Source organism: Mycoplasma todarodis (assembly GCF_965212735.1).
GTDB classification, from domain to species: domain Bacteria; phylum Bacillota_I; class Bacilli_A; order Mycoplasmatales; family Metamycoplasmataceae; genus Mycoplasma_K; species Mycoplasma_K todarodis_A.
In genome coordinates, this window is the sequence record NZ_CBDBYJ010000003.1 from 115,344 (window position 1) to 173,014 (window position 57,671).

A 57,671-nucleotide genomic window follows, 5' to 3' on the forward strand; every position below is an offset into this window, starting at 1 on the left:
TGAATTCCTGCTTTTTCTTCAAGACCAACAGAATTCAATAGTTCATTAGCATACTTATCATCGTAGTTTCGATTGTGTAACTTTGTTTCTTTGTTTACTACCACTCTCTTTTTAGGTTGTGGTTTTGTTTTAACTGGTTCTGCACGTTTTGTTACAAAGTCATCAGTCTTATCTAGTCCTCACGCTTTTAATAATTCTTGAGAATATTTTTCATCTAATTTTTCAGAATAAACTTCTTTATCTGGTTGTTTAGTACGTTTAACTTTTTTATAAGTTTTTTCTGTTTTCTTCTGTTCTGGCATTCTATCTTTGATAAGTCCAAATTCTTTTTCAAAATCATTAAAGAATTCTTCAGAAGATTTACCCTTGAATAATGAATCCTTTAATATTTGTTCAACTTGTTCTAGTTTTGATTCTTCTTTATATTCTTTTTTCATGAATTCTACAAATCTTGAAGTTGAATTTATGAATGCAGTTAATAATAAATAGTTTTTGTCATCACTTGTATTTGTAAAAGCTAAAGTCATATCAACTTCTCCAAATGCAATATTAGCAATAAAGATTTTTTCATTTTTATAAGTTACAAATGTTTTTGTTGTTCCATAAATAACTGATCTTATAAATTGAGCGTATTCAACTTTTTCTTTATTAAGTTCTAATCTTTCATTAAGTCTTGAATGAGCGTGATCTGTTAAAAATACACTTTTATCTCCGAATTTTTCTTTTGATTCAATTCTTAATGAACTCGATGGCATTACTTGTTCTGTAAATTTATTTACGATGTGGCTTGTTAGTTTTAATTGGTTAAGAGTCATATGTACTATTATACATTTTTACTAGCGCCCACTTGAAATGAGTAATAAAAAACGAATCACGTATGACTCGCATTATTATTTAATATTAGTACAAGAAGAGTGCCACGTCCTCTGAATACTATTTATACGTTAAAGAAATGAATTGCACTTCTGCCAGAAAGTGCGTGTATTTGTTAATTTTATCTTTGTGAGGTTAAAATTCCTCACGTTTGCTTATATTGAGATAATATACTCAGCTTTTGATTCAACTTTATTTTTGTGGAAGACAAAAAGTTGAATTTCTTCAAATGGTGAGAAATGAAAAATCATCATAAGAACGATCATAATGCATTTTATGGATGTTTTCAGTAACAAAGTATCATGCCATATATTTGCATTATCTTTTTATAAACCAGTGCCTTCCGATTGAATTATACCCTTAAAATTATTTTTATTTTTCGAGGCCATTTTTTTCAAAAAGCCCACAGAATTAACCTATTACGGGTTTTAACGCTTTCAAAAAAGCACATTTTTTTAAGGCCACCCTATATAAAATAACATTTTTGTATAACTGTTCACTTATATAAGAATTTATGCAGAGAAAAAACTTATTTTTACTGAATTTAAACATAATGCCTCATTTGTCCTAAAATTCGCCATTTCATTTTTTAAAGGTATTAGTGCTTTTTCCTACTCTTTTTATAAAAAACAAGGCCCAATTTTGAAAACAACCTGTGTACTCAGGTGCTATTTTTTTATAACTTAGGAAAAAAATAGGAAAAAACATACTTATTAGGTCAAAAAATGCATTTTTATTTTTGGGGGTACCTCCCACCCCATAATTTCATGGTTTTTCTTGTAAAAAGCACCATATAATTTAGTTGTCCTAGATTTACATGTAGGATGTTCGGATGATTATTAAAAGATATGTGTTAGCTCTACTTAGGAATTGAGCTGATGGAAGTTCATAAAATATCTTTTAAAAATAAATATGGAAAAAACTCTTTTCGATCCATATTTGAAGTTGTCAAGTTTAATGATAAATGCAAGTCTATTGTTGAGCGTGGGGAACGTACCCCTCGATTATTTAAAGAAACGTTTAAATAATTCGCCTAATAATTAATACAACTAATTAGTATTAATTAAATAAAACGATTATGAGCAACGCACTGAGAATATTATTAACACAGTAATTTATTAATCTAAATGTTTACACCTAACTAAGAACATACACCTGGATTATCAATATATTAAAATGCACGATTTATTTTGCTAATTAGTTTCGCCATTGATTAGCATTCGCCAACTTAAAAAATGCAGTTGTTTTAGAATCAAATTACTTGTGACGAGTAACGCTAAATACTTTTATTTTAAAAAAACTTTTATATAACACGGTGAATTAATCACCACTTAAAAAGAACATAATGATTATTGTTCTTTTTTTTATAACCTTTTTTAGCATAGAACCTTATTTATTAATGCTTATTATTCTTTTTAAGGGGTAAAGTTATATTCAATGGGAAAATATATGTTTTGTTTGCACTCCCCTGTTAAAAGGCTTATTTTAAACAAAGATAGGCCATATTAAAAAGAACTCAAGTGAGTTCCTTTTATTTTTCTTATTTAAAGTCTCTTCCTAAGTATTTATAAACTACTAGACCAGCAAGAGATATAGCAATGATTGATCATACAACGTATACAATCACAGGTTTAACTCATGGTGTTTCTGTGTAGTAAGTTAATCTTAAGTCTGATTCATATAGACCCATTTTAACTAGAGCTTCTGGTTTTTGTCATAAAGCACTATTAAATGCTGAAGAATCGTCTTTGAATTTTTTAACAAGTAAATAGTTGAAAGCAGGGATTTTTTCTAAGTTAGTATTATCATCTGTGTTTTCTGTTCATGAGAATCCTATTTTACTCATATTAATTACTAATCCACTAATTGCTTTGTCATATGTATCTCAAGTATTGCTTCCTGTTCATATTGCTGGGTTACTGTAAATCTTATTAGCATCCTGAATATTGTTAGCAATTGTTTTACCACTTGAGTTTTTACTTCTGAACCCTTCTGGTTTAAAGTAAAGTAAACTATAGTCTTTACCATTTATGTTAACTTGCATCGCATTATTTGTAAAGTTATCATCTGAGTTTGATTTTCAATCAGTTACATTAATTAATGAAACATTTTTTGTTTGGAATGCTGAATAGAATTTGATAAGTTGTTGATAAACATCTATGTAAGCAACATATTTATATCAACCTTTATCTTGTTCTTCGATTGCAGCTTTAAGAGTTACACCATCTTGGTCATAAACTCTTCCACTATTGTATGTTGTTGTTCCATCCGCTTTAATAGCTATTACATTTTCTTGTCTTGCACCTGAAGAAATTTGTCCATTACCTAAAGGTGAAAGAATAAATGATGTAATAGAGAATACAAATGGAATAAGTATTGCTGTAACTAATGTCGCAATCTTACCGAATGAAGATGCTACAAATGTTATAACTGAAGACATGATCATTGTGATGATTAAGTTCCCTATAAATAAAGAACCTGCAAATTTTATCTTTTGAGTACCATTTGCGTTTGTATCTGCTAATGATATTATGATTCCAAGTAGAAAGATGAATACTGAAAAGAATAATATGTGTGCATATAGAGCAAGGAATTTACCAACGATGATTTTAATTCTTTTTATTGGTTTGGCAACGATTATTAATTCTGTACCATCTTCTTCTCCATCTTTAAAAATTGTGATTGCTTTTGTGGCTACATACAATGGACCAAATACAAATGGGAATAAGTAGTAGTAAGCTAATAGTCCATCAATAACTGCAGCATCTGATTCATTATTTGCAATTTGAATACCTAGTGTTCCACCAAACACTATAGCAAGTGCCAACGGTATAAATATTGTTGAAAGTTTTCTAAAACTCGAACGTAAAAGATATCTTGTGTATTTAAGCATCCTTACCTCCTTTTGAAGGTTCATCTGGCACTGCTCCATCATCTACAGAACCAAGGAAAACATATTTTCTATAAACCTCTTCAAGTGAATTTTGGTTGTTTTTGAATGTATTAATTTCTAACTTAGAAGTTGATAATAAATTCATTAATTTTTTAGCTTCTTTTTTATCTTTAAACTTAACCATACATCCATCACTTAGTTTTGTATGTTTATATTTATGTCTTTTTAAGAAGTTGATTAATGCTTCTTCATCCGAAGCTTGTATTGAATATTCTAAATCAGAATCTCCAATAGCATCTTCAATCTTTCCAGTGAAAACAACCTTTCCACCGTCAATGATTGTAACAGCGTCAATATACTTATCTAACTCAGTTAGAATGTGTGAAGATATTAGTATAGCAACACCTTTTTCTTGTAATTTTTTCAATGTTTCAAAGAAATCAATCCTTGCTTTTGGATCAAGGTTGGCAGCAGGTTCATCCATAATAATTATTTCTGGATTATGAACCAATGCTTGTGCAAGTAGAACCTTTTTCTTTTGTCCTGATGAAAAAGTATTTGGGTTCCTATTTTTTAATTTTTCTAAACCTATTTCTTTAAGAACGTTATCAGCGAAAGCTTTTGCTTCTTTCATTGATAATCCCGATAGATATGACATATAAACTATGTATTTGTAAGTTGAATATCCTTTTGGGAATTTAGCTGTTTCAGGAATATATCCTACTTTTGATTTAGCCTCTTCTGTTAGATGTTCTAAACCAAAGATATTAATCTCTCCTTCAAATTTTGCATATGCCCCAATTAGAGATTTGATTGTTGTTGTTTTACCTGCTCCGTTAGCCCCAATGAATCCGTGAAATTCTCCAGGATAAACATTGAAGTTTACATCGGCAACAGCAGGCTTCTTCGCACCCTTATATTTCTTGGTAAAGTTTTTAACTTCCAGTGCTGGTGATTTTTTATTCATATATTCTCCTTAATAAATAACTACAAAATCTTGTCCTGAGTGTGCAAGCATACTATTTGTCATGAATTGTTTTTTAAATACGATATCTGGATATTCTTTTGCAAGCTTTGAAATAACTTTGTTTGCTTTAGAATTGGAAATATCAGAACAAATAAGATTTACTTGTTTCTTATTGACAATTAACTTTTTAATAAGTACAGTTCCATTCAATGAAACCTTGTCTTTTATTCATTCCCCTTGTTTTCACTCCATCCTTATTTTTACTTTTGCAGTTTTAATTAACATTGCAAATAATGTATGGATACGCCCTTTTAAATTAAGGGTTCTTGCATTTAATACAACACCACTCATCTTGACTTGCATGTTAAGTTTTTTTATTTCTTTTTCAATTTCTTTCAATGGGATCTGTCGTTCTAAAATCCTTTTAACATCTTCTTTATTTGTGAATAATGAGGTACCTTCCAAAATCAAAACATTCTTTCGTTTATTTTGATTGTTGTAAGTATTTCATTGACCACTCATAGATTTTGGAATGGTGAATATTACCGCTTCTTCATCTTCATCCAATAAATATTTTTGCTTTAGTTTTCCAAATGAAAGATAAGCTGTTGTGTTGTTTTTCTTTGAAAGAATTTCTACTATATGTTCTTTATTATTTGTGTCTTCTACATTATTTATGAAGACTGGAAATGATTCAAATCATTCTTCTTCTCTTATTAGTGAACTATCTATTAGTATTTTCATCAATTCACCCCCTCTTCATTCCTTTTATTCCGATTAGCGGAACAACTCTAGGTGTTTTATTAACATACTCAATATATTTAGGGTTTTCTTTAAATGTTTTTCACATTCCTTTTTCTAACATTGGAAGACCTGAAATTTTATAAATCATTAATGCGATAAATAATGGTCCAATAATTGAGATTCAAACTAAGTGATTACTTGTTGAAAGTACAACAAATATGAAGTTGAATGCTCAAAATGTGTATTCCCCAAAATAATTTGGATGTCTAGAGATTTTTCATAATCCATGTTGAATAAATTTACCTTTATTCTTTTGTAAAAATGTAAATTTTTGAATATCTGCAACAGTTTCAAAAGTTAAAGCAAGTATAGCTCCAACAACCCCAATTAATGAAAGTAAGTTGAATTGGTTATCTCCTAATAAAACTACAAAGTATGAAGGAAGTGAAACAACAAATACAGTCACAGCTTGGATTATTCAAAATACAAAGAATTTGTAAAAATTGTTTCTCATCTTATCAAATCGATGATCAACCTTCTCTTTTAATATCCTGATAAATAAGAATGTTCCCAATCTGATTGATCAAGCGCCAACCAAAACTAAAGCAACAATGGAATTAATACCAAAACCGTTACCTAATAACATTGATGCAATTAAGGTAATAGAAAATGTGCTTGCGTACGTAATGTCCGTAAATAAGTCTTTCTGGATCAAATACGCAAAGATAAAAAATAGCATATTTATCGATATAGAAATCGAAAATATTATCAATAATTCTAAGACAAAACTCATGATGCCTCCTTAATATTTATTGATATACCTACATATTAATTATATCACTTGTATATACATATAATTATTGTTTATTACATTTGACACTTAAAAAGATAAATAAAAAAATAGATTCGCATTTGCAAATCCATTATTTTTATATTAATTCTTTAACCATTTTTCTAATATTTTTAGTATTGAAGCCATGTTTTTCATAAATGACATCACCTGGTGCGGAGTGTCCGAATTCTTTTGCTAATTGAGCATTTATCTTATTGTATTTAGATAATCTGAATCAGTATGAATCTGATGAAGCTTCAATTGCAAGCATAGGAGCTTTATCTAGAAGTAATTCTTTTGCAAGTTCTTCATCTTCAACTAATCCATGAAGATTTGGAACTGAAATAACTCTTGCTTTTATACCATCTTTTAATAGTTCTTCTTGAGCTTCAACAGCTAAGCCAACCTCTGAACCAGTAGCTAACAATGTTACTTGGAAGTCCTCAATATCTTTAATAATATATGCTGATTTTAAATCATTAGAATTTAAAGCATTGAATGATTTGATTGGTTGACGACAAGCAATGATTGCAACTTGTTCGTTATGTGCATTTAGAGCATATTGGAAAGCTGCTTTTATTTCTGATTCATCACAAGGTCTAATTACTGTCATATTTGGTATTGCACGCAACATTGGTATTTGATCTATTGGTTGGTGTGTTGGTCCATCTCCACCAACTTGATATGAATCGTGTGTGAACACATGAACAGAAGGGATGTTCATTAATGCTCCCATTCTAATTGCTGGTTTCATGTAATCAGCAAACGCCAAGAATGTAGCATCAACAGTTCTCATTCCACCAGCAAGATAAATACCATTATTAATTGCTGCCATAGCGAATTCCCTAATTCCATATTTGATGTTTTTACCGCCATCTTTAACATCTTTTGAGAATCCAACTTTTGTAGCTGCTTTTAAATCTGCTGAACCGCCCATGAAATTAGATGTTTTGTATTCTAAATATTCCATAATAGGTGCAATGTAATTTCTTGTGGCTACATCACTCTCATTAATTTCAACTTCAGATAAATCAATTTTAAATTCATCTTTATGAATAGCATTTAATTCTTCATATTCTTTTGGGAATTTTTCTTTATATACTCCCATGATTTCTTTTCAATTTGCATACTCTTTGTTTTTTGGTTCTCATAATTTTGATGCAAATTCATAAACGTCATCATCATATTTGAATGGGACTTTATTTTCAAGTCCTCACTTTTCTTTGAATCCAATTGTTTTATCTTCATCAAGTGTTCCATTATGACCGCTACTTGTGTTCTCAAAGGGTGTTCCTGGAGCAATAACTGTATGTACTTGAATGAATGATGGTTTCTTAGATTTCTTAGCTAATTCAATAGCTTTTGTAATGTTCTCTGGTGTTGGTTCAGTAACTTCAAATGTATCGAATTTTTGAGACTTGAAGAAATCTATAATATTAATATCATTAACTTCTTCTGTTCTTGAATCTATTTGCACTGAATTGAAGTCTTGAATAATAATCAGTTTGTCTAATTGCATTGTACCTGCTAATTGAATAGCTTCTAGAGCGACACCTTCTTGTAAACAACCATCACCATGTAATGTGAATATATTGTGGTCTATGATTGGTAAGTTGGATTTGTTATATTTTGTAGCTAAATATCTTTCAGATATAGCCATACCAACTGCCATAGCAACACCTTGACCAAGAGGTCCGGTTGTTGCATCTACATAATCCAACATGTCTACTTCTGGATGCGATGGTGTTTTTGAACCGTAAACTTTATGATTCTTCATATCCTCAACACTTAGCAATCCAAGGAAGTGTAATATTGAATATTGAGACATTGAAGCATGTCCTGCTGATAAGATAAACTTATCTCTGTTTATTCATTTTGGATCTTCTTTTACAAAGTTTAAAGATTCTCCTATTATTGAATATGTAATTGGCGCTGAACCTATAGCCATACCAATATGTCCCTGACCTGCTCTATTTATAGAATCCAATGCTATTGAACGCATTGAGTTTATTAATTTATTTTTCATTATTTCTCCATGTTTATTTTTATATTTTTACCTATTGCAAATGACTTGTTTTCATTAATAGATTTTTGTGTTTCGTTAGCAAATTCATATGCCAACATTTTGTCTCCAACGGTTGTACGACCACCACGTTGTACATGACCTAAAACATTAGGTCTTGCTTGCATGCCTAATTTAGAAATTTCTTCAGCATACTCATGTATTGAGTATTTCATTTTTTCCATTATTAGAACTGTTGCTGTTCCTTTTTCATCGTGAATTTTCTTCACCTCTTGAGCTAACTCTTGTGGTGTCATTAATTGATTATTTGTAACAGCTATATCTGCATGCGATAACTTGAATGAAAGTTCAGTTAAATCAGGACATTGTCTACCCATGATTTCAACTAGTGATACATATCCATGAGCATTAACTGAATAATAAATACGGTTAATTGATTCCACAACTGTATTCAATGCTGTTCTGAACCCTAGTGTTTGTGATGTGTAATCAACATCATTATCAACAGTCAATGGAACAAATGATATTTTCACACCATTTTCAGCAAGTTTTTGGGCTAGCATATATGAACCATTCCCTCCTAATAAAACTACATGATCAAACTCTTTTGCATTTTTAATTGTTTGTTCCATTATTTCTTCGTTTCCAACAAATTCTGGAAATCTACCACACCCAATAATTGAAGATGGTGCATCCAATAAATAATTAGGATTTTTAATATCTAGTTTTTCAAGTTCATTTTTTCATAAATTCCTTGCTCCATAAGGAGAGTAATAAAGCTCGATATCTTTTGCGGGGAATGCTTGTCATAAATGATAAATAAAATCATTTATTCCAGGAGCATCTCCACCAGATGCAATTAATAATATCTTTTTCATATTTCCTACTTTCTTTTTATGTATTTACATTACATTTAATTAAATATATTGACTAAGCTTGAGATAAATTTATACTCATAATTCTTTTGGTAAATTCTTCTTTTTCATCTTCGCTTATTTTTGTGTTTCTTGATTTAACATCTAGATATTCTTTGATCTCTGGAAGGTAACAAACGCTTCTACCTTCATTGTTTATTATTTTTAATGAGTCACCCAAAATCGGACAAACTACTTCAATGTTGTATTTGTTGCCAAACTCTGATTTTAAATACTTCTTAATTTCTTCATATCATGAGTAATTGATATTTTGAGCATTCCTAATTTTCTTGCCTTTAACTAAATATGGAACATCTCCGGTGAATATAATTTGTTCCGCTTTTCTTGTAGGGATAACATTAGTAATAATGAAAATGTTTCTCCCTTTCACAACCATTGCTGGTATTACTGAAAAATCATTTTTTGAGTATCTATTTCTAAATGAGACATTATCAAAAAGTAATTCATCATCGGTTTTAAATTCCTTAACAAATTCATTGATTTCTTCAGAAACAAAGTTTTTGTTTTCTTCTTCATTTTCTTCGCTATCCCCTTGTAAAAGTTTGAATGCAATTAAGCAAATCATTAGTGCGACAAGCACACATCCTATAGCTAAGAAAGTAGTTGAAATAGTGTTCATTTTTATTTCTCCTTTTGTGGTTTTTTACTTCAAAAATCACTTTATTTAGAGTTATATTATTTATTGTTTTAAACTCTTAAAATGTTCTAAAAGGTTTGTTTTTATTGGTTTTTTAGCCTTTTTTTGAGAAAAATGCTACCAAAAAAGAATCATTAATGATTCTAAGAAGCTCTGCTTTTAATCTTGTGGTGAATACACATTCATAAAAGAGGGATTTGAACCAAGAATAAAGGAATTGATGAGATTAAACTTATAATAACGATACCAAGTCCTGGCTCTTGTCATTGATCAGCAATTTTTCCTGATCAGAATATAGTTCATAAAACTCCACACATAATTACAAGAGTTGAAGAAATTCATGAAAGTGAACTTGTGTTTTTACTTTTAATTACTTTAAATAGTTGTGGGAAGAATGGTAAACCTGTACAACAACTTGCAACTATTACAATTACATATTGAACTCACTCTGTCATTTGTAAGTTTAGAATTCAAATAACAATTGAAGTTGATAGAATTCCGGCTAAAATAACTGAGAAACCAATAAATGTTTTTGTTTTATAAATGTAACGCATGATTGGGAACATCATTAGTGTAATAACAAAGTTCGCTGCTCAACCTGGGTACGCTTTATTAGCTATAGCTATTGTTGAAATAGTTCAAAGTGCTGAACCAAATGCAACTGATGCAAATGTAAATTTTGATAATTGACTTACGTCTTTAGTTCTAACGGTCTTGACCATTTGTGGGAAATACATTAGGATTCCCATTGTGGTTGCTAATCAACCAAATACTTCATATCACATCATAATATTACCTACTTTCTTTTTCCACTTGTTCAAGTGTAGGAATAGATTTTTGAGCACCTAGACGAGATATTGTAACCTCAGCTGCTTTCATTCCGAACTTGATAGCTTTTTGGATATTATTTGTGCTGTAAAATTCTTCAACAAAGGCTCCAACGAATGTGTCACCAGCAGCTGTTGTATCTACTGTTGTGATCTTTCTAGATTTAAAGTGTTCTTGGATGCTATCCATTGAAAGAGATACACCGTTTGCACCTAATGTTGTAATAATGTTTTTGCAACCTTTTGCTCTTAAAGATTCAGTTGCATTTTCAATATCTTCTAAGTTATTAACTTTTTGATTTGAAATGTATTCTAGTTCTGTTTCATTTAAAACTAATCATTCAATTTTGTCGATTCAATCTTGTTTAAAGCTGACCGCTGGAGATGGGTTTAGAATAATTTTTTTGTCTAATTTATGTGCGATTTCAATAGTTTTATCCATTAATCAAGCATTTGTTTCCAATTGCATTAGAACCACATCATTTTCTTCGATTGCAGCTGTTAAGTCGTCTAAATCTTTTTCAGAGAAGTCATGGTTTGCCCCTCCATTAATAATGATCATATTGTCTTTTTGTGTTTGAGATACAGTTATAGAAGCCATACCTGTTGTTTTTGTTTCTGAGTATGAAATGTATTTTGTTTCTACTCCTTCTTCATTAAGATAATCAATGATTTCTCCACCATATTTCTTACCTACTTTTGCAAATAAAGATACTTTGTTGTTTCCTCTTGCAAGTCTTTTAGCTGCAAGGGCTTGGTTGGCACCTTTACCTCCGTTATTGATTAAAAAATCTGATGTTAGTATTGTTTCTCCCTTTTTAGGGAATTCGTACACGTAATTTACGTAATCTATATTGATACTTCCTACTACTAATAAATTCATAATTTTTCCTCCTTGTACAACCTAATTATATGCTTTAAAAAAACGGAAATCAATCCCGTCTATATGGCTTTTAAATTTTGAAGTTTTTTGTCTTTTTATAGAACAAAATATCTAAGTTAGTCAATACTCACCCAATAACTTTTCCGTCTTGTCCCATATATTTTTGGGTAATAGTCACAACATCTTCACTCTTTCATTCAACATAGTGTGGTTCACTTTGGAATTCAAGTTTTTCCTCTACCTCAAAAATACATACACCATTGTATGCTAATAATTTTGGTAATTGATTTTCTGCATCAATATCACCTTGAATATCTTTATCTATAATTGTGTATGATTTTGCAATTATTCTATTTCTATGTTTGTAAGTTTCTTGAAAAAGCGTTTTTTCTCCATCAATATAATTTAAGAAAGAAATAGGCATTTGTTTCTTGTCTATTCTTTTAAACTCTATATCATCTGATGAAATAAGGTGTTTCATTCCAAACATCTTATCCATATTATTAACGACGAAATTACCAACCCCATTATTATTGGAAATCAATTGAGCTTTCTTTAATATTTCTAGCGCGGATCTTGCTGTATGTCTATTGCAATCAAATTTAATTGCTAAAAACTGTTCACTTGGTAGTTTATCTCCAACCTTGAATTCAAGGTTTTGAATTTTAAGCAATAAATATCTTAAAATATAATTTTTCATAGTTGTATACATAACCAAATTATATAGCAATAGGTCAATGAAATTTGTTGATATTAAAAAATTAAAGAGGCTTGCTCTTTAATAATTATTTTGCTTTTGGTTTTTCTTTAACTTTTATAAATCCAAGCTTTGCTAATGTTGTATTTAATGTTGCGGATTTAGGAATTTTGTATTCTTCATGATTTTCCATATTCATTAATATACGTTCTTCTTCATATTCGTGAAAGATAACTGTATATCCATTTGTAATTTTTACTGTTTCCTCATAATTAACTGTAGAATCTAAAATAATTCCTGAATCAACTAAAGTTACAACAAACTCTCTATAGATATCAGTACCTTCAATAAATAAAATATCGTATAACTCTCTTCAAGTCATTCCTTTTTCTTCAAAATCTTTTGCTAATGTTCTGATTAACAAAATGTAAAATGGTATCGTTTTGTGTTCGTTCATTATACGTTCCCCTTTACATCGAATTTACTTAATATATCCTCAAAGGTATATTCAAGTTTCTTGTCCTCGTTAAATATTGGTGCAAACCTATATGCATTAACATTCATAATCATAATAAGTTTTTGTCTTGTTCTTGAAAGAGCGACATTCAACCTTTTGATTTCTTGTAATTGTGTCTTAAATTTAGCGTTTGTAGGCAGTCTTCTGTTCTTTCTTGCATAAGTTGTATTCAAGAATACGATATCAGCTTCAAGACCCTGTAATTGGTCAACAGTACCATGCGTGAATGATGCGAATTTCTTTTCTCAATATTTTATTTTTGAATTTTGTTTTCTGAAGAAATGTTTATACTGATCTTTATAAACAAACATAACCATAACATCAAGTGTAGATGCATCTTTAACATTTCTTGAAATGAAACTTAATTGATCCATCAATACTTCAATTTCTTTGTCATTAACTTTAGACATTTTTGAAAGTGTTGTATCAATTCTATGAGTTCCATCATTATCTAATAAAATTAAATTAGCTTTGTTATACATTTCAACTAGTTTCATTTCTTTCTTTGAATTCCTAAATACAATAGGTTTCATTTCAACAACTTTAGATTCAATTTGATTATCATAAGCAATTGGGTTGTAAAGATCAAGAATGTATTGTGGTGAACGATAAGTTGTTTTAAACATTAATTTATTATTATCTTTTGAATATAATCTTTTGAATACAGATTCAAAGAATAATTGATCAAATATATTCTTTTCTTTCTCGTTTAACTCTTCGTAAAAACCTCCATAACTAGCTTTGTTAATTGGTATTGGTGCAAGTTGCATATCGTCACCAACTAGTATTATTTGTTTGGCATAAAGAGCATATCTTAGAACATCGACAATAGTTGATTTAGAAACCTCATCCATGATTAGGATTGATTCATCAAACTTATAACCTTTTTCTAATTTCTTTTCTAGCTTAGCGCTTGTAATTGTTCCTGCATATAGCGAAGGGTGTGAAAACCCTTTCGGAGTAGAAAGGAATCTTTTAGGTCCAGCCTTTGCTCCAAATTCTCTTTTAAGTAAATATTGTAAGTCACCTTTTTCGGGCGCATATTTTTTTAGTCTTTCTCTAATGTTTCTAACAAGCAAAGCATCACGATCTGCATATTCTCTATTGTTATCTCCGTAAGAAGACTTTTCTAAAATCATTCCTGAGTAGTTTTTAGAAGCAGGAGTGTGAGAAAGGTTGTTGATTACATTATTTAGTGCAGCGTGCGTTCTAGAGGCTAAAATAACCTTCTCTTTTCTTTCATAGACAAAGTGTTTTATTAATTGTGTGATTGTTCTTGTTTTACCAGTTCCAGGAGGACCTTTAACTAATAAAATATCATTATGAGAAGCAGCAGCTTTAAAGATTATTTGTTTAGATTCATCTAGATTAGAAATGTATTTTGATTTAACTTCTTTTTCAATATAAATTGGAGGCGCTGATTTTCTACCTAATAGAATTTCTAGAACTGATTGATTAACGATTTTACCACTTCTGATACCACTAGCAATACTGTTTAGTGTTTCAACTTCAAAATATCTATTGATATCACACTTATAAAATATGTAATCTTGGAAATGTGTTTCTATATTTTTTCAGTCTTTTGGGAACTTACCAGTAATTTTTAATAATTGTTCTTCTACAGATACAACTTCAATTTTTGGCTTTACAAATGCATATTTTAAAAGACCACATTTTCTTGGGTGAGAAAGAGCTAATTTTTTAACTTCAATATCCTCTAATAGTTGCTCAGGATTATTGATATAGTCGATTTGACTAACTTGAACAGTTAGTTCAATTTCTCTTAAGAATATTTCGTCTAATGGGATATCAACTTCTGGATCTTCCATAGTAACATCTTCAATCTTGTGAATAATTCCTACACCAGTATGGAATCAATAAGTGATGTTTTGGATATGAGTCGCGTATTTAGAAATAATACTTGCTGTTGTCGCTCTTTCAAGTTCGTGGTTTATCATTAAATAATTATATCTCTTTATACAGTGAAAACAGTTTTATTAAGTGATTACTTTTAATATTTAATGTAAATACTTAAACATATCTAAAATAGCTAAATAAAAAAAGACCTATGTCTTTTAATTATTTAAATTTAGGTGTTATGTAAAAGTTACTATAGAAAAGTTTAAGAGCATTCTTGAATGTTTCTATTTTCTTCTTATCATTTCTAAAAGATAAACCTTCAAATGAAATTTCTCTTTCTTCAAATGATGTGAATTCTTTATAAGCTTCTTCGTAATATTTACTTGCATTTAATGTTTCCGGAATTGGTGGGTATTTTTCAATAGCGTACGCTTGATCTTTATCTAAGTTCTCATTAAATCCTTTAATTCAATTCACTAATAAATCTTTGATTGGTGGATTGTATTTAATTGGACATTGATATTTTAAATTGGCAATTGAATAATACGTAAACGGAAACGTTGCAGCATCCGAATCTTTCACACCTTGGAAAGCATCAGTTTCTTCAATTTCCTCTATGGAATCAGCGACGGCTTTTTCTCACCTTTTCATATGTTTGTTGTTTTTATGAACTGGAACATTTTCAGGTTTAGCAAAAAACTCCTTAACTTGTTCATGAGTTAAAGTTATATCTCCAAATAAATGAATATCATTGCTTTCATCTTTTAAAAAGTTTCTTAATAATAAGGCGGAATTCATTTGGATTTTTTCTTGTTTTCTGATTACAACGTGTTCACTGGCAGATGAACATGCTGATGCAACTATAATTGGCGTCGTTGCTACCGCTGAGATACTTAGTACTCCCATTGCGATTTTTTTATTCATTTCTTCTCCTCTTGTTATTAAGTACATTATAACATTTTATGTATATTAGTTTTAGCTTGATATTAAAAATAAAAATAATCCTTTCGGATTATCTTGAAAATAGTATTCTTGCTAAATATCAAACAAGTTGAATGAAGTCTATTAATAATGAAAGTCCGAATAGGATTCCGTATCTTCTAACTGTTTCTTTATCATGGTTTCCATTAAGGTCTAGAATATCATCTAAACGTGAAATCCTTCAAAAATCATACCCAACATATAATGTGAATATTCCGTAAGCGATCATAGAATATAGTGTTCATAATCTATTTATTCCTGGGATAAACATCATAATTAATCCAGAGATAAATAATCCAATGAAACTAAACATTAAGAATCTAGAGATTTTAGAGAAATCAAATAATTGAAGATAACCAATCATACCCATAACAAGCATTGTTATTGATGGTATTAATAATAACATCAAGACTTTTCATGTTTGTCCAGCAAAAGCAAATTGAATTAAAATCATTGATAATGAGAAACCTTCTACAATTGCAAATGCTATGTACATGAATATTAATGTCTCTATCCTTGCCGTTCTAGCCATGAATGATATTGCTATCATCAATCCAATCGCAGTTATAGACATTAATGTTATAAAGGCTCTAGATGCAAACAATGTTGCAGCAACCTCTTGCATTTGAGGAATGAATCCAAATATTGTGGCGACTCCCAACATTGAAACTAAACCTATACCAAATCACATTAATGATGCATTAAGCACAGTGGTGCTACTTGTAGCGAAATACTTTGCTCTTTTTTTCATATTACCTCCTATATATATTCAATTATATAACATTCATATGAAAATGTTCTTTCCCTAGAGGTTGATTAAAAAATAGACATGTTGTCTATTCTTAAATTAGTCGTTTTGAAGAGTGCTATTATATTCTTTAGTGAAAGACTCAAACAATTGTATAACGTGCTTATAAACGGCATTTTCGTCATCTTTATCATAATCTAAAACTATTGTTTCTTTATCAGGTGTAGCTGAAGCAAGTTTAATGAGGAAATTGTTAGTTCCTTGATTGTTTCAATCTTGTGAAGTTTCAGATACCTCTAATACTTCTTTACCAAATGAAACTAAGATTTCATTTTTTTCTTCAGTTGACTTGTTATTAATTTTGATTGTCATTTTTTTCTCCTTCTATTACTTCATATCTTTTTTTCAGATAAACTACTCCACCTTCTAAATAGTGTGCAGCATCAGATTCTCCAGATTGTGTTTTAACTATTGTTCCTTCTGAATATTGTTCGTGTTCATTATTTAAATCAGCAACTATTGTAGTTTCTGGATTACTTAGAATACCAATATTGGCATTATGTGTAACAATGAATACTTGTTCTTCTTTTTTATTAATAAGTTTTAAGATATCACTTGCGATAGTATGGTTATCTAAGTTATCTTCTGGTTGATCTAAGAATAAGTCTTGACCTTTTGATTTGTTGAATTTGTATTCAATCCCATAAATAGATCTTTGTCCTAATGACATATGTTCATATATACGACCATTAGCTAATACAATAACCTCTTCTTGGATGATCTTAGAAAGTTTATTTAATAGTTTGTTTCTATCTAATGGTTTAATACCTTTTTTAATTATTGCTTCTAATCATTTTGTGATGTCAGAAACTGAACTACCAGGAGTATGTAAAACTATTTTTAGTAATGAATATACATCGCTATCTTTTAGGATTATTTCTTCTGGCATTTTGTAAGATAATAACTCATTATCTTTTGTTGAATTCTCGAACTCAATCACCACTTCTTCTTGTACTAGAGATTCAAATGTTTTCTTTTGTTTTTGAATTTCTCTTGCCATTGTTCTGAAGTGTTCGTTTGAGTTGATTACAAATGATTTAATACCTTCTATTTCAAAGTCTTGGTTTTTAATTGCATCAACTTCTTTTTTGTATGCTTTTTCAAACATCATTGACATATTTTTAATCTTATTAAGTTTATTAATCTGCTTTAAAATACTTTCAATGATCTTGTTATTAACTTCAATCAATTTATTAATTGAATCATTAAATTCATTAATGAATTCTTGATCAATCAACGCTTTGTTTCATTCTTTTTGTAAGAATTTTTTATTTACCATGTTTTGATTTTGGTAATTTCTTAAAGCGTCTTCTAAAGAGTTTTTTTCTTTAGATAAATCAGTACTTAAATACATTGTTGAGTAATTAAGTTTTAGCATTAAATCATTCTCAGTATTAGATACTTCTTTAACAATAAAAGAGTTGGTTCAGTTGATATCACTATTACTATTTCTTTTAGCTAAATCTCTCATTCCATAATAGAATGAATCAATCTTTTTTAAGAACTCTTCAACAGCTTCTGAATTCTCCGCTTCTTCTTTAGCGAAAGCAACTTTAGCCTTTTCTATTTCTTTTCTATTATTAAGGTTTTTCTTGATTGGGTCATCTTGATAAATAACATCATTTCTTTCCTCAAATAATTTTTCTTTTTCTTTGGTAGTAATTTTTCTTAAACTATTACTATGTATTTCTTCTCCGTTATATTTAATAACTTTAACAAACTCAAGGTTGAAGGCAGCAAGTGCTTCGATAACATTTTTTGATATGTATGATTCTTTTAAACCAGCAACTAAATCAAATAATGTTGACTTACCTCCACCTTTGGGTCCGATGATTATATTTGTTCTTGAACCGAAGTTGATATTAACCAATTCTTCAGCTAAAGAATCTGTTTTTCTAAATATTAATTCTTTAATCATTATGCCCTTTCTTTAGAGTAAACTCTATGTAGTTCTAGGAACTCTTTTAATTCATCAAAACAAGGTTTTTCTAAATTCATTTCCGTAATTAAGAAACCTTGTTGTGGATAGTTAGTTCAAACATGAGTATCTGAAAAAGATACTGTTGAACTTATCAATCCTTTTTTAAGTATTGAAACGTAATTTGGGTGTTTCATGTTTGTAACTTCAAATGCATCATATTTTAAATCAAGTAAGTCATCATACTTGAAATGATCTGATTTACCTATATGAGGTATTCTCAGTGTTTCAAATTCACTGAATAATGCATTAGCACTTTCAATTGATATTCCCCGCTTCGGAAGTTCTTTTCTAGCGATAGAACTTATTTTCTTTAATTGCGCATCTGTTAAATCTTCTCTAAAAACATAGATTAGATTGGCAATTACACCATTCTTCCTAACAACATTAGCCTCAATGGCTGGCAAGAATACCATACCACCTGTTTTACCTAGTTTTCTGACCTCTTTATAGAATTCATAGTCAAATGTATTGTGGTCTGAAAAAGCAGCTAACTTGATACCGTTAGAGTGAAGTGTTTTAATTGTTGTGAATGTGTTTTCTCATTTAATGGCGTCGCCATTATTTTCCGATGCTGGAGAATGTAAATGAAGATCAATCTTCATAATACCTCCTTTAATTGTTTACCTACTTGGTAAGTGAGCAACCATCATCAAGATGTAATATTGAAATTAGCTTGCACTTTAATTCAAAATTAATCTACTGTTTAATATTGCTTATAAATTATACTATGTCCTATATCTATGTTTGCATTCTTTTGTTTGGGTTCATCTTTTAAAATAAATGAGTTGTATAATTAAATTATGAAACAAGAACAATTAGAAAAATTAATAGAACAATTAAGAAAAGATATTAAAGAAGAAATCAAGGAAGAAATTAAACAAGAATTGCGCAAAGAATTGGGAGAGGCTAAAGGTAAAAACTTTGATTTTGATGAGTATAAAACTCAAGTTGTTGCAGATGACATCGAAAAAGCTAAAGCTTTCATCAAAGTCAATCATTGATATTGATACATCCCTATAGTTGGTTACTTCATTTATATGTACCACATGAATCAAGCAATCACAAGTATTGATCGTGGTGTATTAAGAAAGAAAATTAATAGAGCAAGTCTTCCATGATTGTGAGTTGATATACCTTTTGCATATTTTATTCCTATAATGATAATCTTTAATTATTGACCTTGAAGAACTAGAAGAGTTTTAAAAACAGCAATTGAAATGACACAAGGACATGTTGAATAAAAAAAAGCACCTATTAATTAGGTGTTTTATTTAAGTCATGTAAGGTTCTTAGGGTCAACATTTCCAAGTAATTTCGGATTGCTTTTAGCTTTTTCCTGTAAATCTTTAATGATACTTTTTGGAGAATATGTAAATTCTTCATTTGCATATAATTTTGTTATATCGTGGTTATTTTTCTCTATATATTTCATAACTGTATTATGGAAATATTCTTCTATTTCCCCAAACATTGTGACATACTTACGGAATTCACTTTCATTAAGTTTTGCGAGTGATTTTAATGCATCTTCAAATTTTTGTTTTATTGTTTTACCATTTGGGTCTTTAAAATCAATCACACGATTAGAAAGTTTTACTCCAATAAATCTTTTCAAAATAGCATGTTCATTTATGAATGTTTCACCATTTATATTTACACCATCATTAGAGTGGTTTTTATCATGAATCTTACTTCAAATCTTTTTAAGATCTTCTGTTGCCCCGTCAACTGAAACGCTTTTTGTATTCGAGTTTATAGTTTGTTTCCCTGTTATAGGGCTTCTAACAATATACCCATCAATTTTTGCTTCAGGCGGAGCAGTGCTTAATGTTGTTTGGATTGCTATTCCTTGAATGGTATCTTGTATCTTTGTGATTTTATATTTTCTCTTTCAACCATCTAAAACAACTTTGCCGTTGCTTGTTCAAAATAAATCTTGCATTTGTCATTTATTTTCATTTTTAAGTTCCTCAACTTTTTGCTTACATCATTCTTGAATTTTCTTATTCAACAAATCAAATTCATCTTCTTCAGTTTTGGTTCTTTTTTCATTGCTAAGTAATTCATCATATCTAGCGACTTTCTTCATATCTAAATTACTTAAAATTTGATTAAAAATACTTGTAGAGTTTGATCACAATGTAAACCCATGACCTTCCAATCACATTTGTAGTTTCATAGTTTTTTCAGCGATTTCTTGTGTAAGGCTGAAACCAAATGATGAACGTCTGGCTAAATCAGGTTTTTGTTCGTTCATACTATATTCTTGACCAACCCTTATGCTTGTACTTCACTTAGAAACGCCATTAAGAGCTTCATCTTTTCCACAAGAAACCGCAACAGCTATTGGAGCAGCTGTTGATAATGTTATTAGTGATGTACCTAAAAACGCTTTCTTGATTCTCATAATTCCACCTTATTTTTCTTTCTAAATTATAATGCTAAATTATAACATTTTGTAGTTTTATTACAAAACTAACATAGTGTTATTATTCAAAATATAGTGCAATAGCATAAAAAATAACAACAAGCGTTGTTGTTAAATTTTAGAGAAGAATCAAGCTAATTCTCCTACTGCTAGACCAATTATATTCTCCGCATCTCTAATTGGGTGATCAATCGGAATTTCCTTGATATCTATACTATCTCCAGGTTTAATACCTGCATTTTTAGGGGCTACACCTTTCTTACCCTCTGTAGTTTCGTATACAGAATAATCTTCATGGTCTTTTAAATGTTTCTTAATTTTTTGCGACATATAAACCTCCTATACTTAAATTATAAAACTTTAATGAATAAAATAAAAAAATGAGGAACTTTTAGAAGTCCTCATTTTCTGTACAAATCATAATGTGATCGTTTGCGATTTTCATTTGTTTTGTATTTGTAGTTCAGTTTGCACCTTTACCTCTTGCGTTTAAAATTCTTTTTCCACAAGACATAGTAATTTGGTTGTTGAATTTATTAATTGATTCAACTTTACACTTAACTGGTTTATGTTTTTTAGCCATTGTTACCAACTTTCTTATTTCAATTATATAGTTTTATTTGTTTTCTATTGTAGGAAGTTCTTTTATCTTTCCTTCTTTAACTAACTTTTTAACTAGACTATTTTGTTTTTTCTGGATTGTTGGATAATGAGTTGTCATAGCAATATTGAATTCTTTGTGCGTTGCAGCTAATTTATTAGAGAATTTATTTACACTTTCTAAAATACTTACCATTTGATCATAAATCATCTCATCCTTATGAACTCTTTCATAAATCTTAATGATATTTGCTATTGATCAAGTTATTTGAACAAATGATGATGGTGAAGTAATATAGATTTTATGTTCTTCTATAACTTCTTTGAAAAATGAAGGGAATTCATTATAAAGTTCCATATAGATTTCATCATTTTGTAGAACCAATAAACCATAATCTGCAGTATTGCTTTTACCTAAATATTTAGTTATCAACTTAACTTGTGACAATACTTTGTTTTTATATTTTTGATCTACGATTATTTTATTTGTATCTGGGTCGATTTCAGTTTCTAATACTTTTGAATCTATTGGGATTCATTTCTCATCTTCATTACCTGACTGAATTGCAAACTCAACAACGTTTTTACCCACTGTAAGGTTTTCAACTCAAATATTATTATCAAGACCAGACTTTTGTAGAAGAGTCTTTAATTGAAGTTCTCCTAACTCACCTTTTCCTTTGTTACCTGATGAAGCAAAGAATGTTTTTTCTATTTTATTCAACGGAACTAATTTTTCGTTGATTTGTTTTTTATAATAATCAAGACTTGTTTTTTCGTCTCTTATTCTATCTTTAAGAACTTCTATTTCTTGTAATTTTTCATGGATAGAAATGTTTGTTTCTTGTTCCTTCTTTTTCGCCATTTCAAAGTCATGTGTTTGTAACTCTAATTTTCTTGAGATTTCGTTTTTCTCGTTTTTAGCTTCCATCAAGAAATTGCTAAGTTCTTCTTTTTGTTTAATCACTTCTTCTAGCCTTTGTTCAGTCATTTGAAGTTGAGATTTTGTTACAGCCATTTCTTTATCATTAGAACTGTTTGATAATATATGTTCCTCTAATTTATTTCAACTCATGAATAATCTTGCAAATCAATTAATTTTTATCATTTTTTTTCTCCTATATCTTGTTTAGTGTGAACCTAATTATATAAAAGTAAATAGTAAAATACACACAATTAAAAAGAAAGGGTAAAATAAATATATGAAAATAAAAAGTTGAGATTTTAAAACACATAGAGATTGTTTCGGCAACAAGGGACCAACAACAGTAGATCACATTTACCCAAAGAGTAAAGGTGGAATTCGTTCAAGAAGAAATTCCCAATTATTATCTAAAAAATCTAATCTTCGTAAAGCAGATAAACTTGAGGGAAAGATTAATAAAATACCTTTTAGAATAGTAAAACAACTCGATAAAAATCAAAAGGTCCAAGGATTAATGAGAATTCAAATTGATGAAGAATGATATGATGTTGAAAGAGTTCTTTTAGATTAATACTTAGACATTTTTTATATAAAAAAATAATCGTGTAAAACGATTATTTGTTTTTTTGTACTTCATTATTTAACAATACTTTTGCTAGCCCTGCAGGTTTGTATGAAGGTGCTAATCAATCAGCCATTTCAATTAATTTTGGGTTTGAATTAGCCATTGCAACAAGCATAGTTTTATCTTTACATGTTGAGTCATTCATTGAATCACCGATGTGTGCTGTTTCCATAGGTTTTAAGCCTAGTAACTTAGCAACCGTTGCATTTGCTTGACCTTTTGTTGCTTCACCTGATGTTACCTCTATTGTATAACCATTACCAGATGTAACTATTGATAAAGAAGGGAATTGTTCACTAAGTTCTGCATTAAGTTTAGCAATCTTGTTTTTACCAGCTCCCGAAAATACTAATTTAGTAAATTCTTTTGTGTGTTCAAAATCATATTTTCTATGTGTTTTGAATCCAACGTGTCTTGCGATCATTCCATAAGGGAATTTAGCACCATAGAAGATACCATCATCATTTGGTTTGATCATCATTTTGTTCTTCATCATAATTTTTAAAATACGTTCAGCAATTGGTCCAGGGAAGTTATGCTTTTCAATGATATTTCCTTCAATATCAACTATTTGCGCACCATTTTGACAAACTGCGTATTTTAAACCAAGTTCTTGAATAAGAGGAAGTGCATTTTTAACATGTCTTCCTGTTGAGATAATAACTGGTATTTTTTTATTTGTTTCAATAATTGCTTTCTTATTTTCTTCAGAGATTGCATGGTGACCATCAACTCTAGTATCGAAAGCTGTTCCGTCTAAATCTATAAAATATGCTTTGGGATTAAATTTCATATAAAAATTATAAAGAAAAAGAGGCTTAACCTCTAACTTTTTCTTCGAATTCTTCTCTAGGCATGTATCCTGATGCTTCACCAGTTTTTGTACCCTCTTTGTAAATGAACATTGTTGGTAGTCCTGAAACGTTGTTTGCAACAGCTCATTCTCTATGTTCGTCAGCATCAATTTTGAAAATTGAAATATCTGTTTTTTCTTCATTGATTAAGTCTCATACTGTTGATGTCATCATTTGACATGGTCCACATCAAGATGCAGCTACGGCGATAACAGTAAATTTGTTTTCTTTTACTTTTAATTCAATGTCTTCTGGTTTAATAAATTGTGTCATTTTTCTCTCCTTGTTAATCGTTTTTAGTATGCTTTAGCAAACACAACGAAACGATTTGTTAATTGCCCTGTAATTATACACTTTCTACGTCCTGGTTTTTCAAATTTAAATGGTAGACATCTTGTTGATGCTAGTGTATCTCTTTTAATCATTTCTTCATCTTTATCATTTCCTGCGAAAGGAACAATTACGAATTTTAGATTCTTATCATCTGCGAAGATTTCTTTGAATTCTTCATATGATTCTGTGTAAACTGTTTTTTCTTCAAGTCTTGCTTGCGCTGAAGAAAGTAGGTTGTTGTGGATATCATCTAGGATTGGTTTAATTTTTGTTTTAACATCATCAATTGCAACTTGAATTTTTTCAAGTGTATCTCTTCTTACTAAAGTAACCATTCCTTCTTCAAGATCTCTTGGTCCAACTTCAATTCTTAATGGTGTTCCTTGAATTTCAGATTGTCCAGCTTTGAAACCTGGTCCTTTTGTTGAAGCGTCAAGATTAACCCTTCATTTACGAGCTAATGTTTTTTGTAATTCAACAGCAGCAGTATGAACATTTTCATGTTTGTGTCCAAACACTTCAATAATGTCAATTTGTGTAGGTGCTACTCTAGGTGGAATAATAATCCCTCTATCGTCACCGTGTGTCATGATAATCGCACCAATTAATCTAGTAGATACTCCTCATGATGTTTGGTAAGCAAGTTCTTGCTTGTTGTCTTGGTTTTGGAATGAAATATTGAATGCTTTAGCAAAGTTTTGTCCTAGGTAATGTGAAGTACCTGATTGTAAAGCTTTACCATCTTTCATCATTGCTTCGATTGTATAAGTAGTAACTGCTCCAGCAAATTTTTCTTTAGGAGTTTTTTTACCAACGATTGTTGGGATAGCAAGATATTTTTCTAAGAATTTTGCATACTCTTTAATCATTGTTCTTGAAAGTTTTCTAGCTTCAATAGCAGTTGAGTGAGTAGTGTGTCCTTCTTGTCATAGGAACTCTGAAGTTCTTAAGAATGGGTTAGTTGTTTTTTCTCATCTTAAAACATTAGCTCATTGGTTGTACATGATTGGTAAATCATTATATGAGTTAACTTCTTTTGCAAATAATTCTCCGAATAGAACCTCTGAAGTTGGTCTAATTACTGAATATTCATTTAATTCTTTATCTCCAACTTTTGTTATTGTTGCAAGTTCTGGTGCAAATCCCTTAACGTGATCTTTTTCTTTTTCGATATATGATAATGGGATTAAAACAGGTAAGTAAACATTTTTTACTCCTTTTGATCTAAGTACCTTGTTGAATTCCATTTGTATGTTTTCTCAAATTCCATATGAATTTGGTTTAAATACAATAGTTCCTTTTACAGGACCATATTCCATCAGTTGTCCTTGTTTAACAACATCTGTATATCATCTTGAAAAGTCTTCGTTTTGTGGTGTTATTTTATCTAATTTTTTCATAAGTAATATGATTATACTACTATCCTTTCCAAATTATGAGAAAAGTGTTAAAAAAAGTTAAATTTCTTTAAAATCTGTTGTTTTTCACCAAAAGCACCATTTATACAATAATAGTTTTTAGGGTAAAACTATTATTTAAAAGCGAAAAAAAAGGACCTTTATAGGCCTTTTTATTTATAGTCGTAATAGAACTCAAGTCCAATAACTTTTCTTTGTTTAGCATCTAGCTTTAATGAAGGTAATTCGTAAATCATTTTTGTACCTTTTTTAGCAGCAACTTCTCTAATTGTTGAAAGCTTAACATATGTTTCTGAACTATGAGCTATTTTTGAAAGTTCTCTATCAATAACAATGAACTTAGGTGCAACTCTTGTTAAAGCAGTCATATCTTTAACATCAGCTTTACGTATTCTGATACCACACAGAATACCTCTTTCTTGTAATTGCATAATAATAGCAAAAAGGAGCTTTTGAGGGGTTTTATCATCATACTCAACCATATAGATTATTTTATTGTTAACAATCTTTCTAGCATTGTCAATTAATCATAAAGCATCGACGTCCATAATACCAGGTGAAGATGCTACTTCAGAAGTAATTTTTTCAGCATGAGCATTCATCATCTTTACACGCATAATATCATTAGTTAGAACCATAGCAATGAATCTAGAAGGTGTATCTTTAATATCTGGGAATATATATTTGATGATGGCTCTTTTACCACCGAACTTTTTAACTCTTGTTTCTATTGTTTGCATTGACTTAGCTTTTATAGTTTGTTCTATAGTAATGTAAGCATGTTTATATTTTTGGAAAACTTGAATATCATCAGCAGCATATGTTGATTCAGTATTTAATTTTAATGATTTTCAAATAACGTAGTCTAGTTTAATTAATAATTCAGAATTCTTCTTAGGTGAATCTATTCTTTTTGTAAATAATGTACCTGATTGATCAAAGTACTTTTTAGCACCCTTTTTATTTAATACCTTTTGAATGTTTTGTTTTCTTTTAGCGATTTTCTTTTTAATGAAAATTAAACTGGTTGTTGGCATAACTAACACAAGTTTATTTTCATATAAGAAATACTTCATATCACTAAGTCCAATTGCTTTCTTCATTTGTTGGAAGAAAATATTTTTTGTTTCTAGTGTTGTTTCTCTCATATTAAATACTCAGAAACCAATAAATTTAGAATCGAACGTACCTAGTGAAGAGCTTTCAATTCTTTCTGTGAATGTTGTTTTGAATTCAGGGTTTGGTAGAAAGAATTTAATTTCTCCACCAATAAACGAGTTGTCGCATTTAAACATTGTTGTTGTCATAGTGAAATTCTTTTTACCTTTTCACTCAAACATTTTTGCAATCTTACCTTTTCTAGTTGTTTTTTTAGGTTGGTGATTTTTTAGTGCATTTATTTCAAATGAAACCTTAACATCCTTTTCATTTTCAATATCGTGCATTGCATTTCTATATTTTTTATTAGTAGCTTTATCAAAGAAAGTCATGAACTTGTCTAAGTCCATTCATTTACCATTGTAAAATGCTGAAATCTTTTGAGAGTTGGGGATTTTTGTCCCACTTAATGATGGGTGGTTAATGTTTCTGATTTTTCTTTTCTTGTAATCAATCTCAAACATTACCTTCCCACTGTCGTTTGCAATCAGTTCCTTGTTGAATAAGAAATATAGGATTGTTGAAAACAATCCAATAGCTATTATCGTTACTATTACAATGACGGCAGTTATCATTATTCCTCTTCTTCCTCAATTATTTCTTGAACACTTGAAAGTGATTTATGGTTTTTCATAAGTGTTTTTGTTCCATGTGGATCTTCAAAGGCTATTTCAGCCATTTCTCCATCAATCTCGGTAATTACACCTATACCGAATACTTTATGCTTCACTTGTGAACCAACTTCGTATTCTACATCCTCAATTTTAGCATAGTGAGTATCTAGTTGTTTTGGTATAAAGATTTCTTTAGTGAAGTCTCTAATTCTTAATCCCATTTCTGTTATAAATCTTGAAGGAACTTTCATAAATCTATGATCTATTGAGTAACCTTTTGAATCTGAAAGGAAAAGTCTTTTTCTTGCACGAGTAATCGCAACATAAGCAAGTCTTCTCTCTTCTTCAATTGCAGCACCACCAGCAGCTATTGCTTTTGATGATGGGAATACTTGTTCTGAAAGTCCAATTAAGAACACGTTATCAAACTCAAGTCCTTTTGAAGTATGGATTGTCATAAGTGTAATGTATGAAGATCCTGATTTTAATTCATCTTGTGCTGAAACTAGTGCAACTTCTTGTAGATATTCTTCAAGAGTTTTACCAGGGTTTCTTTCTTCTCATTTACCAATCATGTTGATTAGTTCTTTAATGTTAGCAATACGGTTTAATTCATTGATTTGAGTTAATGAATCCATATACCCTACTTCAATTAGGAATTTTTCTAAAACTAATTTAATTGGGTTTGATTTTAATGCAGCTCTATATTTACCAAATAAGTTAAATAAGTTACCTAATGAGTTTCTTTGTGAGGCTGTAACTGGAAGTTCACCATAGTGAGAAATAATTACATCGTGTGTTGTTTTTCCTTTTGCTTCTGCAAATTTAGCAATTTTTTCAACTGTTGTTTTACCAATCTTACGTGAAGGGACATTAATAACTCTTTGAAGTCATACTTCATCTCCATTAGCAATAACTTTTAAATAAGCAATAGCATCTTTAACTTCTTGTCTTTCGAAGAATTTAACATCACCGAAAATTTTATAAGGAACATTACCATTGATTAACGCTTGTTCCATAGTTCTTGAAAGGTAGTTAGATCTATAGAAGATAACCATATCTTTAAGTTGAACTTTTTGTCTTCTAAGTTCATCAACTCTTTGTACAACTCATTTAGCTTCCGCTTCAGGAGAGTAAGCATGGTTGAATATAATCTTTTCACCCTCATCATTGTTTGAAATAAGTTTTTTAGGAAGTCTATTTTCATTGTGTTCAATTAGTTCATTAGCAGCATTAAGAATTGCTTGTGTTGAACGGTAGTTTTCTTCTAATTTAATTGTTTTAGATTTTTTGAAGTCTTTATCAAAGTTAATAATTAATTCAACTTTAGCACCACGTCATGTATAGATTGTTTGATCTGGGTCACCAACGATTGTAATATTGTCATGGTGTGCAAGTACTTTAACGATTTCATATTGAATTCATGAAGTATCTTGGAACTCATCAACAAGAACATAATCAAATTTTGCTTTTCATTTTTCTGCAACTTTTTTATCTGTCACAAATAATTTGTGAACAAAGATTAACAAGTCATCGAAATCAAGTGATTTAGAAGCGAATGTAGATTCTTTATAACCTTTATAGATTAATGCTTGGTATTTGTCACCTTCTGTTTCAGCTGACTCAAGTAATTCATCAGGTTCAATTAAGTTAGACTTAGCTTTTGAAATGTAATCAATCATATGTGAGTATGACATTGTTTTTGAAGAAACATTGTATTTTGCATATATTGGTTTTAATATTTGTCTTTGGTCAATACCATCAATAATATTAAAGTTTCTTGGGTATCCAAGTGAAGTAATGTCTTGACGTAAAATTCTCACACACATTGAGTGGTATGTAGAAAGTAATGATTTATTTGCAGCAGCTTCACCTACGATTGCAGCAACACGTTCTTTCATTTCTCCTGCAGCTTTATTTGTAAAAGTAACAGCAAGAATTTTTGATGGATCAATTTTCTTTTCTTCTATAAGATATGCAATTTTATGTGTAAGAACTCTAGTTTTACCAGAACCCGCACCAGCTAATAGCCTAAGTGGTCCTTCCGTGTGCATTACTGCTTTCTTTTGATTTTTATTTAAACCTTCTAATATATTAATCATTATTTCTCCTTTGTGCTGATTCATTCAACAATGTTATTTTCTACAACAATTGGTTCTACAATTCTTGTTTCTTCTTCTACTTCTTTATCAATCTTCTTGCTTGAACTTACAACAGAAGCTTGTGCTCATCTGTCGTGTCATCCTCTTTTATCTTTATTTGGAACAATAGTAATTCCCAGTCACATTTGAATAAATCAAATAAGACCAGAAATTGACCCTACAAAGGTCATTCTTGTTTTTTCAAAGTTAGTTAGATGGTCTACTGGATTCGTATAACCCTTTACCCTCGCAGCTGAATCTATTAATGTATGATTGACAACCGCCATACCTAATAAAGCAATTACAATTCAAGCAATACCGAATGCTATTTCACGTTTTAAAATAGCTTTATATATACTTCCTTGTTCAGCAACAACTTTAATTTTCATTATCTTCATACCAATCGATCAACCTTTTGTGGCTAATGGTATTGCAATCATGAATATACCTATACAAAGTATTGTAATTAAAGCTCAAACATAAAACATTCACGGGCTATTAAATGTAGCCGGTCCACTTCTGTGTGGTTTAGCAAGAATGAAAAGTAAACCTATTGAGATTACCGCTATTAAGAAAAAATCTATTGCTCTAGAAATTAATCTTTTGAATAATCCAATTGGTTTATTAATTTTCATACCGCTCCTATCTAAATTCTTTTATTGACTTTTTAAGCTCTGTCTTTGTTCTTTTTGCAGATAGTCAAATCGCTTCTCTGTTGTTTTTTAATAAGTATTTATTTGTAATCAATAATGTCTTAAGATCTTTGTCATACATTTTTGTTATTTGGTCAAATAATTTATTGAACATAATGTTGTTCTTGTAAGCGATTGTAAATATAGGAAGGAATATTGCAACACTATATAAAGTTGCATATGTTACTTCTTGTAGATATTCTGAATTAGACACATCCGCTTGTACGATGTTTTTAACTAATTGTTTTGAAAGTCTCAATGGATTAAATGATACTGATTCTTTCGAAACATAAGTTTTAATTATTCTTTTGTTAACTGTAGCAAATGTTTTTGCGTGTTTGTTTAAGAATAAGTAAAGTAGTTCAATTGAGAATCTTGTATTTAATTCCACACCATTGTATTGACTTGCAGTTTCTAAAAGAAGTGATGTTTTATACACTTTGTTTAATGCGAAAGGCATTGTCATAGCAATTACAGCTGGTTTCTTTTCTATTTCAACCATTGTAGGTGCTTTAATTCTTAAATCAGAGTTTCATCTTGTTACTCCTCTAAATGTAGCTGGGAACTCTAGAACATCTGGTGAACCAGTTTTCTTTAATGATGCAATGATTTCTCCAACACCTTCAAATCTTTTGATTTCATCTGATGTAGAAATGAATAGTGTGTATTCTCCAGATGCCATTCTAATTCCATCTAAGTTAGATTTTGTTCTACCTTGACGTTTTGTGTTGTAAGCAATCTTCATTTTGTTTTTGAATTTTTTAGATCATTTTTGTAATTTTTCCATTTGTCCAAATACATTTGTGTCTACGACCACAATAAGTTCAAAATTCTTATTTTTTTGTGTGTACATTCTTTCGAAGAATGGGTCGATTTCTTCTGGTCTTCTATAAATAGTTGTGATAATTGATAGTTTCATTCATGCTCCCTTTTGATTATTTATTTAAATTATAACATTTAATTAAAAAACAACCCTATAGGGTTGGGTGTTTTTTTACTTATTACATCATTAATTTTCCTGGTGTTCTTGGGAAAGCGATAGAGTCTCTGATGTTTTCTACACCAGTTACATACATAACTAATCTTTCAAATCCAAGTCCAAATCCAGCTGACATACCTTGGCCAAATCTTCTTAAATCTAAGTATCATTGTAGGTCTTCTTGGTCGATTCCCATTTCATTAATACGAGTAACTAATTTATCGTAATCACATTCTCTTTGTGATCCACCGATTAGTTCACCGATACCTGGTACTAATAAGTCGAATGCAGCAACTGTTTTTCCATCTTCATTTTGGAACATGTAGAATGCTTTAATATCTTTTGGATAGTTTGTAACAGCAACTGGTCCTTTAACTAATTCTTCTGCAATGTATTTTTCGTGTTCTGTAGCTAAATCAATTCCAAATTTGATATCTTTTTCATCAAATCTGTCAGCTACTTTTTTAAGTTCTTCAATAGCATCTGAATAGTCCATAACTGTTAATTTTTGTCCTAAGTATGATTGAAGTTTTTCATGTAATCCTGGAGCAACAAATTTTTCTAAGAAATTGAATTCTTCAGGGTGTTTTTCCATTGTTTTTGTAATAACTGTTTTTAACATTTCATCAGCAATTTTGATTATTTCTTGTAAGTCAGCAAATGCAACTTCTGGTTCTACCATTCAAAATTCAGCAGCATGTCTTTGTGTATGTGAATTTTCAGCACGGAATGTTGGTGCGAATGTGTAAACTCCACCAAATCCATTTGCATAAGCTTCAGCGTGAAGTTGTCCTGTAACTCCAAGTGTAGCTTTTTTACCGAAGAATGCATCTTTTGATTCATCATCTACAACAAATGCTTCTCCTGCTCCTTCTCCATCGTTACCAGTAATAATTGGTGATGCAGCAAGTAAGTAATCTTTGCTTGCAAAGTGTGCGTGAATTTCTTGTGCTAATGTTGATCTAACTCTCATTGTTGCACGGAATAAGTTTGTTCTATGTCTTAAGTGTGGAACTTCTCTTAGAACTTCTCTTGAGATTCCATTTTTTTGTAATGGGAAATCTTCATCTGTGTTTTTAAGAATTTCAAAACCTTCAGCAACTAGTTCTGCAACTTGTTTACCTTCTGGTGTGTGTAGTAATGTTCCTTTAACGATTACAGAAGCACCCATTCTAGCTTTATCAACTAATTCTAGGTCAACTCCCATTTCAGCTTTAGCAACGATTTGTAAGTTAGCAAATGTTGAACCATCATTTACAGCAACAAATCTAATTTTTTTGTTCCCTCTGTTAGCTGTAATTCATCCTTTAATTTCTTGTTTTGTTTCATGCAGTGATGCAATGTCTTTTAATAATTGTTTTATAGTCATGACTAAATTATATAGCAACATGATTTTGTTGCTATCCTTTCTTTTTTTAATTTTATGAATTTAAAAACACATCCTTTTTTAAGAATGTGTTCTTTAATTATTTAAAGCTCCACATTCAATAATAAATAGACGTAGAACTTTGTGATCTACGTTTTAGCAATTATTATTATTTAATGTGAAAGTGTTTTTCTTCATATCTAAATAATTATACTATTAAAATAAAAAAATATCCATAAGTGGATATTATTTTTTAGCATCTAAATTAATTGTTGAGTAGTATTCTTCTTTAAATTTATTTTTCGGTTTTCTAAAGATGTAACCTCTATTAATTTTAAGTCTTGTCATATTAGAAATTTGTTCTAGGATAAGAACTACACCAAGTGTAACAATTATAAACGCTGAAGCTTTACCATATGTTGATAATTTAGCTGTAGCGTTAAGCATTTCGTAACCGAATGCACTAATACCAAGTGCTCCAAGCATAACTGTTTGTTTAAAGTTGATTTCAACTCTATAGATAGCAGTTGAGAAGATTTGTGGTCTTACTGAGTTTCAAATAATGTATTTGATTTTTGCGAATGTTCCCATTCCAAATGCATTACCTGCTGATATTGTTTCTTTATCAATGTTATCAGCTGATTCAGCAATCAGTTTACCCATCATCCCTATAGCGTGTATTCCAAGCGCTAAGGCTCCAACAAAGTTTGGATTTGTTCCACCCATTCATAGAACAATAGCATATACATATGCAGGAACTGATCTGATTAAAATAAGTATAAATCTAAATACAAATGCAACATATATCGGCGCTACATTTCTTGATGCAATTAGCCCAATTGGAATTGCAAGAATCAATCCTATAATAATAGAACACACAACCATACCAAGTGATTCTAATGCTAATTTAACAGCATTATTATCTAGTGATCAATCCGTAATGAATTTTCATTCTGGTTTTGAAAGTGCTTTTAACAATACAGGGAATTCATCCGTGTTTCTCAACACATCAAATCTTAAGTTAAGAGCAAAGTATATAACTATACCGATAGAAGCTAAAGCAAAAATTACTTTAGGTATTCATAATTTTCTTGGGTTTTTAAGAACTCATTGAACTGATTCTTCATTGTTTCCCAACCCTTTTTCTTTAAATTCTGTTGAATAATCTTTAGCTTTATTATTAAGTATGAATTTTCTAATACCCCATGCTAAAGCTTCGATTAACATAACAAACATAACGATAACTGAAATAACAACTGTCAATTGCCCTCATGTTCCAGGGATTGATTGGTATCTACTTATTAGAACTCCAATCCCAGTTAAACCTATAACCCCAAGTATTGAAGCAAATCTAACAGTCATTTCAAAAGCATATAGTGTTAATGAAACAAATTTTGCTGTAACTTGTGGGAATAAACCTCTTTTAAATGCCATTCATTTGTTTGCACCAAATGCTTCTAGCATCATTTGTGATTCCGTATCAACAGAATCAAATTCTTCATACATTCATTTAGCCATAATTGAGGCTACAAATATTGAAATAGTAATTACTCCATTAGTATCCGATACAAATTCATATTTCAAAATGTATGCAAGTAGTATTGGTGGGAATGCACGCATAATCGAAAGTACGATCCGCATTGGTATATAAATGAATTTTGATTTGATAGTATTCTTGGATGCCAAGAATGCTAGTGGTAGTGCTGCGAAAGCACCAATAACGGTACCAACAAGAGCGATACCTATGGTCTTAAATATAAATTCAATTGACTTTTGGAATGTGTCTGATGTCGTATACACATCACCAGTAATTGAATGGTAATCTTTAAAATTAAAGAATTTTGGTAAGTTGTCAAACAATGATTTTATCGCTTGATTATCATTACCTAATTTGTAGAATGCAGTTATCGCAATTAATAAGATTGCTGCAGATACTGCTAATGATGTTCACGGAAACTTTTTGTGAACTTGTTGTTTTCTTGAAACATACCTAAAATTTAATGAACTAAATAATTTTTTACAGGTGTTGCGCATTTTTTCTTAATGATCTTTTGATATCTACCTTTTTTGGATTTGATACCCTTGGTTTCATTCCTTGTTGTTTTCTTAATTGTTGTTTAAGTTCTTGTTTTTTATTTGTTAGATTGTTTCCAGAATCTTTTGAAACTTCTTCTTTTTTATTATCAGTTATTTTCTTTTTAACTGTTTTTTTCTTTTTGTCTTCAATGATTCCTAAAGCAGCTTCAACCGCTTCTTCTTCAAGGTTATCTCCATAAATTTGTTTTAGCACATCATAAGATACATCTTCTGATTTACCATCATAAACAATTACACCTTCTTTAACACCAACAATTCTTGTTGCGTATTTAAGAGCTAAGTCAACGTGGTGTAAGTTGGCAATAACTGTGATTTGTTGTTCAATGTTAATCTTTCTAAAGTCATCCATTATGAACTTGGCCATAATAGGGTCTAAAGCCCCAACTGGTTCGTCCGCAAGGATAATATGCGGGTTTTGAACTAGTGTTCTTGCTAAAGCAACCCTTTGCATTTGACCACCTGATAGATCTTCTGCTCTAACATATGCTTTTTTAAGCATGTTTGTTGTTGCAAGTGCTCTAAGCGCTGCTTCTTTTTCTTTCTTTGTAAATATCCCTAATATTTGTCTATAGAATGGCAATTGCGAAACAATTGAATTTAAAACATTTTGAATTACTGTTGCTTTATCAACTAAGTTATATCTTTGGAAAACAATCCCAACAGATTTTCTAACTTTCTTTAATTTTTTCTTTGAGGGGTTTTTAGATATGTTGTGTCCATCTACAAATAATTTACCTGAAGATATCTTTGTTAAACTATTGATTGATTTAACAAGTGTTGTTTTACCCGCACCTGAAAGACCAATGACAGCAACAAATTCACCGGGGTTGGTTTCTAAATTAATATTAGAAAGTGCAACTGTACCATTAGGTCAAACTTTACTAACGTTTTCAAATTTTATCGTATGGCTGTATTTTTTATTCATTTCTTCTCCTATTTTTAGATACAAATAAGGCTCAGCGCCTTATTTGAAGTATTTTGTTTTGTTTTTACCTATAGTTTTTTATAGACCAAACATGTCTTTAAATGTTTTAAATCCGAATTTTCCAAAATGTTTTTCCATAATTTTTTGTGGCATTAAGTATGAAGCTCCAGAAGTTGTTGAACCATGTGCGATTCTTAAGTCTCCTTTTACTTTGTCTCATTTTTCTTTTGTTGGGTTCTCAAATAAATCTTTAAGTAGAACTCCGTTAACTTTTTGACCTTTTTTAGCAATGAACATTGATCTATATCAAGTTGCATCGTTTGAACCTTTTTCCGCAATTTCCACATTGTTACCATTGTAGATGTTTGCTGGATCATTAGCCATTTTCACTAATTGTTCATTTGTAAATTCTGAACCTTGTGCTTTTACTGGATCTCATTTTAAGTGATCTCTACTTGCTTGTGCAAACATATGAACATGTTTACCATTTTTAATGATTGAATCAAATGTGTCATATGGTAAGAATCCCATTGAAGATTTACCACTTGCAACTCTTTCTGCTGCAATTGAATAATCATTTGCAATATTGTATTTAATACCTGTTACACCTTTAAATTCTTTTTTCAGTAAAGGTAAAAGTTCTTTTGTAATAATTTTTGCCGCTTTTTTAATTTGTTCAGGATCTCTTGAAGCTACAAATTCTAATGTAAATGTACCTGTAGGTTCTGAACTACCGAATGTTGTTTCGTGGTTCTTGTGTTCTTTATTACCTGGTTCTGTATCTGTTGAATCCGTTACCATCGCATTGTAAGATTTAACTGAATAAGTTGCATCGAAAACTTGTTTCTTTTTACCACCTTGTTCAACTGTTAATGCTTTATTACCAATAAGTGTTTGGAACATTTTAGCTAATTTGGCGTTAGCTGCTTGTGAATATTCAGGTCTAGAAACAAGACCATTGTTATAGATTTTATCTGATACAGCTAGAACTTCTGTATTAGCTAATTTCCCATCTTTACCTTTAGCTAGTGCTCAGTCCATAACGTCTTTATCAAAGTCTTTACGTGCATCTGAATAAATAGGTACTAAATCAGCTTTATCAGCTTTTAAAAGCCTTCCAGCGTCTTGATATGAACCTTGTTTAATGAAGTTATCTTGTACATCACCTTTTCCACATGATACTACTGCTACAACAGGAACTGCAACAGCTGTTATTGCTGTGAAACCTGTTAAAAGTTTTGTTTTAATTCTCATAATTTAAATAATTCTCCTTTTAGATTTAAAGCATATTTAAGACCAATATGCATAATTATTTTATTTTTAAATGCATCTTTTTATGCTGAGTGTTAGGGTTTAATAGGTTAAGATTTCCTAACACCTTATTTTTTTCTTGACATAGAAAAGGAATTATTGTATTTATCAATGTGAGAGTAGTTTTGATTTTTGCACAAAAAAAAGAAAGCTATTGCTTTCTCGTTATTAATAATTATAGTTTGTTTTGAATTTGTTCGTAGATTGTTGAAACTGATGTTCCATCAACTGTAGCTTTTATAATTTTTGCTAAGAATGTATCTAAAGAAACAACTTTTAGTTTGTCTGATTTTATTCCGTAAACTCCTGCAATTGAATCTGTGATTAATACATGTTCAATAGCATCTGATTCTTCAAAGTGTTTGAAACCTTTTGAGAATATACCGTGTGTTGCAGCAATAAGGATTTTTTTAGCTCCTTGACGCTTAAGTTCTTCAGCAGCTTTGATGATTGTTCCACCTGTATCGATCATGTCGTCGATGATAACACAGTTTTTACCTTTAACATCTCCAAGGATACCTGAAATTACTGATTGGTTAGGTCCTGTTCTACGTTTGTCAACGATAGCAACTTGCACTGTATCAGCAACTAATTCAGCGAGAACTCTAGCTCTAACTGCTCCACCATGGTCTGGTGAAACAACTGAGAATTTTCCAAGCTTTTTAATTTCTGGGGCGAATACGAATTGTCCTTTTAAATCATCAACTGGAATGTTGAAGAATCCTTGAATTGAAGGGTTGTGTAAGTCAACACCAATAACTTTTGTTGCTCCAGCTGTTTCTAATAAATCAGCGAATAATTTAGCACCGATTGGTTGTCTACCTTTTGCTTTTCTATCTTGTCTTGCATATCCATAATATGTGTTAACTACAGTGATGTGTCTAGCTGATGCTCTTTTAAGAGAATCAATAAATAGAAGTAATTCCATGATGCTGTCATTTACTGGTGTTGAAGTTGATGCAATGATGAATACATCTTTATTTCTTACAGTGTTTGTTGACTGAACAAATATTTCTCCATCAGAGAAAACTGTTTTTTCAATTGTTGATAATTCAATATCTAATATGTTTGCAATTTTTTTACCAAGAACTTCTGAGTTCTCCATGGCAAATATTCTTGTTTCGTTGTTATTTTTCATTTTGTTCCTTTGTTACTTGTCTAGCTCTACCGAAAGCTAATTGTTTTGTTCCTACGTTTTCTGTGATTGTTGAGCCCGCAGCAATAATAGCTTCATCACCAATTTCAATTGGAGCAACAAATACTACATTCACACCAATTTTTGCATTTTTACCAATGATTGTTTCGTATTTGTTACCGTCATGTCAAGAGTTTGCAGTTATAACACTAGCACCAATCTGTGTTCCCTCACCAATTGTTGCATCAGACACAAAAGCTTTGTGATAAACCGATGAACCAATGTGGAAAGTAGAATTTGAAATCTCTGACTGAGGACCTATTGAGTTTTTACCAAGAAGAATAACATTCTTTCTAATAAGTGTGTATTGCCCAATCGATGATTCTTCACCAATAAACGACTCTTTTATAACAACACCTTGATACAGTTTTACACCTTTTTCTATTGTAGATTTTGCATCAATGCTTACAAGAGGATCTATAAAACAACCCTCAGCTATTTTTGCACCTTCTTCAATAAAGGTATTTTCAATATCTGCAAATGTTACCCCAGGATAAACTGAAGCGTCTCTTACTCACTTTTTATTCATAAAATTATTATACATAATTTGGTGTATATTGGTATTTAAAAACACCATAAAGGTGCTTATTTATTAAACTTTAAGAAAGCTTCTTCAAATTGTTTATTTGTTAATTCTTGAGGTCTAACCGACTCTTTTAATCCCATTTCTAAAATCATTTTTTTAGCGGTATCAGGACCCATTATTAATTTTCAATTGTTAAATAATGTTTTACGTCTTTGTGTAAATGATTTTTTAACAAATTCCAAGAAAGCTTTATTATCTAAATCTTGTGTTTTATTAAATGTAAGAGAGACGATGGCTGAATTAACTCTCGGAGCAGGAGAAAATGAAGAAGGTTTAACAACAAATTCTTTTTTAACTGTTGCGTAATAGTTTGTAGATATTGTTAATTTACCATATTGTTTTGAACCAACTGGAGCACTAAGTCTATCTGCGACTTCATCTTGAATCATGATTACAGCTTTATCAAATTTTTCAACATTTTCGAATAGTCTAAAAAGAATATCTGAAGTGATGTAGTAAGGTAAGTTTGCTACTAAAGTTCTTTTCCCTTCTCACTCTAATGATTGTTTTAAAAAGTCTCCATCGATTAATTCGAATTTGTCTTCCTTGATTTCTCCACTAAGAACCTTAATCATATCTTCATCAATTTCGTATGCTGTAAGTTTCTTTGCTTCTGGAAGAAGGAATACGGTTAGTGAACCCATACCCGGACCAACTTCAACAACTTCTTTATCTTTGATGTCAGCAACTTTGATGATGTGTTCTAAAACATTTTGATCAATCAAAAAGTTTTGACCGAATCTTTTTTTAGCATGGACTTGCAATTCATATTTATTTTGTAATTCTTTTATTTTATTCAGTGTTAACATATTGAATTAATTATAAAGAAAAAACCACTAATGTGGTTTAAACATTGAATACATCTTTAACATTTTTTTCAATAGCTTCTAGAACATCCTCTAGTTTTTCTTCTCTAAGTTCAGCAATATGTTTGATTGTGTCAATTACATAAGCTGGTTGATTCTTTTTACCTCTATGTGGAATAGGAGCTAAATAAGGTGAATCAGTTTCAGAAAGAAGTCTATCAAGCGGAATCATCTTTGCTGCTTCTTTAAAGTCTTTTGCATTCTTAAATGTAACAATTCCAGAGAATGAAAGATAACAACCAAGATCAAGATAATCTTGTAAACTTTCAGATCCGTAAGCATAAGAGTGCATAACGATTTGAAGGTCTTTGTACTTTTCTTGACCAATAACTTTTAATGTTTCTTCATTAGCATCACGTGAGTGAATAACTGCAGGAACACCTTTTTCCATAGCTAGTTCTAATTGCGCTTCTAATGAAGCAATTTGTGTTTCTCTTGAAGGGTTATCTTCTCAGTGAAAATCTAAACCAATTTCACCAATTGCAATAACATCTTCTGTAAAGTGTTTTCTTACAAACTCCGCATCTTCTGCACCTGTTGAATCATTTGGATGGATACCAATTATTGGGTGGATGTTTTCATATTCTTTTGCTAATTCTAATGTTTCGGGTATTGTTTTTTCTTCACAACCAACAACAAACATTTTATGAACACCTTTATCAAAGGCATTTTGTAAAATTTCTTTATAGTCATCGAACTCTGAAGGCACTACGTGCATATGTGTATCTATATATTTCATATATAAATTATAAAGAAAATAATAAAAAACACCCGAGGTGTTTATTTACCAAGACAAAAGTTCTTGAACATTGAATCTAATAAGTCTTCCTGATCTGCTTTACCAAGTATATTAGCTAAGTCATCTCATGCTTTTTGTATATCAATAATAACTGTGTCTGGACCAAGTTGCATTTCAAGTCCGTTAATTGCGTCTTGAATAGATATTAAGGCAGCTTTTATTAATGAAAGTTGCCTTGTGTTGTAAACAATTCTTTCGTCGTTTAAATCGATATCTTTAAACTTATCTTCTATTGCATCAAACAATTCAGTTATTTTGTTTTCTTTAGCAGAAATAGAAATACCTTCACGCTTCATTAGGTCATTCTTGTTTCAAACTTTTAAATATGGTCTACCTTTAGATGCTGCTTCGATTTCGATATCATCTTGAGTTTCGCCAATTTTTGAATCAATTAAGTGAATTACTAAATCAGAATTTGATATTTCAGCTATTGATTTTTCAATACCCATTTTTTCAACTTTATCATCCGTATTATGAATTCCTGCAGTATCCTTCAATTTCAATAATACTTGACCAATTTGTAATGTTCCTTCAACAATATCCCTTGTAGTTCCTGGTATATCTGTAACGATGGCTTTTTCTTCCTGCAATAACGCGTTTAACAATGATGATTTACCCGCATTAGGTTTACCAACTATCGCTACTGAAACACCTTCATAAATTGCTCTTGAACTATTTGAGACATTTACAACGTTTACAATCTCTTTTTCAATTTCTTTTAGAGCAGGTAATAAATTCTCTGTAGTTAATTGTTCAACATCATCATATTCTGGATAATCAATATTCACTTCACAAGTTGCGATAATCTTAAGCATCTTAGCTTTTAGACCTTCTATCAATTTTGAAGTCCTACCATCAAACTTCTTAACTGATAATTTAGTTTGCGCTTCTGACTTAGCGTTTATTAAGTCATTAATTGCTTCCGCTTTAACCAAGTCCATCTTACCATTCATAAAAGAACGCCTAGAGAACTCACCATTTTCAGCCATTCTTGCTCCGTTCGCAAGTATTAAACCTAATATTTTATTTGTATTAACCACACCACCGTGTGCATTAATTTCAACTGTGTCTTCACCAACAAAAGTGTTTGGACCTTTGAATCAAGCAACCAAAACTTCATCAACAATTTCGTTTTGATCCATTATCTTACCGAATGTTAAAGTTTTATCCTTACCAACCTTACCAGTGTATATTTTTGAAACGATTTCAAAAGCTTCAGGACCTGAAACCCTGATTATTGATATGGCCTGGTTTACATTCCCAGATGATATTGCTGTTATTGTGTCATACATAGTATATTTATTATAAACTAAGAGTAATATAAAATATTAAAAACTTGATTGTAGTTAAAAAATAATATTCAAAAACTTACTTTTTTAAAGAAATGCTTTAATATTTATTTATAGGAGGTCATATATGGCTAAGAAAAAAACGGGGGTTTGGGTTTCCGCTTTCATCAACTTAATAATTTCAGCAATTGTTATTTTAGGTTTAATTTTAATGGTTGTATCTTTAATCCAATTTTATAACAGAATATCAGGACTACTATATGCTCGCGAAGTTGGGACATATGCAAATAACCTAGCTAGTGATGTTAAGGGAGGGAATATGAGCAAGGAGCAATTAATGCAACTCGCTGCTGATTTAAATAAAAACTTAGAGAGCAACAAAATCATTATCCCAACAACGGGAACACCGAAAGAAATTGCTGCACAGTTAAGTTCTCAAATTCACGATTTACTAAACAACGAATCAACACAACACGATTTCTTTAAATCACTAGTTTCTTTAATTAAAGAGAAAAACAGTGTCTTAAATGAAGTTGAGCCAATAAGTGATAACCACATTGCGTTTGCTAAAAGTTTATTTGAATTTTCAGAATATATTTCATTTAAAGAAATAGCGAAGGTTGCATTTAATGGAGATGCTGATAAACACCGTATCATAATGCTAGTACTCAAAGGATTCGGAGAATGATTCACAAGTACAAGTGATTTATTCTTCTTCGGAATGTTACTATTCATTGTGGCTTGATTATTTGCTGTAGTGACATCTATTTGAATGAAAGTTGCAAGAAAAAGAAGAGGTATTAGAGGTGGGGCGTGATTAGTGTTTTGAGCATGATTCATGCCAATATTAGGGTTCATATTCTATCCATTAATTTCTTTTTCATATATATTTCGAAAGAAAGAACAAAAAGCATTATAATTAAAGGGCACATTTGCCCGAGTGATGGAATGGTAGACATGAGAGATTCAAACCCTCTTGCTTTACAGCGTGCTGGTTCAAGTCCAGTCTCGGGTACCATATCAACACTGTTGACCCACTAGAAAACAACCAAGTTGTTTTCTTTTTTTATCAATAAAACATATTGTAAAATTTCATTTAAATAATCATTTATGAGAAAATAGTTTTATGAAAAATATTAAAGAGCAAAATAAAGATGAAAAAAGAGATTTAAAACCAGAGTCACTACCGAAGCGTATGGCTTATGGAGTATTAATGGGTTTAAGTGATGGTACACCAGGGTTCTCAGGAGGAACAACCCTATCACTACTTAATTTCTACGATAAATTAATTATGAATTTTAAGGGTATATTTAAACCCGAAAAGGATTCAACAAGAATTAAACACCTATTGTGAGTTCTTCCCTTTCTAATAATGTGAATGGGGACGCTGCTAGGATTTATGCTGGTAATGAGTAAGGTGAGTGAAAAGGGATATGGTGTTATTGCTGTAGTTCTCTTCTCAACATTTGCATTACTAAGCATCCCACTATTTATGTTGGTTAACAAGCCAAAATTAACAGTTGATCAGCCAAGCGAGGAAAAAACACAAAAGAAACCAGATAAGAAAATGCTTTTCCTTTTTATGATTGGCTTTCTATTGATGATAACAATAGGACTTATTGTTAGATTTGCCTTTGGGGGAGTAACGATGATTAGGTCCTCAGGACAAAAAGAAGTTATGACTTTAAATGCAAAGTCAGCCACAATCTTGCTTGTTTCTGGGTTCTGTGCTGGATTTGCAATGTTAATCCCAGGAATCTCAGGAAGTTTATTACTTTATCTTTTTAATACATATACAGACATAACAAATACTGTGTCTGCGGCAGTTCATGGAGAATTAAAAACAGCAATACCTGTATTCTTGATTTTGGGTGTAGCAATAATTGCTGGACTTATATCTTCAGTGTTAACAACATCATTTATATTAAAACGTTGAAGAGAAGCCTTTGTTGCATTTTCATTTGGTTTGGTTGCAGCTTCATTCATAACTATATTGATTGCTCTTTCTGGTGCTGATTACGCATCGATAGATAGACCTCTAATGTATGGTTTAGTTGTAGTGGCTATATTTGCCGCTATAGGAATCAATGCACTATTAGCACTATATTTAAAAAGCCAAGGTATTATTGAATTAAAATTCAGGAATAAAAAAATCAGCTAATGCTGGTTTTTATTTTTGTCATGGAATTCCATGATCTTCTAGTGTTTTACGCACATTCCTTAAGATTTCTCTTAAGAACGGGTTCTTAAATTCAAATCTCAATTTTATTCCATATTGTTTTGCGGATAAATCTAAATATGCATTCAACTCCTCAATAACTTCTTGTGCTTCTTTTGCAGAATTAATTTTACTTGTGTAGTTGTCACCACCAATAAAAGTTGTCCCGTCTTTTAGGTTGGGTAAAGCAAATATTGTTTCTTTTCTATTTGCTCAATCCGTGTTTGGATCTTTTACAAGAGCCTTAAGGTCATCACGATATTTAATTAAAGCTGTACAGACCGCATATACAAAATCGAACTTTGCGCCTTCTTTTGCTTTTTCGCCTTCTAGGTGTTGAACGTCTCAACGATAATTAATAGGAATTACTTTACCAGTTTTCTCTTGGTGAGATAAACGAATGGCTCCAAATGTTATACCTGTTATTGCTGCGGCAGATAAAACTCCAAGCGCTATATGTTTTTTAACTCTTCTTTTGAATTTTTTTGGCTTTTTTTCTTCGTTAAAATTGTTCATATTTGGCCTCCTGAATCGTTTTACTAATATATTATATTACAAAGTCTTTTTTTGTAAATAAGTTTGTTGTAAAAAGATAATACCAAATAATCACCATAAGGGTCAAAAAAATGTTCTTTTTTTATAAGTTGATCCACCATATAACTAGACAATTACCCCACCACAAAAACGCAAAAGAAAAAACTGCACTTAGGATACAGTTTAATAAGAATTTAATTTACATATTCGGACATTACACTGGTGTGTGTTTTGATTTTTTATTGTATATTGGATGTTCTCTATTGGTCTTATAGAGAATCTGAGCTATTAACTCTTACTAATTATCTATTAGTTTTTAACTATTTTCATAATTTTATTTCTTTTTGAAAAGATTTTTATTTTGTATAATAAAAGTATGTTAAAAACAAGGATTTCAACAAATAAAAATGAATATACAAAGTCAGAAAGAAAGATTGCGGACTATATTTTATCTAATTACAATAACAAAACAGGTGAATTAAGCATAACTCAATTAGCAAAATTGCTTTCAGTATCACCAGCAGGTATAACAAGATTTTGCCAAAAACTGAAAATGAGGGGTTTTAAGGAGTTTCAAAACGAATTACTTACCGAATTAGAACTAACAGGAACAAAGCACTCTAATGGCCTTCCATCGACTTTACAAGAGATACTAATCTCACTAGAAAAAACAAATGAGATTTTAAATTACGATGAGTTAACTTTAGTTGCGAATAAGATATTCGAAACAAACAATGTTTTTGTTTATGGAGAGGCCTTTACACATCTAATGGCTCAAACCTTAAGTAGAAAGCTAAATAAAATCAATATAGCATCAACTTGCTATAATGTTGCTTCTGATATTGGGATGATTTTGCCTAAAGAGAATTCCGTTCATATATTTGTTTCCACAACAGGACAGAACCCAAATATAAGAAGAGTAGTTAAAAAGATCTGCGCAAACCAAAAAACCAAAAAACAGATCATTGTTTCTTTAACTGCATCTAGAACAACTAATATTGAAGATTTCGAGAATGCTCATATCAATGGTGTGTTCTATGATGCTATGGGAGATGATTCATTTGAACTTCCTTCTGTTAGTGCCATCGTCATTCAATACATTATGGATGCTCTTTTTGCCGAAGTTTATTCTAAGAACAAAGAACTCAACGATAAGATTATTCATGACCTTTCAAGTTATCAAAGAAAAAAATAATGCGTTTGCATTATTTTATTTAAGACTTTTTCTTAGGAATCAAATTGTTTTTTCAAGATAATCTCTCAAATCATCAAGAATAAGATCCATTGATCCAAGACCTTCAATATCATCATAAGCCTTTTCGACTTGAGTTAATATGCTTAAAGCATCTTGGATTAACTTCTTAATACCCTCATCTACTGTAATATTCAGTTTTGTTTCTTCTGATAATGTTGAATTGTCCATAAGTGTTTTAAGTGTTGTGTCTATTTCAACCTCTTTTTGAACATATTTCTCAACAACCCTATCAATGAATTCATTTACTTCTTCATACATCTTGTCAGTGAATTTATGGATAGGTATAAAGTTGCAACCTTGAATCTTTCAATGTATTGTTTGAATGTTTGATCTATAAATTGTCAAATCAGCTAATATCTTTTTCATATTTTCCTCTTTTCAATTATTTTAAAAACTCTTCTATATCTTTAAATAGGACTTCTCTTTCTGTGTCATTATGAATTTCATGACGTTGACCCTTGTAAAGTTTTAGGGTCACATTCGAATCATTAAATTTCTTGAGTTTGTTATAGAATTTTGTAACTCCTTTTGATTTTTTTCCAACTGGATCATCAGCACCAGAAACAATCAATATATCTATATTTGGTGTTTCTGTTAGTGTGTGCTTGTTACAAGCGAGTTTTGCAGCTCCCAACAATGCTCTATAACCAGATATTGAGAATTGATCTCCTCTTAATTTATCATTATAAAATTTGTTATTTTCTTTTTCATCATTACTTAATCATTCCATCCCTGTTTCTGAATTCTTTGCAAACCCTTTGTTGAATTTCTTGAATGTAATATTGAATACCATTTTTGATTTTTCGTGGTCTTTCTTGAAAAGCCTCAACATCTTAAGGAATCCAAGACCAAATGAAGTAGCAAACTGAGTTTCTCATCCACTTCCCGAAATTATCACCTTATCAACCTTAACGCCTTTTTGACTTATTAGTGTTCTAGCTAGGTAAGAACCTCAAGAATGTCCATAAACCACAACAGGTAGTTGATACTTTTTGTAATAAAAAGCATTTATTTCTTTTAGATCGTTTACTATGTCTTGTGCAGTCACATTAACCCCTACATGCCCAAGCATATCATCGTCAGTTTCTCCGTGTCCTCTATGATCGTCGGCAACAACAATATAACCAGCTTTGTTGAAGACATTTGCTAATTCATCATATCTTTTACCGTGTTCTAAAGAACCATGGATTAATTGGACCATTCCTTTGGGTTGGTCAACATTATCTCATATATATGTCCTTACTTTTTTACCATCTCTTAGTTTTAATATTCTCTTTTTCATACTTAAATTATAAAGCAATTAAAAAAAGAACCATGAGGTTCTTTTTGCTATTAAACAGCTTTAATACGTTTTTGTTTATTACGTTTTGATTGTCATTTAATAATTTTGTGGTTTACTAAGTTTTGTACGATTGTGAATAATCCACCGAAGATTCAGTAAACTTGTAGACCGGCTGAGAAGATTAATGCCATGAACACAAATACAGCCATCATGATGTTTTGTGTTTTGTTTGCTTTTTTAAGAGCAGCTTTTTGATGAGCATTAATTCTATTCTTATCTCTACGTTTTGTAAGTAAACGAGGGATGTATATTGATATACCTTGAACCGTTGCTGCAACTAGCATCAATGGTAGATATTGGAATTCTCCATGGAATAGTTCTCTTCATGAAGTTTGTGAGAAGTGAATTCCAAGTCATGAAGTTGATTTCAGGTGAGGGATACCACCAATAATTTTTCACATGGCCAAGAATATAGGCATTGTTAGGAATATTGAACCAATTGAACCAAGAGGTGAAATACCTTCTTTTTTGAACATTTCAGACATTTCTTGTCTTTTTCTCTGTTCCATTTGTTTATTACCTTTGTATTGAGCATATTTAGCTTCAATAGCGGCTTTTTTAGAAGATAGCTCTTGTTGTTTAACTTGTTGTAGTGTTGATTTGAATGTAAGCATGTATGCGAATGTACGAATAATGATGACTGCAATTGCGATTGCAAGTAATGATTCTCATCCACTCATCATTGGGAAGCTACCTACTAGTGCAAGAACAAGTCTTGAAAGAGGGTAAACGAATAATCCGTAGAAAGGACCTAATTTTCATGAAGTTTTTCAATCATAAATTGCTCTTAAAGAGTTTTTAGTACTTAATTTGAAAGCAAGATCTGATCTTGATTTCACCTTACCATTATCTGTTTGAGAAGTAAACTCTGTAGCTTTATCAAAAGTTGTTCACTTGTCATTTGTTGAGGCAACAACACCAGTTGTTACTTGTAGGTTGTTTAATTGTTGGTTGTATTGTTTGATTATTTTAAATTCAGGTGATTTTTCATCATATACTGTACCAGCTGTTGTGTTGTTTAAAAGGTTGTAAATAGCATTAAATTTACCACCATCAATAAACATTGTTTGGTAAAGAGTATCGAATGCTGCAGTTTCGAATGCTGCTTCAATTTTTTGCTCTTTATTTTTTCTAGGCACTGTTGGTAATTTCAGTGTAGGTTTGTTTTTAAGTTCTGTATAAGTCTTTTTAGACTCGTCATACTTATAGACTTTAATAGTTGTTGTCTTGAATGTTGTTGTTAACCCAGCTTGGTCAGCTGACTTACTTACTACCATTGGATTTCCAGCGGTGTCTCTAGCTATATTCTTTCCACCAAGAACTTTTCCATCTTTAATAATTCTAACTGCGTTGTTTTCAGTTTTTCATGTTGATAGATCTCCACCTTGTTTTCCAACGAAGTCATGAACTTCTTTAAGATCTTCAGTTTCGTTTAAGTAGTAGTTAACTTTGGCATCTTGTGTTAATTTACCTTTGTCAACGTTATACGTAACAACGTGTGGTGTAATACGATCTTTTGATTTGTATAACTCCATACCTTGTCCTGAGTAGTTAGTTGTACCGATAACAAATGACTGAACACAACCTGTAAGAGATAATGCAGCAAGCGCTATGTATAAAAAGATTTTAAAAATTTTGAATACTTTTTTTATCTTCTCTTTTGGTGTTTTAGCTTTTTTGTTGTTTCCACCATTTTGGAATCAATCGTAATTTCCATTGCTTTTCTTTGTATTATTTTTCATTCTTTAACCTTTCGAAAACTTGTGTTATGGCTTTCTGTTGTTTTGCAAATGATGCATCGATAAAGTTTTTTCTAACTATCAATACAACATCATATTTTAAATCGAGCACACCCAATTCTCTGATGATTGCTCTAGCTTTTCTTCTCATTCTGTTACGGACAACTGCGTTACCGAATTTTTTTGAAACCGATAATCCAACCCTAAGGTGGCTATCGTTTTTTGCATAATATAAAATAATTGAATTCGTAACAAACTGTTTACGTTTTTTAATTATTGATTGGAACTCCCTATTATGTTGAAGTCTAAACTGTTTCTTCATTATTTATCTGAAACTGTAAGTTGTTTTCTACCTTTTGCTCTTCTTCTTTTAAGAACAAGTCTTCCACCTACAGAAGACATTCTGGCTCTAAAACCGTGTGTCTTAGCATGTTTACGTTTGTTTGGTTGGTAAGTTCTTTTCATGATTTCCTCCAATTTTTTTATTTTTTTATTCTTGTTTTACCCCTATATATTCCATATACAGTGTTTAAATTATACCTTAATATACTTCTTTATTTTGATTAAAGTGTGTGAAAAACTGCTTTTTTTACTGTTTTTAACCAAAGGACAAAAAAGGCAAAAGAAAAAAGTGTACGACGCACTTTTTTAAATTATTCTTATTTATCTGAAACTGTAAGTTGTTTTCTACCTTTTGCTCTTCTTCTTTTAAGAACAAGTCTTCCACCTACAGAAGACATTCTGGCTCTAAAACCATGTGTTTTAGCATGCTTACGTTTGTTTGGTTGGTAAGTTCTTTTCATTGCCGCTCCTTTTCACTATTTTATTGGTTGCCATCACTCATGATATGTGAGTTAAGTAATGAGATTATACATTATTTTTCTAATTTTTTTCTAAATTCATATTCTGTTTTAATCATAACCTCTAATGGTTGTTCTGTTTTTCATTTAAGAATGTTCGCTGCATTAGAAACGTCAGCAAGTAATTTAGCAGGATCTCCCGCTCTTCTGCCACCTAATTCACTAGGTATTTTGAAACCAAGTGTTTTATTCGCCGTTTCTAATACTTCAAGTACAGAATAACCTGAACCTGAACCTAAATTAAAAATTCCTGATTCTTTATTTTCAATTGATCATTCAAGACCTTTTATGTGTGCAGCTACTAAATCATTAACATGAATAAAGTCACGTACGCATGAACCGTCTTTTGTTGGGTAGTCTGTACCCATAGCTACAAATTTTTCCCTAACACCAATTGCTGCTTCAATAACACTTGGTAATAAGTGTGTGAGTCCTCTACCTCTAATACCAATTTTTCCCGATGGGTGTGTTCCAGCTACGTTGAAGTATCTGAAAATAACATGATTTGTTCCTCTAGCTTTTGTTCAACCTCTAATTAACGCTTCTGCAGCTAATTTAGATTCTCCATAAGGATTAACAGGTTCTTTAACATCCCCTTCTTTTATAGGAACAACCTTTGGTTCTCCATATACTGCAGCAGTAGATGAAAATACAATATTTTTAATTTTTGCATGATCTGCTGCTTCCAATAATTTTTCAACTGAGTAAACATTGTTGTTGAAGTACATTAATGGTTTTTCAACAGATTCAGGAACAACAATGTATCCTGCAAAGTGCATAATTCCATCAATTTTTCCTTCTTTATCAAAAATCTCTTTGATGTCTTCCACGTCTCTCAAGTCCGCTTTGTAAAATTTGGCTTCTGGATGGATATTCGCCTCATATCCTCTTGAAAGGTTATCAATCACAATAACCTCGTGCCCTTTTTCTATTAATGCATATACGGCGTGTGAACCGATATACCCTGCCCCACCTGTAACAACTACTTTCATAATGCCTCCATTTTGTTTGTGTGAATATTATATAACTTTTTATAATCTTTTTTGCATTCTAAGGACTTATACCTTTTCTTTTTACGATTCTTTTTACTCTTTTTATATTATCAACATACATTTTTGTGGAAAACCCACAATAATCATTATTCATAGGGTTTTTATATGTGGATAACTATGTGCATTACTCTAAAAAAGGTGTTATTTTAAGATTATTTATCCACATAGTTTTTAGTAAGTAATACAATTTAGTTATATGAAATCAGAAGCTAGAAAAATAAATAATAAATCAAACACACAACTTTTAGTAGATTATTTAGAATCCGCAATATCAGACGAAATGATTTTTAATTCTTTTATTAAGGAAATTAATATTATCGAAGATTATAAGGGTGTTGTTGTCATAGAAACTCCATCGGAACCAGTTAGATTAATCTTAGAAAGAGATTATGGTCAAATGTTCCAAACAGCCGTTAAAGAAGTTTTGGAAAGAAATGTTGATGTCAAATTAGTTCTTAAAGGAACTTATGTAAGTCAAATAGAATTAGATTCAAATCCAACTACACCAACTTCTAAAAAAGCACCACTGACAATAATCGCTGAATCTAATATCATTGAAAAATATAACTTCAATAATTATGTTAGTTGTAAATTTAATAAAAAAGCATTAAGGGGTGCGCGAGCAATCATTGATGAGCAAGGGATATTTTCTCCTTTATTTATATACTCTTCATCAGGTTTAGGAAAAACACACTTGTTACACGCAATTGGGAATGAAGTTATTAAGAAAGGTAAAACTGCCTTATTTATAAACCCAGATAGGTTAACTTATAAATTAACAGAAGCAATGAAGCAAAGCCAAGATCAAGTTAATAAAATCATCGATGATATTACATCATTTGATTACATAATGTTCGATGATATACAAAACTTAGGAAGTAGAACAAAAACACTTGCGGTTTTATTCAATATTATTAACTTTGCTTTAGAAAAAGGAATACAAATAATCTTTGCAGCTGATAAAACACCAAATGAATTAGGTGGATTTGAAGATAGGTTTATAACGAGGTTTGAAAAAGGGTTAACTCTTGAAATAGAAACCCCTAATATAAACGACTTGATAGCAATATTAAGGCAAAAATTAGACCTAGAAGGGTTGAACTCATCAGAGTGAGAAGAACAAGCTTTATCATTCATAGCAAGGAATTACTCAAATTCAATAAGATCTGTAGAAGGAGCCGTTAAGAGGGTTAAATTCTTCACTATGGATAATCAATCAATTAAATATACGCATGCAGTTGTTTCTAAAATATTCGATCAATTAAAAATCAATAAAGAAGAATTAACTCCAGAAAGAATTGTTTCCACAGTATCTCACTACTACAAAATACCGAAGGCTGATATATACGGAAAAACAAGAAAACAAAATGTTGTACAAGCGAGACATATAGCTATGTGATTAGTTAGATCCATAAAACAACTATCATTCGCTCAAATAGGTGAAATTTTCGGTGGTAGAGATCACTCAACAACCATGTCTGCGATTAATAAGATAGAAACATCAATGAGAATTAACTCAGCTGTTAAAATGGCAATAAAACAAATAGAATCAAAAATTACAAAAGTTAGTTAAACACAAGTTACCCACATAATTGCAAATCTTTATTAAGCAGTTATAGAAAGGGTTTTAAGGGTTTTCCCCTAAATCAACACAACTAATACTAATAATTAAACAAAAACTAACTAAGGAGATTAACAATGAATATCAAAATAGAAAAATCATTATTTGAAAAACATTTAAAAAACATAACAAAGGCATTATCTAACAACCCAGCTCTTACATCATTAAACGGAATCTTATTTAAAGTAACTAATGAAAAAATAGAATTACTAGCGTCTGATGGAGTTTTATCTATTAAAGAAACAATACTGGTTAATGATGATGTAACTATCATCCAAGAAGGTGAAAGTTTAATACCAGGGAAAATGTTTATAGAGATTATTAAAAAACAATCAAAAGAAATCGAGTTAATAACAAGTGAAAATACATTAAGCATTTATTCAGCGGGTTCAAGCTTTAAATTAAATCTAATGGATCCAGAAGATTACCCTATGATCGATTTTGATTTAGTAGGTAGTGAATTAATCTTAGATTCAGCGGATTTTAAGAAAACAATCAAAGACGTAGCTTTTGCTGCTGCCGAAAACAATAGAAGGATAATCCTTAATGGTATTAATATAATAGCTAAGGAAGGTCATTTAAGGGTATCTGCTACAGATTCATATCGTTTAGCTACCTCAAGAATGGATACTGCTTCAGTAAATAACTTCAATATAACTATTCTCGCTAAAAACATTAAAGATTTCATCCCTGCTTCAATCAAAGGTGAGGTTAAAATTAAAGTTGATGATTCTAAAATTAATATAGAACACGATTCTTCAATTATTCAATCAAGATTAATAGATGGTATTTACCCAGAGTTATCAAGATTAATTCCGAAAGAGTATAACTATAAATTAGAAATTGATTCTAAAGAATTAAGTAATTTAATAGATAAAGCAATTGTTGTTTCTTCAGGAGATGCAAAAACTGTTAAATTAGAAATCAAAGAAGGTAAATTACAAATCGAATCAAAACAAGAAGAAGTTGGTAATTCACATGTTGAAACAGAAAACTTCAAATGAGAAGGAAACACAATGTTTTCAATAGCGTTCGATTCCAAATTTATGAAGGATGCCTTAAGAACATTCAAAGGTGACGTAGTAATAAGATTTATCGGAGAACTTAAACCATTTGTAATTATGGGAGAGTCTAACAAAGCGTTAGTTCAATTAGTTCTACCACATAGAGGATACTAAGGAGGTATAAAATGAAAATAGAAATTATCGGAGAATACATCAAACTTGGACAATTACTAAAAAAACTAAGATTCACACATTCAGGTGGAGCTGCAAAAGTTTTCATAGAAAGAAACAAGATAACTATCAATGGTAAAGAACCAGAGGGTAGAGGGTCTAAAATAAGACCTGGAGACACACTTTGAATTAATGATCAAGTTTATTTAATAAAATTAAAAAAAGAAGCATAAAAACTAAAATAAAACAAGAATTATTGTCTGCTATTAGTGGAAATAGTTCATTTTTATTACTAATTTTTAAACCTTGTTAAAAACAATGGTAGAATACTATGGTTAAACTAATAAAACAAGGAGGCTTTTTAAATGGCTACTAAAAAAGAAACAAAATCATCTGGTAACTCTTCTGCACAAAGAGACCAATGATGAAAATGAGCAATTTATGCATCAATCGCATGAGTAATCGGAATTATATTATTTATACTTTCAGGTTCAATCGCTTCATTCGGAGGGAACGCAGCTCACACAATAGCTAAAATTATCGCTATTGTTGGTGGAGTTATTTGTTTAGTTGCATGAATAGTTGTAATAGTATTTGGTATTTTTACAATTATTTATTCACTAACACTATCAAACACAACTGATAAAATCGTTGGGATTATTACAGGTATTCTATGTATCATCTTCCCAATCGTTGGTGTTATCATGGCTTGAATCCTTTACTACTCTAAAGGTGGATCAAAAGCTGGAGATAAATCTTCAAGAGATAAATGATGAAAATGAGCAATTTACGCAACAATCGTTTGAGTAATTGGTCTTGTATTGATGATCGTGGCAGGAATTATTAACGTAAGAATCGCTACATCAATCATGTACAACATTGGTGCAATCATGTTATTTGTTGCATGAATAGTTGTAGTGGTATTTGGTATTTTCACAATATTCTATTCAATCACACTTAAAGATAACGACAAGATTCTTGGAATTATCTGTGGTATTCTATGTATCATCTTCCCAATCGTTGGTGTTATCATGGCTTGAATCCTTTACTACACAAAGAAATAATGTGTTAGAAGAAATAAGACTATGTCTTATTTTTTTATAACTCTTTTTGAAAAATGATAATGTTATAATGAATAAGGAGGTATGAAATATGGAATCAAGAGCATACATCAATGGAGAATTTATTAATGGTAAAAAGAGATACCCAATAACTTCACCACTTAATTTAGAAGAATACGGAAGTGCTGTTGCACTTACTAAGAAAGAAATCGACAAAGCGTTCGATGCAGCTAGACAATCTCAAAAACTTTGAGGAAGACTTTCAAGAGAAGAAAGGATCGAGTATATCGACGACTTTTCTAAAAAACTTTCAGAGAACAAGGAAAAGATTGCGGAAGTTATGTTGCATGAGATTGGTAAATCAATCGACGACTCAATCACAGAGATAAACAGAACAATAGAGTTGATTTCAGAAACAATATATTCATATCACAATCAATTAATCGAACACGTACCAGGTAGTTCTGTCGGTGCGCAAGATAAAATGATAACAATAATTAGAGAACCACTTGGGGTTGTCTTAGCTATATCACCTTTCAACTATCCGGTAAACCTTTCGCTCGCGAAAATAATACCTGCGTTAATTTCTGGTAATTCGGTTGTGTTCAAACCAGCTACAAACGGATCATTGACAGCTTATTTAATTGCTCAACTTTTTGATGAGATTAAATTACCTGCTGGAGTATTTAATTTAGTGACAGGTAGAGGTAGTGAAATTGGAGATTACTTAACAATGCACAAAGAACCTAACGCAATAACTTACACAGGTTCAACTAGAATTGGATTAGCAATTTCTAAAAATTCTATGCTTCAAAATGTAATTTTAGAGATGGGTGGAAAAGATGCTGCACTTGTATTGAAGGATGCGGATATTTCAGAAACTGTCGCAAGTATAATAAAAGGAGCTTTCTCATTCTCGGGACAAAGATGTACAGCTATAAAAAGAGTTTACGTTCCTAAAGAAATTAAAAAAGAATTCGAAAGTGAAATGAAGCTTATGGCGGAGCAAATCACAGTGGGTAACCCAATGGTAGATAAAGTGGTTGTAGGTCCCTTAATCGACCTAAAAACAGCTAAATATCAAAAGAAATTGATTGATGATGCAACTTCAAAAGGTGCAAAAGTGCTTGTTGGAGGAAAAATAAGTAAAAACTTAGTTCAACCAACGGTGCTTGTGGATGTTACTTCAGAGATGATGATTTCAAGAGAAGAACAGTTTGGGCCAACACTACCGATAATTTATTACACTTCACTAGGAAAAGCAGTTGAAGAAGTTAATGATTCAGAATACGGATTACAAGCTTCAATCTACACAAGAGATTATGAAAAAGCTCTTAAAATTTCGGAAGATATAGAAGTTGGTTCAGTTAATATAAATTGTCCTCCTTCTAGAGGTCCAGATCAACTACCATTCACAGGAGTTAAACATTCTGGGTTTGGGGTTCAAGGTATAAAATATTCAATTGAATCTATGACGAGACCAAAGAATATAGTTATATTTAAAAAGAAAAACGCTTCACTATTTAAGAAGAAAAAATAAAGCGCTTGCTTTATTTTTGTTAACCGACCATAAAGTTTTTTAATATATAATTCATTTATGAAAACAATAGCATCGAAAACATTTGAAAAATTTTATAAAACTCAAAAATTAATCATAAACTTATTCCTTTTAGCTTCATTGATCATTACTTCCATAATTATTGGAACTGTTCCTCAAATACCTTTATGAGTGTTGATGGTTACAATTCCAATGTGTTTAGTATCTATAATTTTATTTTATATAAAGTCGTACTCTTACATGCACAATAGATGAATATTTTGTCATAAACATGAAGAGGGTTTTGAGTTTTCAAAAAAGAAAAACCTAAAATACCTTTACTTCGGAATTTTTATGTTGATACCACTGTTCAATTGAATACCAATCCTTTCCATCAAGAAGTATGAAGAGAAAAAAACAACCAAAGAAATGATTAGTTGCAATAAAGAACATTTAAAAACTAGAAGTCTACAAACTGATGAGGAATCAGCTATTGAAAAAAGAGCAAAACAATTTAATGAAGAATTTTAGAAAAGCTGCCAGCTTTTTTTAAAATCTTTTATTTATTTTGAATTTATTTTCAACCCTTATTTATATATAAATACTTTTTTAAAACCTCTTTTTCGAAAAATTTTTTCAAATTTGACCGGAAAAATCTACATATAATATATAGGAAACAAAAACGAATAAATTTGGTTTTTTTTATCTAATTTTTCGAAAATTCAAAAACAACAACAAAATAAACATCAAGGAGCAAAAATGACAACAACAAAAAAGAAATTACTTACATTAGGAACAATAGCACTAGCAACAACATTACCAATAGCAGCAGTAGTGTCATGTGGAGACAACTCAAATAAAGATATTAAAAAACAAATGGCGTCAAAAGAAAACAAACAAGAAACTCAAAAATTAATGGAATCACTTAGAAAAAGATTAGATTCACTAGAGGGCGAAATGAAAAAAGCAACAACCGCTCTTGAAGAAGCTAAAGCAAAACTTTCAGAAACAGATGCAAAAATCGCGAAAGCAAAACAAGAACTAGAAAACAACATCAAAGAATCATCAGCAAAACAAAAAGAAGTTGCAGAAGAACTTAAGAAAAAAATCGGAGAATTAAAAGAAGAAAAAATCAGACTTAAAGCCGAAATTGATGCACAAAAATCAGATTTAAAAAACTTCAAAGCTTCAATGAGAATGAAAGAGATAAATGCTCTTGATAAACAAGCACTAGAAAGCAAAAAGAAAATGATCGAAGCTGAAATAGCAAGACTTAAAAACCTTAGATCGCAAAACGTGGATACAGAGTCACTTAAATCCCTGAATGATAAAATTGCGAACCAAAATAAAGAATTAAGAGAAGTTCTAATGAAGTTATACCCAGAAGTATTTAAGAAAGAAAAAACTTCAAAACCAGAAGTTAAAAAACCCGAAACAAAAAAAGAAGTTAAAAAACCTGAAGTTAAAAAACCCGAAGTTAAAAAAGATGCTTCAAAACCAGAAACAAAGAAACCAGAAACTAAAAAAGACGCTTCAAAACCTGAAGTAAAAAAAGACGCTTCAAAACCAGAAGTTAAAAAACCAGAAGTTAAAAAACCAGAAGTTAAAAAACCAGAAG

The 57,671-nt window shown here is 30.6% G+C and carries 57 protein-coding genes and 1 tRNA gene (1 of these 58 only partly in view); 12 read left to right on the forward strand and 46 right to left on the reverse strand.

Annotation, left to right across the window (positions count from 1 at the left end; all coding sequences use genetic code 4):
* From ACOMC1_RS02985 to ACOMC1_RS03070, 18 genes are all read right to left on the reverse strand, one after another.
* A protein-coding gene (locus ACOMC1_RS02985; RefSeq protein WP_420331160.1) for a hypothetical protein crosses the window boundary here: on the reverse strand, positions 1–815 show its 5' portion. The gene continues 277 nt to the left of window position 1, outside the view; the window shows 815 of its 1,092 coding nt (coding positions 1–815); it begins with the start codon at positions 813–815; its stop codon lies beyond the left edge, outside the window.
* A 1,598-nt stretch (positions 816–2,413) separates the two neighbouring features.
* Positions 2,414–3,766 (reverse strand): ABC transporter permease, encoded by a 1,353-nt coding sequence (locus tag ACOMC1_RS02990; RefSeq protein ID WP_420331161.1) that lies wholly within the window; start codon positions 3,764–3,766, stop codon positions 2,414–2,416.
* The gene (locus ACOMC1_RS02995) at positions 3,759–4,733 is read right to left on the reverse strand and encodes an ABC transporter ATP-binding protein (RefSeq protein WP_420331162.1); all 975 of its coding nucleotides are present in this window, start codon (positions 4,731–4,733) and stop codon (positions 3,759–3,761) included. The genes ACOMC1_RS02990 and ACOMC1_RS02995 overlap by 8 nt, the downstream gene beginning before the upstream one ends.
* 9 nt (positions 4,734–4,742) lie before the next feature.
* Positions 4,743–5,477, reverse strand: a complete 735-nt coding sequence (locus ACOMC1_RS03000; protein ID WP_420331163.1) for a DegV family protein — start codon at positions 5,475–5,477, stop codon at positions 4,743–4,745.
* Complete coding sequence (locus ACOMC1_RS03005) at positions 5,458–6,270, reverse strand: DUF1295 domain-containing protein (RefSeq protein ID WP_420331164.1); 813 nt, start codon at positions 6,268–6,270, stop codon at positions 5,458–5,460. The genes ACOMC1_RS03000 and ACOMC1_RS03005 overlap by 20 nt, the downstream gene beginning before the upstream one ends.
* 136 nt (positions 6,271–6,406) lie before the next feature.
* Positions 6,407–8,335, reverse strand: a complete 1,929-nt coding sequence (gene tkt / locus ACOMC1_RS03010; protein ID WP_420331165.1) for a transketolase — start codon at positions 8,333–8,335, stop codon at positions 6,407–6,409.
* Complete coding sequence (locus ACOMC1_RS03015) at positions 8,335–9,210, reverse strand: 6-phosphofructokinase (RefSeq protein ID WP_420331166.1); 876 nt, start codon at positions 9,208–9,210, stop codon at positions 8,335–8,337. The genes tkt and ACOMC1_RS03015 overlap by 1 nt, the downstream gene beginning before the upstream one ends.
* A 52-nt stretch (positions 9,211–9,262) precedes the next feature.
* Positions 9,263–9,886: a hypothetical protein gene (locus tag ACOMC1_RS03020; protein ID WP_420331167.1), complete on the reverse strand. Its 624-nt coding sequence runs from the start codon at positions 9,884–9,886 to the stop codon at positions 9,263–9,265.
* A gap of 161 nt (positions 9,887–10,047) precedes the next feature.
* Complete coding sequence (locus ACOMC1_RS03025) at positions 10,048–10,692, reverse strand: PQ-loop domain-containing transporter (protein ID WP_420331168.1); 645 nt, start codon at positions 10,690–10,692, stop codon at positions 10,048–10,050.
* A gap of 4 nt (positions 10,693–10,696) precedes the next feature.
* Positions 10,697–11,614, reverse strand: coding sequence for a ribokinase (gene rbsK / locus ACOMC1_RS03030; protein ID WP_420331169.1), 918 nt, complete (start codon positions 11,612–11,614; stop codon positions 10,697–10,699).
* Positions 11,615–11,684: 70 nt separating this feature from the next.
* The gene (locus ACOMC1_RS03035; protein ID WP_420331170.1) at positions 11,685–12,326 is read right to left on the reverse strand and encodes a GntR family transcriptional regulator; all 642 of its coding nucleotides are present in this window, start codon (positions 12,324–12,326) and stop codon (positions 11,685–11,687) included.
* Between the two features lie 73 nt (positions 12,327–12,399).
* Positions 12,400–12,768, reverse strand: coding sequence for a hypothetical protein (locus ACOMC1_RS03040; protein ID WP_420331171.1), 369 nt, complete (start codon positions 12,766–12,768; stop codon positions 12,400–12,402).
* Positions 12,768–14,786, reverse strand: coding sequence for an AAA domain-containing protein (locus ACOMC1_RS03045; protein ID WP_420331172.1), 2,019 nt, complete (start codon positions 14,784–14,786; stop codon positions 12,768–12,770). Before ACOMC1_RS03045 ends, ACOMC1_RS03040 begins: the two co-directional genes overlap by 1 nt.
* 121 nt (positions 14,787–14,907) lie before the next feature.
* Positions 14,908–15,612 (reverse strand): hypothetical protein, encoded by a 705-nt coding sequence (locus ACOMC1_RS03050; RefSeq protein ID WP_420331173.1) that lies wholly within the window; start codon positions 15,610–15,612, stop codon positions 14,908–14,910.
* Positions 15,613–15,700: 88 nt separating this feature from the next.
* A complete protein-coding gene (locus ACOMC1_RS03055) occupies positions 15,701–16,420 on the reverse strand; it encodes a Bax inhibitor-1 family protein (protein ID WP_420331174.1) in 720 nt (239 codons plus the stop codon).
* Positions 16,421–16,516: 96 nt separating this feature from the next.
* Positions 16,517–16,789 carry a hypothetical protein gene (locus ACOMC1_RS03060; protein WP_420331175.1) on the reverse strand — a complete coding sequence of 91 codons (273 nt, stop codon included), beginning with the start codon at positions 16,787–16,789 and terminating at the stop codon, positions 16,517–16,519.
* A complete protein-coding gene (locus tag ACOMC1_RS03065; RefSeq protein WP_420331176.1) occupies positions 16,773–18,395 on the reverse strand; it encodes a hypothetical protein in 1,623 nt (540 codons plus the stop codon). Before ACOMC1_RS03065 ends, ACOMC1_RS03060 begins: the two co-directional genes overlap by 17 nt.
* Positions 18,395–19,060 carry a PHP domain-containing protein gene (locus ACOMC1_RS03070; RefSeq protein ID WP_420331177.1) on the reverse strand — a complete coding sequence of 222 codons (666 nt, stop codon included), beginning with the start codon at positions 19,058–19,060 and terminating at the stop codon, positions 18,395–18,397. Before ACOMC1_RS03070 ends, ACOMC1_RS03065 begins: the two co-directional genes overlap by 1 nt.
* A 198-nt stretch (positions 19,061–19,258) precedes the next feature.
* On the opposite strand from ACOMC1_RS03070, the gene ACOMC1_RS03075 reads away from it, so the two are divergent.
* A complete protein-coding gene (locus tag ACOMC1_RS03075) occupies positions 19,259–19,699 on the forward strand; it encodes a hypothetical protein (protein WP_420331178.1) in 441 nt (146 codons plus the stop codon).
* A gap of 26 nt (positions 19,700–19,725) precedes the next feature.
* Here the strand turns inward: ACOMC1_RS03075 and ACOMC1_RS03080 are convergent, their stop codons facing one another.
* The 4 genes from ACOMC1_RS03080 to rmuC form a co-directional block, all read right to left on the reverse strand.
* Positions 19,726–20,865, reverse strand: a complete 1,140-nt coding sequence (locus ACOMC1_RS03080) for a hypothetical protein (RefSeq protein WP_420331179.1) — start codon at positions 20,863–20,865, stop codon at positions 19,726–19,728.
* A 132-nt stretch (positions 20,866–20,997) separates the two neighbouring features.
* Positions 20,998–21,216: a hypothetical protein gene (locus ACOMC1_RS03085; RefSeq protein WP_420331180.1), complete on the reverse strand. Its 219-nt coding sequence runs from the start codon at positions 21,214–21,216 to the stop codon at positions 20,998–21,000.
* Positions 21,217–21,277: 61 nt separating this feature from the next.
* Positions 21,278–21,469, reverse strand: a complete 192-nt coding sequence (locus tag ACOMC1_RS03090; protein WP_420331181.1) for a hypothetical protein — start codon at positions 21,467–21,469, stop codon at positions 21,278–21,280.
* 33 nt (positions 21,470–21,502) lie between these two features.
* Positions 21,503–22,594, reverse strand: coding sequence for a DNA recombination protein RmuC (gene rmuC / locus ACOMC1_RS03095; RefSeq protein WP_420331182.1), 1,092 nt, complete (start codon positions 22,592–22,594; stop codon positions 21,503–21,505).
* Positions 22,595–22,688: 94 nt separating this feature from the next.
* On the opposite strand from rmuC, the gene ACOMC1_RS03100 reads away from it, so the two are divergent.
* Complete coding sequence (locus tag ACOMC1_RS03100) at positions 22,689–22,982, forward strand: hypothetical protein (RefSeq protein WP_420331183.1); 294 nt, start codon at positions 22,689–22,691, stop codon at positions 22,980–22,982.
* 43 nt (positions 22,983–23,025) lie between these two features.
* Here the strand turns inward: ACOMC1_RS03100 and ACOMC1_RS03105 are convergent, their stop codons facing one another.
* The 16 genes from ACOMC1_RS03105 to mnmE all read right to left on the reverse strand — a co-directional run bounded on the left by ACOMC1_RS03105 (position 23,026) and on the right by mnmE (position 41,662).
* Positions 23,026–23,829, reverse strand: coding sequence for an HAD-IIB family hydrolase (locus ACOMC1_RS03105; protein WP_420331184.1), 804 nt, complete (start codon positions 23,827–23,829; stop codon positions 23,026–23,028).
* A 25-nt stretch (positions 23,830–23,854) separates the two neighbouring features.
* The gene (locus ACOMC1_RS03110) at positions 23,855–24,163 is read right to left on the reverse strand and encodes a thioredoxin family protein (protein ID WP_420331185.1); all 309 of its coding nucleotides are present in this window, start codon (positions 24,161–24,163) and stop codon (positions 23,855–23,857) included.
* Positions 24,164–24,186: 23 nt separating this feature from the next.
* A complete protein-coding gene (gene proS, locus ACOMC1_RS03115) occupies positions 24,187–25,623 on the reverse strand; it encodes a proline--tRNA ligase (protein ID WP_420331186.1) in 1,437 nt (478 codons plus the stop codon).
* A 170-nt stretch (positions 25,624–25,793) separates the two neighbouring features.
* Positions 25,794–27,374, reverse strand: a complete 1,581-nt coding sequence (locus ACOMC1_RS03120; protein WP_420331187.1) for an MHO_4530 family protein — start codon at positions 27,372–27,374, stop codon at positions 25,794–25,796.
* Entirely contained in the window at positions 27,374–29,515 is a 2,142-nt protein-coding gene (locus ACOMC1_RS03125) for an ATP-dependent helicase (protein WP_420331188.1), read from the reverse strand. Before ACOMC1_RS03125 ends, ACOMC1_RS03120 begins: the two co-directional genes overlap by 1 nt.
* Entirely contained in the window at positions 29,515–30,189 is a 675-nt protein-coding gene (locus ACOMC1_RS03130) for an RDD family protein (protein WP_420331189.1), read from the reverse strand. The genes ACOMC1_RS03125 and ACOMC1_RS03130 overlap by 1 nt, the downstream gene beginning before the upstream one ends.
* A 7-nt stretch (positions 30,190–30,196) precedes the next feature.
* Positions 30,197–31,165 carry a glycosyltransferase gene (locus ACOMC1_RS03135; protein ID WP_420331190.1) on the reverse strand — a complete coding sequence of 323 codons (969 nt, stop codon included), beginning with the start codon at positions 31,163–31,165 and terminating at the stop codon, positions 30,197–30,199.
* A gap of 82 nt (positions 31,166–31,247) precedes the next feature.
* On the reverse strand, positions 31,248–32,594 hold the full coding sequence (gene asnS, locus ACOMC1_RS03140; RefSeq protein WP_420331191.1) for an asparagine--tRNA ligase: 1,347 nt from the start codon (positions 32,592–32,594) through the stop codon (positions 31,248–31,250).
* Positions 32,595–32,837: 243 nt separating this feature from the next.
* Entirely contained in the window at positions 32,838–34,625 is a 1,788-nt protein-coding gene (locus ACOMC1_RS03145) for a PhnE/PtxC family ABC transporter permease (RefSeq protein WP_420331192.1), read from the reverse strand.
* Entirely contained in the window at positions 34,609–35,613 is a 1,005-nt protein-coding gene (gene phnC, locus ACOMC1_RS03150) for a phosphonate ABC transporter ATP-binding protein (RefSeq protein ID WP_420331193.1), read from the reverse strand. The genes ACOMC1_RS03145 and phnC overlap by 17 nt, the downstream gene beginning before the upstream one ends.
* Positions 35,614–35,691: 78 nt before the next feature.
* On the reverse strand, positions 35,692–36,867 hold the full coding sequence (locus ACOMC1_RS03155) for a hypothetical protein (RefSeq protein ID WP_420331194.1): 1,176 nt from the start codon (positions 36,865–36,867) through the stop codon (positions 35,692–35,694).
* A gap of 232 nt (positions 36,868–37,099) precedes the next feature.
* Complete coding sequence (locus ACOMC1_RS03160) at positions 37,100–38,062, reverse strand: ribose-phosphate pyrophosphokinase (protein WP_420331195.1); 963 nt, start codon at positions 38,060–38,062, stop codon at positions 37,100–37,102.
* Entirely contained in the window at positions 38,052–38,648 is a 597-nt protein-coding gene (locus ACOMC1_RS03165; protein ID WP_420331196.1) for a DapH/DapD/GlmU-related protein, read from the reverse strand. Before ACOMC1_RS03165 ends, ACOMC1_RS03160 begins: the two co-directional genes overlap by 11 nt.
* 56 nt (positions 38,649–38,704) lie before the next feature.
* A complete protein-coding gene (rsmA, locus tag ACOMC1_RS03170) occupies positions 38,705–39,514 on the reverse strand; it encodes a 16S rRNA (adenine(1518)-N(6)/adenine(1519)-N(6))-dimethyltransferase RsmA (protein WP_420331197.1) in 810 nt (269 codons plus the stop codon).
* Between the two features lie 37 nt (positions 39,515–39,551).
* Positions 39,552–40,310 carry a TatD family hydrolase gene (locus tag ACOMC1_RS03175; RefSeq protein ID WP_420331198.1) on the reverse strand — a complete coding sequence of 253 codons (759 nt, stop codon included), beginning with the start codon at positions 40,308–40,310 and terminating at the stop codon, positions 39,552–39,554.
* A 41-nt stretch (positions 40,311–40,351) separates the two neighbouring features.
* Positions 40,352–41,662 carry a tRNA uridine-5-carboxymethylaminomethyl(34) synthesis GTPase MnmE gene (gene mnmE, locus ACOMC1_RS03180; protein ID WP_420331199.1) on the reverse strand — a complete coding sequence of 437 codons (1,311 nt, stop codon included), beginning with the start codon at positions 41,660–41,662 and terminating at the stop codon, positions 40,352–40,354.
* 124 nt (positions 41,663–41,786) lie between these two features.
* On the opposite strand from mnmE, the gene ACOMC1_RS03185 reads away from it, so the two are divergent.
* From ACOMC1_RS03185 to ACOMC1_RS03195, 3 genes are all read left to right on the forward strand, one after another.
* Positions 41,787–42,578 (forward strand): hypothetical protein, encoded by a 792-nt coding sequence (locus ACOMC1_RS03185; protein WP_420331200.1) that lies wholly within the window; start codon positions 41,787–41,789, stop codon positions 42,576–42,578.
* A 15-nt stretch (positions 42,579–42,593) separates the two neighbouring features.
* Positions 42,594–42,677, forward strand: a tRNA-Leu gene (locus ACOMC1_RS03190).
* A gap of 108 nt (positions 42,678–42,785) precedes the next feature.
* Positions 42,786–43,820 (forward strand): undecaprenyl phosphate translocase family protein, encoded by a 1,035-nt coding sequence (locus ACOMC1_RS03195; RefSeq protein WP_420331201.1) that lies wholly within the window; start codon positions 42,786–42,788, stop codon positions 43,818–43,820.
* A 9-nt stretch (positions 43,821–43,829) separates the two neighbouring features.
* On the opposite strand, the gene ACOMC1_RS03200 is transcribed toward ACOMC1_RS03195, so the two are convergent.
* On the reverse strand, positions 43,830–44,393 hold the full coding sequence (locus ACOMC1_RS03200; protein ID WP_420331202.1) for a hypothetical protein: 564 nt from the start codon (positions 44,391–44,393) through the stop codon (positions 43,830–43,832).
* Positions 44,394–44,787: 394 nt separating this feature from the next.
* Between ACOMC1_RS03200 and ACOMC1_RS03205 the strand changes: the two genes are divergently transcribed.
* Positions 44,788–45,606: a MurR/RpiR family transcriptional regulator gene (locus ACOMC1_RS03205; RefSeq protein ID WP_420331203.1), complete on the forward strand. Its 819-nt coding sequence runs from the start codon at positions 44,788–44,790 to the stop codon at positions 45,604–45,606.
* Between the two features lie 15 nt (positions 45,607–45,621).
* On the opposite strand, the gene ACOMC1_RS03210 is transcribed toward ACOMC1_RS03205, so the two are convergent.
* The 7 genes from ACOMC1_RS03210 to galE all read right to left on the reverse strand — a co-directional run bounded on the left by ACOMC1_RS03210 (position 45,622) and on the right by galE (position 50,599).
* Complete coding sequence (locus ACOMC1_RS03210; protein WP_420331204.1) at positions 45,622–46,032, reverse strand: ferritin-like domain-containing protein; 411 nt, start codon at positions 46,030–46,032, stop codon at positions 45,622–45,624.
* A 16-nt stretch (positions 46,033–46,048) separates the two neighbouring features.
* Positions 46,049–46,948 (reverse strand): alpha/beta hydrolase, encoded by a 900-nt coding sequence (locus ACOMC1_RS03215; RefSeq protein WP_420331205.1) that lies wholly within the window; start codon positions 46,946–46,948, stop codon positions 46,049–46,051.
* 50 nt (positions 46,949–46,998) lie between these two features.
* Positions 46,999–48,750 (reverse strand): membrane protein insertase YidC, encoded by a 1,752-nt coding sequence (gene yidC / locus ACOMC1_RS03220; protein ID WP_420331206.1) that lies wholly within the window; start codon positions 48,748–48,750, stop codon positions 46,999–47,001.
* Positions 48,740–49,069, reverse strand: coding sequence for a ribonuclease P protein component (gene rnpA / locus ACOMC1_RS03225; RefSeq protein WP_420331207.1), 330 nt, complete (start codon positions 49,067–49,069; stop codon positions 48,740–48,742). Before rnpA ends, yidC begins: the two co-directional genes overlap by 11 nt.
* Complete coding sequence (gene rpmH, locus ACOMC1_RS03230; protein WP_420331208.1) at positions 49,069–49,212, reverse strand: 50S ribosomal protein L34; 144 nt, start codon at positions 49,210–49,212, stop codon at positions 49,069–49,071. The genes rnpA and rpmH (ACOMC1_RS03230) overlap by 1 nt, the downstream gene beginning before the upstream one ends.
* A gap of 194 nt (positions 49,213–49,406) precedes the next feature.
* Complete coding sequence (gene rpmH, locus ACOMC1_RS03235; RefSeq protein WP_420331208.1) at positions 49,407–49,550, reverse strand: 50S ribosomal protein L34; 144 nt, start codon at positions 49,548–49,550, stop codon at positions 49,407–49,409.
* Between the two features lie 71 nt (positions 49,551–49,621).
* Complete coding sequence (galE, locus tag ACOMC1_RS03240) at positions 49,622–50,599, reverse strand: UDP-glucose 4-epimerase GalE (protein WP_420331209.1); 978 nt, start codon at positions 50,597–50,599, stop codon at positions 49,622–49,624.
* A gap of 256 nt (positions 50,600–50,855) precedes the next feature.
* Here galE and dnaA point away from each other — a divergent pair, with 256 nt between their 5' ends.
* From dnaA to ACOMC1_RS03270, 6 genes are all read left to right on the forward strand, one after another.
* Positions 50,856–52,232, forward strand: a complete 1,377-nt coding sequence (gene dnaA / locus ACOMC1_RS03245; protein ID WP_420331210.1) for a chromosomal replication initiator protein DnaA — start codon at positions 50,856–50,858, stop codon at positions 52,230–52,232.
* A gap of 125 nt (positions 52,233–52,357) precedes the next feature.
* A complete protein-coding gene (dnaN, locus tag ACOMC1_RS03250; RefSeq protein ID WP_420331211.1) occupies positions 52,358–53,458 on the forward strand; it encodes a DNA polymerase III subunit beta in 1,101 nt (366 codons plus the stop codon).
* Between the two features lie 11 nt (positions 53,459–53,469).
* A complete protein-coding gene (locus tag ACOMC1_RS03255) occupies positions 53,470–53,688 on the forward strand; it encodes an RNA-binding S4 domain-containing protein (RefSeq protein WP_420331212.1) in 219 nt (72 codons plus the stop codon).
* A 132-nt stretch (positions 53,689–53,820) separates the two neighbouring features.
* The gene (locus ACOMC1_RS03260; RefSeq protein ID WP_420331213.1) at positions 53,821–54,519 is read left to right on the forward strand and encodes a hypothetical protein; all 699 of its coding nucleotides are present in this window, start codon (positions 53,821–53,823) and stop codon (positions 54,517–54,519) included.
* A gap of 88 nt (positions 54,520–54,607) precedes the next feature.
* Entirely contained in the window at positions 54,608–56,056 is a 1,449-nt protein-coding gene (locus tag ACOMC1_RS03265) for an aldehyde dehydrogenase family protein (RefSeq protein WP_420331214.1), read from the forward strand.
* 57 nt (positions 56,057–56,113) lie between these two features.
* Positions 56,114–56,584 (forward strand): hypothetical protein, encoded by a 471-nt coding sequence (locus tag ACOMC1_RS03270; protein ID WP_420331215.1) that lies wholly within the window; start codon positions 56,114–56,116, stop codon positions 56,582–56,584.
* Positions 56,585–57,671 lie beyond the last annotated feature (1,087 nt).